45 protein-coding genes and 1 pseudogene are annotated in these 57,671 nt (G+C 74.6%); 21 read left to right on the top strand and 25 right to left on the bottom strand.

From position 1 onward, the window contains the following. Nucleotides 1-444: 444 nt before the first annotated feature. The 3 genes from ACZ60X_RS30390 to ACZ60X_RS30400 are packed head-to-tail and all read right to left on the bottom strand — an operon-like array spanning nt 445 to nt 2,563. Nucleotides 445-888, bottom strand: a complete 444-nt coding sequence (locus ACZ60X_RS30390) for a hypothetical protein (protein WP_469605155.1) — start codon at nt 886-888, stop codon at nt 445-447. A 41-nt stretch (nt 889-929) separates the two neighbouring features. Further along, complete coding sequence (locus ACZ60X_RS30395; RefSeq protein ID WP_469605157.1) at nt 930-1,640, bottom strand: ABC transporter permease; 711 nt, start codon at nt 1,638-1,640, stop codon at nt 930-932. Between the two features lie 2 nt (nt 1,641-1,642). Then, the gene (locus ACZ60X_RS30400; protein WP_469605160.1) at nt 1,643-2,563 is read right to left on the bottom strand and encodes an ABC transporter ATP-binding protein; all 921 of its coding nucleotides are present in this window, start codon (nt 2,561-2,563) and stop codon (nt 1,643-1,645) included. Nucleotides 2,564-2,676: 113 nt separating this feature from the next. Between ACZ60X_RS30400 and ACZ60X_RS30405 the strand changes: the two genes are divergently transcribed. The 3 genes from ACZ60X_RS30405 to ACZ60X_RS30415 all read left to right on the top strand — a co-directional run bounded on the left by ACZ60X_RS30405 (nt 2,677) and on the right by ACZ60X_RS30415 (nt 5,786). Further along, on the top strand, nt 2,677-3,831 hold the full coding sequence (locus tag ACZ60X_RS30405; protein WP_469605162.1) for a sensor histidine kinase: 1,155 nt from the start codon (nt 2,677-2,679) through the stop codon (nt 3,829-3,831). A 40-nt stretch (nt 3,832-3,871) separates the two neighbouring features. After that, entirely contained in the window at nt 3,872-4,528 is a 657-nt protein-coding gene (locus tag ACZ60X_RS30410) for a response regulator transcription factor (protein ID WP_469605164.1), read from the top strand. Nucleotides 4,529-4,628: 100 nt separating this feature from the next. Beyond that, nucleotides 4,629-5,786, top strand: coding sequence for an ROK family protein (locus ACZ60X_RS30415; protein ID WP_469605166.1), 1,158 nt, complete (start codon nt 4,629-4,631; stop codon nt 5,784-5,786). Between the two features lie 28 nt (nt 5,787-5,814). On the opposite strand, the gene ACZ60X_RS30420 is transcribed toward ACZ60X_RS30415, so the two are convergent. Next, the gene (locus tag ACZ60X_RS30420) at nt 5,815-6,576 is read right to left on the bottom strand and encodes a GntR family transcriptional regulator (protein ID WP_469605170.1); all 762 of its coding nucleotides are present in this window, start codon (nt 6,574-6,576) and stop codon (nt 5,815-5,817) included. Between the two features lie 246 nt (nt 6,577-6,822). Continuing rightward, entirely contained in the window at nt 6,823-7,707 is an 885-nt protein-coding gene (locus ACZ60X_RS30425; protein ID WP_469605172.1) for an RNA polymerase sigma-70 factor, read from the bottom strand. Nucleotides 7,708-7,860: 153 nt separating this feature from the next. Between ACZ60X_RS30425 and ACZ60X_RS30430 the strand changes: the two genes are divergently transcribed. From ACZ60X_RS30430 to ACZ60X_RS30445, 4 genes are all read left to right on the top strand, one after another. Next, nucleotides 7,861-8,514 carry an NADPH-dependent F420 reductase gene (locus ACZ60X_RS30430; RefSeq protein ID WP_469605174.1) on the top strand — a complete coding sequence of 218 codons (654 nt, stop codon included), beginning with the start codon at nt 7,861-7,863 and terminating at the stop codon, nt 8,512-8,514. A 135-nt stretch (nt 8,515-8,649) separates the two neighbouring features. Then, a complete protein-coding gene (locus tag ACZ60X_RS30435; RefSeq protein ID WP_469605177.1) occupies nt 8,650-9,480 on the top strand; it encodes an alpha/beta fold hydrolase in 831 nt (276 codons plus the stop codon). 132 nt (nt 9,481-9,612) lie between these two features. Beyond that, nucleotides 9,613-11,196 carry an alkaline phosphatase D family protein gene (locus ACZ60X_RS30440; RefSeq protein ID WP_469605179.1) on the top strand — a complete coding sequence of 528 codons (1,584 nt, stop codon included), beginning with the start codon at nt 9,613-9,615 and terminating at the stop codon, nt 11,194-11,196. A gap of 168 nt (nt 11,197-11,364) precedes the next feature. Next, entirely contained in the window at nt 11,365-12,819 is a 1,455-nt protein-coding gene (locus ACZ60X_RS30445; protein WP_469605181.1) for a GNAT family N-acetyltransferase, read from the top strand. A gap of 377 nt (nt 12,820-13,196) precedes the next feature. On the opposite strand, the gene ACZ60X_RS30450 is transcribed toward ACZ60X_RS30445, so the two are convergent. Then, complete coding sequence (locus tag ACZ60X_RS30450; RefSeq protein WP_469605184.1) at nt 13,197-14,462, bottom strand: trans-sulfuration enzyme family protein; 1,266 nt, start codon at nt 14,460-14,462, stop codon at nt 13,197-13,199. A 60-nt stretch (nt 14,463-14,522) separates the two neighbouring features. On the opposite strand from ACZ60X_RS30450, the gene ACZ60X_RS30455 reads away from it, so the two are divergent. The 6 genes from ACZ60X_RS30455 to ACZ60X_RS30480 all read left to right on the top strand — a co-directional run bounded on the left by ACZ60X_RS30455 (nt 14,523) and on the right by ACZ60X_RS30480 (nt 20,786). Next, nucleotides 14,523-15,008: an Lrp/AsnC family transcriptional regulator gene (locus ACZ60X_RS30455; RefSeq protein ID WP_469605187.1), complete on the top strand. Its 486-nt coding sequence runs from the start codon at nt 14,523-14,525 to the stop codon at nt 15,006-15,008. Between the two features lie 53 nt (nt 15,009-15,061). Further along, nucleotides 15,062-16,753, top strand: coding sequence for a DUF885 domain-containing protein (locus tag ACZ60X_RS30460; RefSeq protein WP_469605190.1), 1,692 nt, complete (start codon nt 15,062-15,064; stop codon nt 16,751-16,753). Between the two features lie 332 nt (nt 16,754-17,085). Further along, the gene (locus ACZ60X_RS30465) at nt 17,086-17,751 is read left to right on the top strand and encodes a hypothetical protein (protein WP_469605192.1); all 666 of its coding nucleotides are present in this window, start codon (nt 17,086-17,088) and stop codon (nt 17,749-17,751) included. Between the two features lie 130 nt (nt 17,752-17,881). Further along, nucleotides 17,882-18,130, top strand: a complete 249-nt coding sequence (locus tag ACZ60X_RS30470) for a ferredoxin (RefSeq protein ID WP_469605194.1) — start codon at nt 17,882-17,884, stop codon at nt 18,128-18,130. After that, nucleotides 18,120-19,511, top strand: a complete 1,392-nt coding sequence (locus ACZ60X_RS30475) for an NAD(P)/FAD-dependent oxidoreductase (protein WP_469605197.1) — start codon at nt 18,120-18,122, stop codon at nt 19,509-19,511. Before ACZ60X_RS30470 ends, ACZ60X_RS30475 begins: the two co-directional genes overlap by 11 nt. 36 nt (nt 19,512-19,547) lie before the next feature. Further along, entirely contained in the window at nt 19,548-20,786 is a 1,239-nt protein-coding gene (locus ACZ60X_RS30480) for a cytochrome P450 (RefSeq protein ID WP_469605200.1), read from the top strand. 569 nt (nt 20,787-21,355) lie between these two features. Here the strand turns inward: ACZ60X_RS30480 and ACZ60X_RS30485 are convergent. Both ACZ60X_RS30485 and ACZ60X_RS30490 read right to left on the bottom strand, forming a co-directional pair. Next, entirely contained in the window at nt 21,356-21,871 is a 516-nt protein-coding gene (locus ACZ60X_RS30485; RefSeq protein WP_469605203.1) for an immunity 21 family protein, read from the bottom strand. Nucleotides 21,872-21,897: 26 nt separating this feature from the next. Next, nucleotides 21,898-22,398, bottom strand: coding sequence for a rhodanese-like domain-containing protein (locus tag ACZ60X_RS30490; RefSeq protein WP_469605206.1), 501 nt, complete (start codon nt 22,396-22,398; stop codon nt 21,898-21,900). Nucleotides 22,399-22,492: 94 nt separating this feature from the next. Here ACZ60X_RS30490 and ACZ60X_RS30495 point away from each other — a divergent pair, with 94 nt between their 5' ends. Then, nucleotides 22,493-22,939, top strand: a complete 447-nt coding sequence (locus ACZ60X_RS30495) for an Lrp/AsnC family transcriptional regulator (RefSeq protein ID WP_469605208.1) — start codon at nt 22,493-22,495, stop codon at nt 22,937-22,939. Nucleotides 22,940-23,038: 99 nt separating this feature from the next. Here the strand turns inward: ACZ60X_RS30495 and ACZ60X_RS30500 are convergent, their stop codons facing one another. The 6 genes and pseudogenes from ACZ60X_RS30500 to ACZ60X_RS30525 form a co-directional block, all read right to left on the bottom strand. Further along, nucleotides 23,039-23,221 (bottom strand): hypothetical protein, encoded by a 183-nt coding sequence (locus ACZ60X_RS30500; protein ID WP_469605211.1) that lies wholly within the window; start codon nt 23,219-23,221, stop codon nt 23,039-23,041. Nucleotides 23,222-23,555: 334 nt separating this feature from the next. After that, nucleotides 23,556-26,552, bottom strand: a complete 2,997-nt coding sequence (locus ACZ60X_RS30505) for an AAA family ATPase (protein WP_469605213.1) — start codon at nt 26,550-26,552, stop codon at nt 23,556-23,558. After that, a complete protein-coding gene (locus ACZ60X_RS30510) occupies nt 26,549-27,712 on the bottom strand; it encodes an exonuclease SbcCD subunit D (RefSeq protein WP_469605215.1) in 1,164 nt (387 codons plus the stop codon). The genes ACZ60X_RS30505 and ACZ60X_RS30510 overlap by 4 nt, the downstream gene beginning before the upstream one ends. 121 nt (nt 27,713-27,833) lie before the next feature. After that, a complete protein-coding gene (locus ACZ60X_RS30515) occupies nt 27,834-28,463 on the bottom strand; it encodes a YigZ family protein (RefSeq protein WP_469605217.1) in 630 nt (209 codons plus the stop codon). Nucleotides 28,464-28,498: 35 nt separating this feature from the next. Continuing rightward, nucleotides 28,499-29,044 carry a SixA phosphatase family protein gene (locus ACZ60X_RS30520; RefSeq protein WP_469605219.1) on the bottom strand — a complete coding sequence of 182 codons (546 nt, stop codon included), beginning with the start codon at nt 29,042-29,044 and terminating at the stop codon, nt 28,499-28,501. Next, nucleotides 29,041-29,382: pseudogene (locus ACZ60X_RS30525) on the bottom strand (hypothetical protein); the annotation flags it as partial. The gene ACZ60X_RS30520 and the pseudogene ACZ60X_RS30525, both read right to left, overlap by 4 nt. Before the next feature lie 1,109 nt (nt 29,383-30,491). Here ACZ60X_RS30525 and ACZ60X_RS30530 point away from each other — a divergent pair. The 3 genes from ACZ60X_RS30530 (at nt 30,492) to ACZ60X_RS30540 (ending at nt 34,060) form a co-directional block, all read left to right on the top strand. Next, the gene (locus ACZ60X_RS30530) at nt 30,492-30,899 is read left to right on the top strand and encodes a CoA-binding protein (RefSeq protein ID WP_469605449.1); all 408 of its coding nucleotides are present in this window, start codon (nt 30,492-30,494) and stop codon (nt 30,897-30,899) included. 216 nt (nt 30,900-31,115) lie between these two features. Then, a complete protein-coding gene (locus tag ACZ60X_RS30535; RefSeq protein WP_469605222.1) occupies nt 31,116-32,753 on the top strand; it encodes an APC family permease in 1,638 nt (545 codons plus the stop codon). Nucleotides 32,754-32,824: 71 nt separating this feature from the next. Continuing rightward, the gene (locus ACZ60X_RS30540) at nt 32,825-34,060 is read left to right on the top strand and encodes a 4-hydroxybenzoate 3-monooxygenase (RefSeq protein ID WP_469605225.1); all 1,236 of its coding nucleotides are present in this window, start codon (nt 32,825-32,827) and stop codon (nt 34,058-34,060) included. On the opposite strand, the gene ACZ60X_RS30545 is transcribed toward ACZ60X_RS30540, so the two are convergent. Beyond that, the gene (locus ACZ60X_RS30545) at nt 34,054-34,407 is read right to left on the bottom strand and encodes an ArsR/SmtB family transcription factor (RefSeq protein ID WP_469605228.1); all 354 of its coding nucleotides are present in this window, start codon (nt 34,405-34,407) and stop codon (nt 34,054-34,056) included. The genes ACZ60X_RS30540 and ACZ60X_RS30545 overlap by 7 nt on opposite strands. A gap of 61 nt (nt 34,408-34,468) precedes the next feature. Here ACZ60X_RS30545 and ACZ60X_RS30550 point away from each other — a divergent pair, with 61 nt between their 5' ends. Then, nucleotides 34,469-35,587 carry a cation diffusion facilitator family transporter gene (locus ACZ60X_RS30550; protein WP_469605231.1) on the top strand — a complete coding sequence of 373 codons (1,119 nt, stop codon included), beginning with the start codon at nt 34,469-34,471 and terminating at the stop codon, nt 35,585-35,587. 53 nt (nt 35,588-35,640) lie between these two features. Here the strand turns inward: ACZ60X_RS30550 and ACZ60X_RS30555 are convergent, their stop codons facing one another. Both ACZ60X_RS30555 and ACZ60X_RS30560 read right to left on the bottom strand, forming a co-directional pair. Then, entirely contained in the window at nt 35,641-36,201 is a 561-nt protein-coding gene (locus tag ACZ60X_RS30555) for a YbaK/EbsC family protein (protein ID WP_469605234.1), read from the bottom strand. Between the two features lie 32 nt (nt 36,202-36,233). Beyond that, a complete protein-coding gene (locus ACZ60X_RS30560) occupies nt 36,234-36,806 on the bottom strand; it encodes an XRE family transcriptional regulator (protein ID WP_469605236.1) in 573 nt (190 codons plus the stop codon). Nucleotides 36,807-36,949: 143 nt separating this feature from the next. Between ACZ60X_RS30560 and ACZ60X_RS30565 the strand changes: the two genes are divergently transcribed. Further along, nucleotides 36,950-37,807, top strand: coding sequence for an EamA family transporter (locus tag ACZ60X_RS30565; protein WP_469605238.1), 858 nt, complete (start codon nt 36,950-36,952; stop codon nt 37,805-37,807). A 291-nt stretch (nt 37,808-38,098) separates the two neighbouring features. Here ACZ60X_RS30565 and ACZ60X_RS30570 read toward each other — a convergent pair whose 3' ends face one another. After that, nucleotides 38,099-38,863, bottom strand: coding sequence for an acyltransferase (locus ACZ60X_RS30570; RefSeq protein WP_469605240.1), 765 nt, complete (start codon nt 38,861-38,863; stop codon nt 38,099-38,101). 108 nt (nt 38,864-38,971) lie between these two features. Here ACZ60X_RS30570 and ACZ60X_RS30575 point away from each other — a divergent pair, with 108 nt between their 5' ends. Beyond that, a complete protein-coding gene (locus tag ACZ60X_RS30575; RefSeq protein ID WP_469605242.1) occupies nt 38,972-39,499 on the top strand; it encodes a gamma carbonic anhydrase family protein in 528 nt (175 codons plus the stop codon). Nucleotides 39,500-39,510: 11 nt separating this feature from the next. On the opposite strand, the gene ACZ60X_RS30580 is transcribed toward ACZ60X_RS30575, so the two are convergent. Then, nucleotides 39,511-40,158 carry a DedA family protein gene (locus ACZ60X_RS30580; protein WP_469605245.1) on the bottom strand — a complete coding sequence of 216 codons (648 nt, stop codon included), beginning with the start codon at nt 40,156-40,158 and terminating at the stop codon, nt 39,511-39,513. Between the two features lie 260 nt (nt 40,159-40,418). Between ACZ60X_RS30580 and ACZ60X_RS30585 the strand changes: the two genes are divergently transcribed. Beyond that, nucleotides 40,419-41,468, top strand: a complete 1,050-nt coding sequence (locus ACZ60X_RS30585; protein ID WP_469605248.1) for a lysylphosphatidylglycerol synthase transmembrane domain-containing protein — start codon at nt 40,419-40,421, stop codon at nt 41,466-41,468. A 30-nt stretch (nt 41,469-41,498) separates the two neighbouring features. Here ACZ60X_RS30585 and ACZ60X_RS30590 read toward each other — a convergent pair whose 3' ends face one another. From ACZ60X_RS30590 to ACZ60X_RS30615, 6 genes are read right to left on the bottom strand one after another with little or no spacing between them, the layout of a single operon-like run. Beyond that, entirely contained in the window at nt 41,499-42,602 is a 1,104-nt protein-coding gene (locus ACZ60X_RS30590; RefSeq protein ID WP_469605251.1) for a class I SAM-dependent methyltransferase, read from the bottom strand. Next, nucleotides 42,599-43,798: a glycosyltransferase gene (locus ACZ60X_RS30595; RefSeq protein ID WP_469605254.1), complete on the bottom strand. Its 1,200-nt coding sequence runs from the start codon at nt 43,796-43,798 to the stop codon at nt 42,599-42,601. Before ACZ60X_RS30595 ends, ACZ60X_RS30590 begins: the two co-directional genes overlap by 4 nt. Further along, the gene (locus ACZ60X_RS30600) at nt 43,795-44,601 is read right to left on the bottom strand and encodes an alpha/beta fold hydrolase (protein WP_469605452.1); all 807 of its coding nucleotides are present in this window, start codon (nt 44,599-44,601) and stop codon (nt 43,795-43,797) included. The genes ACZ60X_RS30595 and ACZ60X_RS30600 overlap by 4 nt, the downstream gene beginning before the upstream one ends. 9 nt (nt 44,602-44,610) lie before the next feature. Next, nucleotides 44,611-44,961, bottom strand: a complete 351-nt coding sequence (locus ACZ60X_RS30605) for an acyl carrier protein (protein ID WP_469605257.1) — start codon at nt 44,959-44,961, stop codon at nt 44,611-44,613. Beyond that, nucleotides 44,958-49,703: a beta-ketoacyl synthase N-terminal-like domain-containing protein gene (locus ACZ60X_RS30610; protein WP_469605259.1), complete on the bottom strand. Its 4,746-nt coding sequence runs from the start codon at nt 49,701-49,703 to the stop codon at nt 44,958-44,960. Before ACZ60X_RS30610 ends, ACZ60X_RS30605 begins: the two co-directional genes overlap by 4 nt. Nucleotide 49,704: 1 nt before the next feature. Next, nucleotides 49,705-57,207, bottom strand: coding sequence for an SDR family oxidoreductase (locus tag ACZ60X_RS30615; RefSeq protein ID WP_469605262.1), 7,503 nt, complete (start codon nt 57,205-57,207; stop codon nt 49,705-49,707). Between the last annotated feature and the right edge of the window lie 464 nt (nt 57,208-57,671).

A 57,671-nucleotide genomic window follows, 5' to 3' on the forward strand; every position in this document is an offset into this window, starting at 1 on the left:
CCACGACCAAGGCCCAGTAACGACGACCGGGCCAGCTCAACCGGCCACGCAGCACCGCGCAAGCCACCGGCCCCGCCCGGGAACCCCCATGACGACAACCGGGCCAGCCCCCGGCTAGGCGTCACCGCACAGACCGACTTCCCAGACCCACAAGCCCCACGACCAAGGCCCAGTAACGACGACCGGGCCAGCTCAACCGGCCACGCAGCACCGCGCAAGCCACCGGCCCCGCCCGGGAACCCCCATGACGACGACCGGGACAGCCCGCCCAGCTACGGAGCACCGCCCAGACCGACGGCACCGGCCGGGGGCCCGCATGACGGCAATCGGGCCAGCTCACCCTGCCACGGAGCACCACCCGGGCCGACGGCCCCGCCCGGTGGCCCGCATGACGACGGTCGGGGGAATGCCGGCACGGCTGCCCGGCGGTGGGCGGCCGCGTCGTCATGGCGGGGGTGTCTCCGTGACCGTGGCCAGCAGCCGTATCTCGTCCGTGCCGTCCCGGTCGGCGACGCCGACGGCGAGCCAGCGGCCGGTGCCCGCCGGCTCCCACACGTCCAGTTCGTCGGCGAGCAGGCAGAGGGTGGACCAGGGCTCCGGTATCACCTCGCCCCGGCTCAGGCGCAGCCGCACCGTCAGCTGACCCCACGGAGGCCGGCGCCCCCAGCGGTCGTGCAGCCGCTCCGCCAAGGCCTCCCGGCAGGCTTGGAAGTCGGCCACGGCCCGCTCCCGCTGCTCGGCGTCGCCCGTGACCGTCCCCTGGCTCGTCGCTAACTCCACGGTCCGGTGGCCCGGCGCCGGCGCACCCGCCTCCGGCCGGCCGTGCCGCCCGGGAATCTCCGCCGCGCACAGCGACTCGATGGCGGTCAGGCACTTCGCGATGTCCATGCGATCCAGTAAAGCCGGACCCTCTGACATTTGGCGGGCCGTCAGGCGTCCCTGCGGTGCAGGCGCCACGCGCCGGCGACCAGCGCGGCCGCCGCCCACAGCGCGGTCACCCCGAGCCCGGTCCACGGGCCGAGGGAGCCGTCCCAGGCGCTGTGCAGGGTGACTTGGCCGGCCCGGTCGGGCAGGAAGTCGGCGGCGCCGCCGGACAGGTCACCGACGACGAAGGACACGGTCAGCACGAAAGGGACCAGCACGGCGAGGGTGGCGACGCCACTGCGCAGCACGGCGGCGAGCCCGGCGGCGAACAGCGCCATCAGGGTCAGCTGGGCACAGCAGCCGGCCGCGCCGCGCAGCCCCTCGCTCCACGCAGGACCGGAGGCGCCGAGGACCGCCTTTCCGACGACCAGGGTGACCAGCCCGGTGAGGAGGCCGACGGCCAGTACCGGCAGGGCGATCGCCGTGGCCTTGGCCGCGAACCACCGCCGTCGGTCCGGCACCGCCGACAGCGTCAGCCGCAGCGCACCGCCCCGGAACTCCGCGGCGACGGCCGTCGTACCGAAGGCGATGGCGGCGATCTGGCCGAGGTTCACGCCGAAGAACACCGAGTACAGCGGGTCCGAACCGGTGTCACCGGCGGCGCCGACGGCCGAGAACACCGTGGTGACGAGGAGGATTCCGGCCAGCGCGCCGAGGAGCGAGGGCAGCGTGCGGATCTTGATCCACTCGGCGTGGAGCACGGATGCGAACGGCATGGTCAGGCCTCCTGGGGCAGCGCGCTGAACTCGGCCTCCGCCGCGGTCAGATCGAGGTAGGCCTCCTCCAAGGTGGCCTCACGGGCGGCGAGTTCCAGGACGGGTACGCCCGCCTCGGCCATGACCCGGCCGATGTCGTCCACGCGCGCGTGCCGGACGGTACGTGCTCCGTCCGCCTCCGGGGAGGCGTCGATGCCGTGGCGGGAGAGGACGTCGTCCAGTGCGGCGGGGTCGGTGCTGCGGATCCGGACGTGCGGCCGCACGCGCGCGTGGATGAACTCCTGGAGCGGGGTGTCGGCCAGCAGCCGGCCCCGGCCGAGGATCACGAGGTGGTCGGCGAAGGCGGCGGTCTCTCCCATGAGATGGCTGGAGACCAGGACCGTACGGCCCTGCGCGGCGAGGCGGCGCAGCAGCGTGCGGATCCAGACGATGCCCTCCGGGTCGAGGCCGTTGGCGGGTTCGTCGAGGAGGATCACCTCGGGGTCGCCGAGCAGGGCGGCGGCGATGCCGAGCCGCTGGCGCATGCCGAGGGAGTACGTCCGCACCCGGCGCCGCGCCACGGCGGCCAGTCCGGTCTCCGCCAGGACGGCGTCGACCCGGCGGTCCGGGATGCGGTGGGTCGCGGCGAGGGCGCGCAGGTGGTCGCGGGCGGTGCGGGAGCCGTGCGCGGCGCGGGCGTCGAGCAACGCGCCCACCGTGCGCAGCGGTTCCGGCAGTTCGGCGTAGTCGCGGCCGCCGATGGTGGCGGTGCCGGAGGCCGGCCGGTCGAGACCGAGGACGAGGCGCATGGTCGTGGACTTGCCAGCGCCGTTGGGGCCGAGGAAGCCGGTGACGCGGCCGGAGCGCACACTGAAGGTGAGGTGGTCCACGGCCCGCCGCCCGCCGTACTCCTTGGTGAGGTCGCGTACGTCGATGCTGGTCATGGCACCAGCGTCGCCGACCGGTGCGGCCGGGTCCTCCCCCGCCGGTGCGGGGCCACTCCCCCGTGCGGGGGAGGCCCGTTGTCAGTGCCGGCTGCGACCATGGCGTCGTGGTCATGACCCGCTTCCCGCGCCCGCTGCTGCGTGGGACGACGTACACGCGCCTGCTGCACCTGTGGGTGCCGATGCTGATCGTCAGTCTCTGGCTCTTCATCGACATGTCGACTCCCTGGGTGCCCGCGCTGGTCCTCGTCCCGGTCGGCCTGCTGCCCGCGGTCAGGCTGGGCGAGGGGGTGCAGGCGCGGTTGCTGCTCACGCCGGGCGAGGCGGAGCCCGGTATCGCGCAGGCGCCGTCGGCGACCTGGCGGGACCGGCTGCGTACGGTGCTGTGGCTGGAGCTGCGGATGCTGCTCGGCGCGCTGACCATGTTCGCCACGGTGTGGCTGCCCGTCATCGCCTTCGAACTGGCCCGCTGTGCCTGGGGACAGGCGCCGTCGGGGGTGCCGCTGCCGGACGGGCTGCCCCCGCACCGCGCCTGGGCGCTGCTCACGCCGCTGCCGCTGCTCGCCCTGTACGGCGCGGTCGTCGGGCTCGGCGAGCTGATCACGGCCTGCGCGCGCCGGCTGCTGGGACCGTCGGCGGCGGAGCGGCTGGCCGCGCTGGAGGAGCGCACCGAGCAGCTGCTGGAACGCACGCGCATCGCACGCGAGTTGCACGACTCGATCGGGCACGCCCTGACCGTGGCCGTGGTGCAGGCCGGTGCGGCGCGGGCCGCGGGCGATGCGGAGTTCACCGAGCGGGCGCTGGACGCCGTCGAGGAGACCGGCCGGGCCGCGCTGCAGGATCTGGAGCGTGTGCTGGGCGTGCTGCGGGAGGCCGGGCGGCCGGCGAGCGGGAGGCCGGCGCTCGCCGACGCGGACCGGCTGCTGGAGTCGGCGCGGGCCTCGGGGGCGAAGGTCGACGCCGAGGTGACCGGCCCGGTCGCCGCCCTGCCGGGGCCGGTCTCGCGGGAGGGCTACCGCATCCTCCAGGAGGCGCTCACCAACGTCCTGCGGCACGCGGGAGCGGTGCCGGTGCGCGTCCGGATCGCGGTCACCGACGGCCGGCTCGCCCTGGAGGTCCGCAACCCCCTGCCGGGTCCCGTGCCGGCCCCCGGCCGCGGCAGCGGCCTGCGCGGCATACGTGAGCGGGCCGCCCTACTCGGCGGCACCGCCCGCACCGGCCCGGACGGGGGCGACTGGCAGGTGCGGGCGGAACTGCCGACCGGCTGACCGGGCGGGCCGGCCCGCCCGCCTGCTCTAGGCTGGCCGGATGCCCGTCACCGTACTCCTCGTCGACGACGAACCCCTGGTCCGCGCGGGTCTGCGGGCCGTGCTGGAGGCGCAGGCCGACATCGAGGTGGTGGGCGAGGCGGCCGACGGGGCCGCGGTGATCCCGCTGGTGCGGCGACTGCGGCCGGACGTGGTCGCCATGGACGTCCGCATGCCCCTGCTGGACGGGATGGAGGCCACGCGCGCGGTGCTGCGCACGGTGGACCGGCCGCCGAAGATCCTGGTGGTGACCACCTTCGAGGACGACGAGTACGTGTACGAGGCGCTGCGCGCGGGCGCCGACGGGTTTCTGCTGAAGCGGGCCCGGCCGGCCGAGATCGTGCACGCGGTGCGGCTGGTCGCGGAGGGCGAGTCGCTGCTGTTCCCGGCCTCCGTGCGGCGCCTGGCCGCCCGGTACGGCGACGGCGGGCGTCCGGCGCGTGCCGTGCTGGAGCGGGCCGGGCTGACGGAGCGGGAGGCGCAGGTGCTGCGGCTGATGGCGCGCGGGCTGTCGAACGCGGAGATCGCCGCGCGGCTGGTCGTGGGCACGGAGACGGTGAAGTCGCATGTGAGCGGCGTACTGGCCAAACTCGGCGCGCGTGACCGCACCCAGGCGGTGATCGCGGCCTACGAGTCGGGTTTCGTGGAGCCGGGCTGAGCCGCGCCGGTGCTCCCGTGCGCGCGGCCCGGCACTCGCCGGGGTGCGCCCGGCCGAGTACGATCCGGCCAACACCCCCCGCGAGCTGGAAGGACGGACGGTGGCGCAGCTGACCGGCGGCGATCCCTCGCTGCTGCGAAGGATCAATTCCGCGGTGGTGCTGCACGCCCTGCGCGGCACGGACTGTGCGACGCTCACGGAGATCACCCGGGCCACCGGGCTGTCCCGGCCGACCGTCGAGGGCGTCGTCGAGGGGCTGATGGAGGGCGGGCTCGTCGTGGAGACCGTCGCCGAGGAGGTCGGTGCGCGCCGTCAGGGGCGGCCCGCGCGCCGGTTCCGGTTCCGGGCCGAGGCGGGGCATCTGCTGGGCCTGGAGATCGGCCCGCACCGGGTCGCCGCGCTGCTGTCCGACCTGGACGGCCGCGTGCTGGGCACGCAGGCCAAGGAGGTCGACGAGGCGGCTTCGGCGGACGAGCGCCTGGACCGGTTGCGCGGTGCGGTCGCCGAGCTGCTGCGCCGGGCCGGGGTCGCTCGCGGTTCGCTGCGGGCGGTCGGCGTGGGCACGCCGGGCATCGTGGCGGCCGACGGCACCGTACGCCTGAGCACGGCGCTGCCGCAGTGGACCGGCCTGAGGCTGGGTGAGCGGCTGAGCCGGTCCTTCAAGTGCCCGGTGCTGGTGGAGAACGACGCCAACGCGGCGGCGGTCGCCGAGCACTGGAAGGGCGTGGCGACCGGCTCCGAGGACGTGGTGTTCGTACTGGCGGGGCTGAGCCCCGGCGCGGGCTCGCTGATCGGCGGGCGGCTGCACCGGGGATACGGCGGTGCGGCCGGGGAGATCGGGGCGCTGCATCTGCTCGGCCGGGAGGCGACGCCGGAGACCCTGCTGTCCACGACCGACGAGCCGCTGCATCCGCTGGACGAGCAGGCGGTCGCCGGGGTGTTCGCGCTGGCACGCGGCGGCGACCGGCGGGCGCGAGCGGCCGTCGAGCGGTTCATCCAGCGGCTCGTGCACGATGTCGCCGCGCTGGTGCTCGCCCTGGATCCCGAACTGGTCGTCGTCGGTGGGTGGGCCGCCGGGCTGGACGGTGTCCTGGAGCCGTTGCGCCGTGAACTGGCCCGGTACTGCCTGCGGCCGCCTCAGGTCGCGTTGTCGCTGCTGGGTGAGGCGGCCGTGGCCACGGGGGCGCTGCGGTTGGCTCTGGACCACGTGGAGGAGCAGCTGTTCGCCGTCGACGGCACGGTGACGGCCCGTCGGTGAGCGGGGCGGCGGGGGCCGACGCGGACGCTCAGGAGGCCTGCCGCTCCGGGTCGTGGTGTATCTCCACCCCCGCCGCGTCCCCGAAGGTCAGCCGGCACGTGTCGGCCCGGTAGGTCGCCACGGACAGGGCGGTCGTGCGGCCGTCCGCCACGAAGCGGGTCGTGACGACCAGGACCGGGGAGCCGGGGAGGCGGTCGAGGTCCCTCGCGTCGTCCGCGCGGGCGGAGCCGAGTTCGACGGAGCGGTCCTGGCCGTCCAGGGCCAGGTGCTGCAGTTCGCGCAGCACCGCACGCGCGCGTGCGGGACCGGACGGGGCGTCTATCGCGGTGAGCCCGGGGACGGAGGACGACGGGATGTAGAGCAGTTCGGTGGCGACCCGCTGGCCGTGGGACGTCCGGGAGCGCCGCACGGTGTGGACGGGCTCGTCGGCGGCGGTCTCCAGGGCCGCGGCGACGGCGGCGGGCGGCACGGCCCGGTCGCAGTCGACGGGCTGCCAGGCGTCCCCGGCGGCGCCCGGCCAGGCGTGCCGCTCGGTGCCGACGGCCACGCCGACACGCGGCGGCGCCACGGTCGTACCGACCCCGCGGCGGCGCTGGAGCCGGCCCTCCAGCTCCAGCTGTTCGAGGGCCTGGCGGAGCGTGGCGCGGGCCACGCCGAACCGGGCGGCGAGGTCACGCTCGTTGGGCAGGATCTCGCCGACCGAGAACTCGGAGTCCAGTGCCTCGCTGAGCACGGTCTTGAGGTGCCAGTACTTCGGTTCCGGCACCGATTCCAGCTGCGTGGTCCCCACCCTGTCCTCCGCAAGAGCCGTGGTCCGGCGGCTTTTAGCGCCCTTGTTTATTAAAGGTTGTTGCACTTCTCTGTGACCATAGGGCGGCCGTCACCCTTGGTCAAGACCAATCGTCGTTCCCTCGGGGAACGCAGCGGGACGCTGCCGCGCAGCGTTCACGAGGCGTTCGCACGCGCGCGTGGCTGTGACATCACGGCAAAGCCCCCGTCGCGGGACGGGGGCGTGCGCGGCGGGCGCGGCGCCCGGTCAGCGGGTGGGGAGGTGCCGCAGCTTGTCCGGGTTGCGGACGATGTAGACCGTCGTGACCCGGCCGTCGCTGATCTCGAGCTGGAACAGGCTGTCGGGCTTGCCGCCGTCCAGGACCAGCACGGCGGGACCGCCGTTGGCCTCCAGGAAGCGGTACGCCAGGGGCGGCGCGGCCTGCGGTACGACGGCGGCCAGGAAGCGGCCGACCTTGTCGGCGCTGTGCACGATCCGCGCGGGTGCCTTGGCCTTGCCTCCGCTGTCGCCGACCAGGCGGACGTCGGGGGCGAGCAGGGCCATGAGCCCGTCGAGGTCGCCGTCCGACGCGGCGACGAGGAAGCGCTCGGTCAGCTCGCGGCGCCGGGCGGGGTCGACCTCGTAGCGCGGCCGCCGTTCGTCGACGTGCCGGCGGGCCCGCCCGGCGAGCTGCCGTACCGCCGCCTCGCCGCGGTCGAGCAGCTCGGCGATCTCGGCGTACGGATAGCCGAACGCCTCCCGGAGCACGAAGACGGCGCGTTCCAGCGGGGAGAGCGACTCCAGGACGACGAGGACGGCGAAGGAGACGCTGTCGGCGAGCACGGCGCGGTCCGCCGCGTCCGGCGCGGTGGCCCCCGACTCGGTGACGTACGGCTCCGGCAGCCACGGTCCGACGTACGCCTCGCCGCGCGCCCTCACCTGGCGCAGCCGGTCGATGGCGAGGCGGGTGGTGACGCGCACCAGGTAGGCGCCCGGTTCGCGGACCTCGGCGCGGTCGGCACCGGACCAGCGCAGCCAGGCGTCCTGGACGACGTCCTCGGCGTCGGCGACGCGGCCGAGCATGCGGTAGGCGACTCCCATGAGCAGGGGCCGGTGTTCTTCGAAGACGTCGGTCGCGGTGTCGGCGCTCACCGGTCCATCCCATCCGACCCGCGCCGGGCTTGTCCAGTTCCGGCCGCTCCCGCCCGCCGACACGCGCCGGACGGAATCGGCCGGTCCGGCGGAGATCCGGATCACAATGACCGCGGACCGCCGGGGGCCGGCGGCCGGTGACGGAGGTGGCCGATGCGGTACGGGGTACTGGGCACGGGCGAGGTGGGCCGCACACTGGCCGGCCGGCTGGTGGAGCTGGGGCACGAGGTGACGCTGGGGTCGCGCACCAAGGACAATCCGGTGGCGCTGGAGTGGGCCACGGCCGCGGGCGGCCGGGCCCGCGCGGGCGCGTTCGCGGAGGCGGCCGGCGCGGGGGAGGTGGTCGTCAACGCCGTGGCCGGTCCGGTGGCGCTCGACGCGCTGCGCGCGGCCGGCGCCGAGAACCTCGGCGGCAAGGTGCTGGTGGACGTCTGCAACCCGCTGTATTTCGAGGACGGCGAGCCGCGGCTGGACCCGGTGGAGTCCGACAGCGTGGCCGAGCGGATCCAGCGGGCCTTCCCGCACGCGCGCGTGGTGAAGACGCTCAACACCGTCAACTGCCAGGTGATGGTGGATCCCGGCCGGGTGCCGGGGGCGCACAACCTCTTCGTGAGCGGAGAGGACGCCAAGGCCAAGGCACGGGTGACGGAGATGCTCGGGGAGCTGGGCTGGCCGGCGGAGCGGGTGGTGGACCTGGGCGGGATCCGCACGGCGCGGGCGACGGAGATGTACCTGCTGCTGTGGCTCACCATGTTCCGCCTCTCCGGCAGCCCGGACTTCAACGTCGAGGTGCGCAGGGCGGGTTGACCGCCGGCCGCCGGGGAACGCCACCGGGGGCTACCGGGCGGTAGCAATTGCTGACAAGCTGTCTACGACGACTGCCGGCGCCCGACCGCCGTCAGCAGTCAGAGCGTCCGTCAGCAGCCAGACGAGGAGCACCCCATGTCCGCTACCGTCTCCTTCCCGGTCCCCGGCCCGCACGGCCCGCAGAACGTGACCGTGTCCTACGCGCGCGTGGGCCGCGGCGAGCCGCTGGTCCTGCTGCACGGCATCGGCCACCACCGGCAGGCCTGGGACCCGGTGGTGGACATCCTCGCCACCGAACGGGAGGTGATCGCCGTCGACCTGCCGGGCTTCGGCGCCTCACCGGGCCTGCCGGACGGCCTCGGCTACACCCTGCCCGCCACCAACGCCGTGCTCGGCGCCCTGTTCGAGGCCCTGGAGCTGGACCGGCCGCATGTGGCGGGCAACTCGCTGGGCGGACTGCTGGCCCTGGAACTGGGCCGGGAGAAGCTCGTCCGCTCCGTCACCGCCCTCTCCCCGGCCGGCTTCTGGTCAGAGGCCGAGCGCCGGTACGCCTTCACGGTGCTGTCCGCGATGCGGGTCGTCGCCCAGCGGCTCCCGCTGCCGCTGGTGGAGCGGCTGTCGCGGTCGGCGGCCGGGCGTACGGCGCTGACGAGCACGATCTACGCCCGCCCCGCGCGCCGCCCGCCCGAGGCCGTGGTGGCCGAGACGCTGGCACTCGTCGGGGCCGCCGGATTCGACGCGACGCTGCGGGCGGGCCAGACGGTCCGGTTCACCGACGAACTGGCGGGCCTGCCCGTGACGGTGGGCTGGGGCACCCGGGACCGGATCCTCGTGCGCCGCCAGGGCGTGCGCGCCAAGCAGCTGATCCCGCACGCCCGGCTGGTCCGCCTGCCCGGCTGCGGCCACTGCCCGATGAACGACGACCCGGCGCTCGTCGCGCGGGTCATCCTGGACGGCAGCCGCTGAGCGGGGCGGGGGAACCGGCGCGGACGAACCCGCGCTTCCGGCCGGGTTCACCTCGGGTTCGGCTGTGCGCCGCGCCGCCCCAGTAGGTGTGGCTGTGCACACTGGCCGGATCCCGCCCCTGGAGGCACAGCAATGTCCCACCGTCCGTTCCCCGGCCGCCGCAGTGTCCTGCGCGGCTCCCTCGCCGCGTCGGCGGCCCTGACCCTGCCCGTCGGCCTCGGCGCGGCCCCGGCGTTCGCCCGCTCCGGGCGCCCCCGGACGAGCTGGGGCGTGCAGGCGGGCGACGTGACCGCGAACTCCGGCCTGGTCTGGGTGCGTTCGGACCGGCCGGCCCGGATGGTCGTGGAGACCGCCGCCACCGAGTCGTTCCGCAACCCGCACAGATGGCACGGGCCGCTGCTGGGCTCCGGCACCGACTTCACCGGCACCACCCGGCTGCACGGCCTGCCCGCGGGCGAGCAGATCCACTACCGCGTCCTGCTCGCCGACCCCGACGACCCGCGCCGTACCGGCGAACCGGTGACCGGCACCTTCCGCACCGCGCCCGCCGAGCGGCGCCACGGCGTGAGGTTCGTCTGGTCGGGCGACCTCGCCGGACAGGGCTGGGGCATCAACGAGTCCATCGGCGGCTACCGGATCTTCGACGCCATGGCCAAGGTCGACCCGGACTTCTTCCTGTGCAGCGGCGACAACATCTACGCCGACGGCCCCATCGCGCCGAGCGCCGCCCTGCCCGACGGCGGCGTCTACCGCAGCATCACGACCGAGGAGAAGTCGCACGTCGCGACCACCCTGGCCGACTACCGGGGCAACTTCCGCTACAACCTGCTGGACGAGGCGCTGCGCCGGTTCAACGCCCAGGTGCCGAACATCATCCAGTGGGACGACCACGAGGTCCGCAACAACTGGTACCCGGGCGAGGTGATCGGCACCGGCACCCCCTACCCGGCCGGCACGAAGCTCGACGACCTGGCACTGCGCTCGCGGCGGGCCTTCTCCGAGTACTTCCCGATCTCCACGATCAGCGGCCGCCCCGACGGCCGGATCTACCGTGTCGTGAACCACGGCCCGCTGCTCGACGTGTTCGTGCTCGACATGCGCACCTACCGCGACGCCAACTCCCCGGACAGCCAGACCACCGACCCGGTCGGCATCCTCGGCCGCGAGCAGCTGGAATGGCTCAAGCGGGAGCTGGCGAAGTCCCGCGCGGTGTGGAAGGTGATCGCCAACGACATGCCGCTCGGACTGGTCGTGCCCGACCCGGTCGAGGGCAAGCCGAACTTCGAGGCGGTCGCGCAGGGCGACCCGGGCGCGCCGCTCGGCCGGGAGCTGCAGATCGCCGAGCTGCTGCGGTTCATCAAGCACCGGCGGATCACCGGCACGGTGTGGCTGACGGCCGATGTGCACCACACCTCCGCCCAGCACTACGACCCGTCGCGGGCGGCGTTCAAGGACTTCGAGCCGTTCTGGGAGTTCGTCTCCGGCCCGCTCAACGCGGGCGCGTTCCCGGCCAACGACCTCGACGGCACGTTCGGTCCGGACCGGGTGTTCGTGAAGGCGCCGAAGACGGCGAACGTGTCGCCGGCCGAGGGCTACCAGTTCTTCGGCGAGGTCGACATCGACGGCCACAGCGGTGAACTGACGGTCCGGCTGCGCGAGTACGACGGCACCGTGCTGTTCACGCAGACGCTCCAGCCCGGCCGCGTCGGCCAGTAGGCAGCGGCGGGTACGCTTCACTCACACCGTGCCGCGCACCGGCGTCATCCCCCGTTGCGCGGCAGGGTCCCGCATCATTGAAAGCGGGACAAAAGGGGCGGAGCATGCTTTACCCATCGGTCACAAAGCGTTCGTGATCACGCAACACCTCTGCTGCACAGTGGGTGCATGACTCCAGAGATGTCCGATGTGACCCGTGTGAAGCACGGACGACCCGTGCACCACTGGCGGCGCGACCTCGTCGAGCTGGCCGCCCTGTTCACCGCCGTCGCGGTCGCCGACGGGGTGGCGAACCTGATCGGGCACGGCCCCGACGGTCCCGCCCTGCTGGTGATCTCGGCGCTCGCGCTCGCCGCGACGGCGGGCTTCCACACCTGGTGGGCACGGCGCCACGGCCACGCACCGCCGGCCGACGATACCGGCCCCCGGCCTGCCGCCGAGACGCCGCAGGCCGGGCCCGCAGGGCAGTACGGCACGGCGGCCGACGGCGCGGCCGGGGCCACCGCGCTGTGGCGGATGCGTACGACCGTGAAGGACGAACCGGGTTCGCTGGCGGCGCTGTGCGCGGCGCTCGCCGGGCAGCGGGTCGACATCCTCAGCCTGCAGACGCATCCGCTGGCCGACGGCACCGTGGACGAGTTCCTGCTGCGGGCGCCGGGCGCGCTCCCGGCCGCCGCGATCACCCGGGCGGTCGCAGAGGCCGGCGGCGCGTCCACGTGGATCGAGCGGGCCGACGCCCATGACCTGGTCGACGCCCCCACCCGGGTGCTGGGCCTCGCCACCCGCACGGCGCTGGACGCGGCGGAACTGCCGTTGGCGCTGCGCCAGTTGCTCGGCCGCTGCACGATCCGCTCGCTGCCCGGTACGCCCGTCGGCGCACGGCCCGGGACCGGGCCGGTGCCGGTGCCGGTCGAGGGGGTGCTGGAGGACACCGTCATGCGGCTGCGGGCGCCCGGCGACGGGGTGCTCACCGTGGAGCGGCCGTATCTGCCGTTCACGCCGACCGAGTTCGCGCGGGCCCGGGCGCTGGTGGAGCTGGACAGCCGGCTCGGGCCGCGCATTCCGCACGGTGAGGACGTGCTGACCCTGCCCGAGGGCGGTGACATCACGGTCCGCCGGGCCGACACCGGTGACCTCGAGGCGGCGAAGGCGATGCACGAGCGGTGCTCGCCGCGCACCCTCGGCATGCGCTACCACGGTCCGGTCGGTGACGCGGACCGCTACCTCAACCACCTGCTCAGCCCGCGCTTCGGACGCACGCTTGCCGCGTCCACCGCCTCAGGCCGCATCGTCGGCCTCGGACACCTGCTGTGGGACGGCGACGAGACCGAGGTGGCGCTGCTGATCGAGGACGACTGGCAGCAGCGCGGCATCGGCGCCGAACTGCTCGGCCGGCTCGTGAGGATGGCCGAGGAGGCCGGCTGCGCGAGCGTGTACGCCGTGACGCAGGCGTCCAACACCGGCATGGTCGCCGCGATGCGCGGCCTCGGGCTGCCACTGGACTACCAGGTGGAAGAGGGCACCCTGGTCATCACGGCCCGCCTGGACCCGGCCCCGGCCGGCTCCGGGGCACCGTACGACGCCGGCCGCTGCCACCTCGGCGACCCGGCCCGGCACGACTGACGCCGGTCACGCGGCACAACGGCCCGGTGCGTCCGGCACCGGGCCGTCCGCACCTGGACCCAGCCGCAGCTCCGCCGCGCCGGCGGCCCATCGGACCCGGCACCCCCCGCCGGCACCGCCTCCGCCACAGCCCTCATCAGGCCACGCACCCGAGGCGACCATGACCGACCGCCCTCACCCTCACGGCACCCAGCCGGTGACAGCCAACCCAGGCGACCCATGGCCGGCGGCACCCCGCCCCGCGGCACCCAGCCGGTGACAGCCAGCTCAAGCGACCATGGCCGACCACGCCCAGCTCCCCGGTACCCGGACCGATCACACCCACCCGAGCCAGCGCCCAGCCCACGGCGCTCACCAGAGGCAGCAGCCTGCGGCGGTCAGGCCAAGCGAGTGCGGCCGGCGATGTCCAGCTCCGTGGCTCGCGGGCCGACAGCGCCCGACTTCGCGGCGCCCGGAACGGACGCGTCCATCGCTCGCTCCGGCAGGCCGCCCATCGCCTGGGCCAGGTCGGCCCACAGGTCGTCCACGTCTTCCAGTCCCACCGAGAGCCGCAGCAGCCGGTCGCTCACTCCCGCGCCGCGGCGGTCGTCGGCGTCGACGATGCGGTGGCTGATGGACGCGGGGTGCTGGATGAGCGTGTCGACGCTGCCCAGGCTCACCGCCGGGGTGACGAGGCGGACCCGGGAGATGACCTCGTGCGGGTCGCCGTGCACCTCGAAGGCGATCATCGCGCCGCCCAGCCGGGGGTAGTGGACGCGGGCCACGCGGGGGTCGGCGCTGAGCCGGCGGGCCAGTTCGGCGGCGTTCGCGGAGGCGGCCCGTACGCGCACCGGGAGCGTGGACAGTCCCCGGAGCAGGAGGTAGCCCGCGAGGGGGTGCAGGACGCCGCCGGTGGCGAACCGGATCCGGCGCAGCCGGCCCGCGAACTCCTCGTCGCAGGCGACCACCCCGGCCAGCACGTCGCCATGGCCGCCGAGGTACTTCGTGGCACTGTGCAGCACCAGCCGGGCGCCCTGCTCGGCGGGGCGCTGCAGCACCGGCGTGGCGAAGGTGTTGTCGACGAGCAGCGGCACCGAGCCGCAGGCGTGGGCGATGGCCCGCAGATCGAGTTCGGCCAGGGTCGGGTTGGCCGGGGACTCGACCAGTACCAGACCGGTGTCCGCGCGCAACGCGTCGGTGATCCCGGCCGGATCCGTCCACGTGACCTCGGTACCGAGGAGTCCGGCGGTGAGCAGATGGTCGCTGCACCCGTACAGCGGCCGTACGGCGACGACGTGCCGCAGGCCCATGGCGGACCGGGCGAGCAGCACGGCGCTGAGCGCTGCCATGCCGCTGGCGAAGGCGACCGCGGACTCGGTGCCCTCCAGGCGGGCCAGCGCGGTCTCGAAGCGGGCGACGGTCGGATTGCCGAGCCGGCCGTAGACGGGCGGCCCGACCGGGTCGGCGCCGTCGGCGGCGAAGGCGTCGATGCGGGCGGCCTCGGCCCTGCTGTCGTACGACGGGTAGGTGGTGGACAGGTCGATCGGCGGGGCGTGCAGGCCCTGGCGGGCGAGGTCGTCGCGGCCGGCGTGCACGGCCTCGGTGGCAAGGGCTCTCGTTGCGGTGCGTACGCCGTCGTAGGCACCGGTGCTCGCTGTGTCCATGGGCGGAAGGGTGAACATCGAACGGTTCTCGGGAGCCGGACACCGTGCTACGTTCGGCCAATGGCCGAATCTGTCGTACTGGATCCGGTGGACCTCCATCTGCTGCGGCTGCTGCAGAACGACGCCCGGACCACCTACCGCGACCTCGCCGAGCAGGTGGGCGTCGCGCCGTCGACGTGTCTGGACCGGGTGACCCGGCTGCGCCGCTCGGGCGTGATCCTCGGCCATCGGCTCCGGCTGGATCCGGCCAAGCTGGGGCGCGGGCTGCAGGCGCTGCTGTCGGTGCAGGTACGGCCGCACCGACGCGAACTGGTGGGCCCGTTCGTGGAGCGGATCCGGGCGCTGCCGGAGGCCCGGACGGTGTTCCATCTGACCGGACCCGACGACTATCTGGTCCATGTCGCCGTCGCGGACATGGCCGATCTCCAGCGGCTGGTGCTCGACGAGTTCACGGCGCGACGGGAAGTGGCGCGGGTGGAGACCCGGTTGATCTTCCAGCAGTGGGAGTGCGGTCCGCTGCTGCCGCCCGGCCACGCCCAGAGCTGAATCCCCCCGAACCCGGGTGACGCGGAGATCGTCGTCGTACGAGGATGGGCCGCATGTCTGAGACCAAGAGCCCGTTGCCCCGTCAGGTGGCCGACGCGTACGTGGACGACCTCATCGCCCTCGATCCGGTCACCGGTACCTATCTCGGTGTGAAGGAGAGTTCGAGCCGGCTGCCCGACTACTCACCGGCCGGTCAGGAGGCCCTCGCCCAGCTGGCCCGGGCGACCCTCGCCAAGCTCGACGAGGCGGAGCGGCAGCCCGGCGCGGACCGTGACGTGGAGCGCCGCTGCGGGCGGCTGCTGCGGGAGCGGCTGACGGCTGAACTCGCGATCCACGAGGCGGACGAGCACCTGCGCGCGGTGGGCAACATGCACACCCCCGGTCACTCGGTGCGCGACATCTTCACGGTGACCCCGCAGCAGACGGACGAGGACTGGGCGGCGATCGCGCAGCGGCTGCGCGCGGTGCCCGGCGCGCTCGCGGGCTACCGTGAGTCGATCCGACTCGGCCTGGAGCGCAAGCTGTTCGCGGCCCCGCGGCCGACGGCGACGTACATCGAGCAGCTGACGCAGTGGACGGACACCGACGGCTCGGGCCGCGGCTGGTTCGAGGACTTCGTGGCCGCCGGGCCGCAGGCCCTGCGCGCGGAGCTGGAGGAGGCGGCCCGCGCCGCGACCGGTGCCCTGGCGGAGCTGCGGGACTGGCTGCGGGACGTGTACGCCCCGGCGATCGAGGGCGCCCCGGAGACGGTGGGCCGGGAGCGGTACGCGCGCTGGTCGCGCTATTTCAACGGCACCGACCTGGACCTGGACGAGGCGTACGCCTACGGCTGGGCGGAGTTCCACAGGCTGCTAGCCGAGATGGAGCGGGAGGCGGAGAAGATCCTGCCCGGCGCGAAGACGCCCTGGGTGGCGCTCGCGCACCTCGACGAGCACGGCCGGCACATCGAGGGGGTGGAGGAGGTGCGGGAGTGGCTCCAGGGCCTGATGGACCAGGCCATCGCGGACCTGGACGGCACGCACTTCGAACTCGCCGAGCGGGTGCGGAGGGTGGAGTCGCGCATCGCGCCGCCCGGCGGTGCCGCCGCCCCGTACTACACGGGTCCCTCGGAGGACTTCTCCCGTCCCGGCCGCACCTGGCTGCCGACGATGGGCCAGACCCGCTTCCCGGTGTACGACCTCGTCTCGACCTGGTACCACGAGGGCGTGCCCGGCCATCACCTGCAGATCGCGCAGTGGGCGCACGTCGCGCAGGACCTCTCCCGCTACCAGGCCACGGTCGGCATCGTCAGCTCCAACGCCGAGGGCTGGGCGCTGTACGCGGAGCGGCTGATGGACGAGCTGGGCTATCTGAAGAGCCCCGAGGAGCGGCTCGGCTATCTGGACGCGCAGATGATGCGGGCGGTCCGGGTCATCGTGGACATCGGCATGCACCTGGGGCTGGAGATCCCGGCGGACTCGCCGTTCCACCCCGGTGAGCGCTGGACTCCGGAGCTGGCGCAGGAGTTCTTCCGCGCGCACAGCAGCCGGCCGGCGGACTTCGTGGAGAGCGAGGTGACCCGGTACCTGACGATTCCGGGCCAGGCCATCGGCTACAAGCTCGGTGAGCGGGCGTGGCTGCTGGGCCGGGAGAAGGCCCGCGAGCGGCACGGCGACGCCTTCGACCTCAAGTCCTGGCACATGGCGGCCCTCTCCCAGGGCTCCCTGGGTCTGGACGACCTGGTGGACGAGCTGTCCCGGCTCTGACCGTCACCCGGCTCGCCCCTCCTCGCTCCGCGTCTCCTCGCTCCGCGTCTCCTCGCTCCGACCGTCGAGACGTCGACTCGACGCGGCTCACGCGGCATCGATCGGCGGTGTTCTCAGCGATTCCCCGGCCGGCGAGCGAGCCGGCCGGGCACCGGGCGACCGGCATCTTCCCGGCGTACCACCGCCGAGGTCCCGCGGTCGTCCGGGTGGGCAGCCGTACGCGGCGCGGTGTCCGCCGTCTGGCTCTGTCCCGCTGGCGCGGCCGGGCGGGGGGCGGCTCGCTGGGGAGCGGGGGCTGATGTCGGCGGGGGGGGGTGAGGAGGTGGCTCCACGTGGCGAACGGGCAGGAGGCGCGGGCGGGGGTGGAGGCGCTGCGGGCGCCACGGGCCGCCGGGCTGGCCGGGGTCGTGTTCGCGCTGCTGCTGGCGGCGGCGATGGTGCTCATGCGGCTCGGCATCCCCGATGGGGCGAACGCCGTCACCGCCCAGGGGTTCACGGACACCGCGCGGCGTGACGCCGTGCGCGCGGCGCTCGCGCTCGTGCCGTTCTCCGGGATCTTCTTCCTGTGGTTCATCGGCGCCGTACGGGCGTACATCGGCGCGGCGGAGGACAAGTTCATCGCCACCGTCTTCTTCGGCAGCGGACTCGTCTTCACCGCCACCCTGTTCGGCGCCGCCGCGGCCGCCAGTTCCGTACTCTCCGTCGCGCACCCCGGTGGTACGGCACCGGCGCCGGTCTCCTGGGACTTCGGGCGGCACCTCGCGTACCTGCTGATGACGGATTACGCCATGCGGATGGCGGCCGTCTTCGTGTGCTCCCTGTCGTCGCTCGGCCGCCGCCTCGGCGTGCTGCCCCGCCCGCTCACGGCGCTGGGCCTGTGCACCGCGCTGGTGCTGGTCCTCGCCTCCTCGAACGTGCCCTGGGCGGAGCTGGTGTTCCCCGCGTGGTCACTCGTGCTCGCCGGATACATCCTGGTGTCGGGGGGACGCGCCCGTTGACCCGGATGGGGTCGCTGACGGGCGGGCCGCGTGCGGGGCTCCCATGCTGGCGAACGGGACATGTCCACCGTCCGGGCCGCCGCGCGCGTCGCTGCGGCCCGGATCCGGCCGCGCGAAGGGCGGAGCGTCGATGAGGCTCGTCGTCGATCTCAACAAATGTCAGGGGTACGCCCAGTGCGCGTTCCTCGCACCGGACGTCTTCGCGATGCACGGCGAGGAGTCGCTGGTCTACAACCCGCACGCCCCCGAGGAGCAACGGGAGCAGCTGGCCCGCGCGGTCAGCGCCTGCCCGGTGCAGGCCATCACGGCCGACGGGCTGGACGACCTCGTCGGTGAGCCGGCGGCGCGCTCCGCCCAGGAGGCCTCCGATGGCCGCTGACTACGTGGACTGGCTCAGGCGCGAGGGCCGGATCGTGATCGTGGGCGCGTCTCTGGCGGGGCTGCGGGCGGCGGAGACGCTGAGCGCCGAGGGCTTCGCCGGCGAGCTGACGCTGATCGGTGACGAGCCCCACGAACCGTACGACCGGCCACCGCTGTCGAAGTCCGTCCTGCTGGGCGTGGCGTCCCCGCTGCGCACCGAGCTGCCGCGCCGCCGGGAGATCGACGCCAAGTGGCGGCTCGGCGTCGCGGCGACCGGCCTGGATCTGTCGGCCAAGCGGGTGAGGCTGGCCGACGGCGACGAGGTGCCGTACGACCGGCTGCTGATCGCGACCGGGGTGCGCGCCCGGCCCTGGCCGAAGGAGGACGAGGCCCGGCTCGGCGGCGTCTGCGTGCTGCGCACGCGGGACGACGCGGCCGGTCTGTACCAGCGGCTGAAGGCGGGACCGCGCCGGGTGTTCGTCATCGGCGCCGGGTTCGCCGGTTCGGAGGTGGCCTCCGCCTGCCGGGAGATGGGCCTCCCGGTCACCGTCGGGGAGCGCGCGGGGGCGCCGCTGGTGGGCGCGCTCGGCGGGGTGGTCGGCGCGGTCGCCGCCGACCTCCAGCACGAGAACGGCGTGGACCTGCGGGCGCATGTCACGGTGACGTCGCTGGAGGGCGACTCGGTCGGCCGGGTGCGGGCCGTGCACCTGTCCGACGAGAGTGTCGTCGAGGCGGACGTGGTCGTGGTCTCGCTGGGCTCCCAGCGCAACACCGAGTGGCTGACCGGGTCGGGGCTGGCCGCGGGGCCCCGGGGCATCGCGTGCGACGCGGGCTGCCGGGCCTTCGACTTCCGGGGGATCGTCACCGACGACGTCTTCGTGGCGGGCGACGTGGCGCGCTCCCCGCACGCGCTGTTCGGCTACCAGTTCCTGTCGCTGGAGCACTGGGGCAACGCCGTCGCGCAGGCCGAGACCGCCGCGCACAACATGATCTGCCCCGGCGCGGACCGGCGCCCGCACCTGTGGATGCCCGCCTTCTGGTCGTCGATGTTCGGCGTGAACATCAAGTCGGTCGGCGTGCCGCCCATGGGTGACCAGCTCATGATCACGCAAGGGTCGCTGGCCGAGCGCCGGTTCGTCGGCGTCTACGGCTATCAGGGCCGCGTCATCGCCGCCGTGACCTTCGACAACGCCCGCTGGCTTGAGTTCTACGCGCGGCAGATCGAGCGGGGCGCGCCGTTCCCGGTGGAGTACCCGACGATGGACCGGCGGCCCGAGAACCGGCAGCCGGTACCGGCCGCGTTCCCCGACCCGTCCCTGCCGACGCACGGCCCCACCGTGACACTCAGCGGCTACTCCCCCGCCGACCAGCAGCTGGTCTTCCACCCCGCCCGCCACTGACCGCCGCCCGGTCCTACGCCCGACGAGGAACGAGCCATGACGCAAGCCCCGCTGTTCCGCCGGATCACCGACTTCGCCAACCGAGCGGACCCCTATCCGCTGTACGCGGAGCTGCGGAAGACCCCGGTGCTGCACGAGGAGGAGGGCGGACCGTACGTCATCAGCTCGTACTGGGACGTCGAGGCGCTGCTGCACGATCCACGGGTCAGCTCCGACGCCGCCAACCTCGCGTCCGCGGGGGACGACGTACTGGGCCAGGCGGACGAGACGGGCGGGCTGCCGCCGTCGTTCATCCGGCTCGACCCGCCGGAGCACGACCGGCTCCGGCGCATCGCCAACCAAGGCTTCGGACCGCCGCACCGGCCGCGCCGGGTCGAGAGCATGCGCGGTGAGCTGGAGGAGATCGTCGCCGGTCTGATCGGGGACTTCGAGGACGCCCGGCAGATCGACCTGGTGGACCGGTTCGCCTACCCCTTCCCGGTGACGGTGATCTGCCGGCTGCTCGGCGTGCCCCGCGAGGACGAGCCGAAGTTCCGCGCCTGGGTCGATCCGCTGGTCGCCGCCCTCGACCCCGAGACCCGTGAGCAGGCGGACGAGGCGTTCCTGAAGTCCGCGCAGGAGGCGCGGATGCAGCTGGGCATGTATCTGGCCGGGCTGGTCGAGCAGCGCACCAGGACACCCCAGGACGACCTGCTGTCCGACCTGGTCAACAGCCGTGGTCCGGACGGTTCCATGACGATGATGGAGGTGCTCGCCACCTCGGTGCTGCTGCTGATCGCCGGGCACGAGACGACGGTCAACCTCATCACCAACGGCATGCTCACGCTGCTGCGGCACCCGGACGTCCTGACGCGCCTGCGCGCGCGGCCCGAGCTGTCGGTGCGGATCGTGGAGGAACTGCTGCGCTACGAGCCGCCGGTGCAGATCGTGCCGCAGCGCACCTGTATCGCGGACATCGAGGTGCGCGGGGTGACCATCCCCAAGGGCTCGCGCATCTGGCTGATGCTGGCCGCGGGCAACCGCGACCCCGAGCGGTTCAAGGACCCCGACCGCTTCGATCCGGACCGCGAGGACATCCAGCACCTGGGCTTCGGCAGCGGCATCCACAGCTGCTTCGGCGCCCCGCTGGCCCGCCTGGAGACCCAGGTCGCCCTCTCCGCCCTGGCCCGCCGGCTGGACAACCCCCGCCTGGTGACGGATCCGCCGCCCTACCGCCAGAACGCGATCCTGCGAGGCCCCCGCCATCTGGAGATCGCCTTCGACGGCCTGCACTGACCACGGCGCCGCACCCGGCACGCGCCGGACACGGCCACGCCGACCGGGGGGCCGCGCCTGCCGGGCGGCCGGGGCGGGGCGGGGCGTATGCCGGGTGCAGCCGGGACGAGCGGGGCATGTCCGGCCGGGTCTGGGGACAGGCCGGACCAGGCGGCATGCCGGGAGCAGCCCAGCCAGGCGGGCACATGCCAGGCACGCCCGGGCCGAGCCCGCGCATGCCCGGCCGAGCCTGGCCCGGACCGACCGGGGCCGACCTGGCCACGCCGCGCACGGCCGGGGCCGCGCATGGCCGGGGCCGCGCATGGCCAGGGCCGCACATGGCCAGGGCCGCACATGATCAGAGGCCGAGGCGGATCAGGGGCCGCTGCCTCAGTCGCCGCGCTGTCTCAGGGGCCGAACGGCCAGGACCACGCACGGCCAGGGCCGCGCATGGTCAGAGGCCGAGGCGGATCAGGGGCCACGCTGCCTCAGCCACCACGCTGGCTCAGTCGCCACGCTGGCTCAGTCGCCGCGCTGGCTCAGGGGCCGAGGCGGGTCAGGGGCCGAGGCGGATCAGGGGCCGAGGCGGGTCAGGGGCCGAGGCGGCTGAGGGTGACCAGTCCGAGCCAGGTCTCCGGTCCCGGCTGGGCGTAGGCGGCGCGGACCGCGTACGTGCCCGCCTCCAGCGGCACTCGGAGGTGCTCGATGCGGTCGGCGGCGCGGCCTGGCCAGGCCGAGTCGAACAGCAGCACCGGGCCGGGCACCCGCCAGCGCACCTCGCTCTCCCACACGGCCGCGCCAAGGGCGGCCGGTACACCGGCGAGCAGTTCGTCCTCGGAGCGGGCGGCGGACCACCGTACGAACGCGCCGTGCTCCGGCAGGAAAGAGGTGGAGGCGGGTTCCTCGCCGAACACCAGGGCCGCGCTGTCGCCGACGGGCAGCAGGCCGACGTGCCCGTCGACCTCGCACGCCCGGTCGTAGTCCGTGGCGAGGTCCTCGCTGTCGGCGCCCGCCCAGAACGGCAGCACCGTCTCGGGCACGGCTATCAGGGGGCCGCCGGCCGACTCCACCCACTCCAGCACGCCTGGATCCGCGTATCGAGCCATGGGCCAAGAACCTACACGGGCCGCCGTCAGCAGCCGCACTCGCCTGCCACGGGCGCGGTCAGCGGGTCGGCCTCGCGGCGCGCCGGTCCCTGCCAGGTCTCGTAGACGAAGCCCTCGCGCGCCCAGTACTCGAAGCCGCCGAGCAACTCCTTGACCCGGTAGCCGAGTTCGGCGAGGGCGAGGGCGGCGCGGGTGGCGCCGTTGCAGCCGGGGCCCCAGCAGTACGTCACCACGGGCACGGAGCGGTCGAGGAGGTGCCCGGCCTGTTCGGGGATGCGGGCGGTGGGCAGGTGGAGCGCGCCGGGGATGTGGCCCTGGTCCCAGGACTCGGTCGAGCGGGAGTCCACGAGCGCGAAGCCGGGGTCGCCGCCGGCCGCGAGCGCTGCGGCCACGTCGGAGACATCGGCGTGGAAGGCGAGGCTCGCCCGGAAGTAGGCGGCGGCCTCGGCGGGCGCGGCGGGCGGCACGCGCAGGACGGGGTTCACGGTCCGGGCGGCCTCGGGGTGATGCGGCGTCGTGGTGATCATGGCTGAGAATCTACGGCCTTGCGTCCGGCCCCTGAAGGGGCGATCCCCGGACTCACCCTTGCCCCGCCGGGGATTTCCCTGTTATCCATCCGGGATGACCGCGTATTCCCCGGACGCCACCGACTGGCGCATCCTCGAGGCCCTCCAGCGCGAGGGCCGGGCCAGCTACACCGACCTCGCGCGCGCCGTCTCGATGTCGGCGAGCGCCGTCACAGAACGGGTACGGCGGCTGGAGGAGGCGGGTGTGATCCAGGGGTACGCGGCGGTCGTCGACCCCGAACGGCTCGGCCTGCCGATCCTCGCCTTCGTCCGGCTGCGCTATCCGAACGCCAACTACAAGCCGTTCCACGACCTGGTGGCCGCCACGCCCGAGATCCTGGAGGCGCACCACGTGACGGGCGACGACTGCTTCGTCATCAAGGTCGCAGCGCGGTCCATGGCCCATCTGGAACAGATCTCCGGCAAGATCGGCGCACTCGGCTCGGTGACCACCAGCGTCGTGTACTCCTCCCCCCTCCCCCGCCGCCCCCTGGGCCGCTGACACCGTCAGACGCCCCGCTGCCCTCCGCGCCTCCGGAGCCGGCGACGGCTGACGACGCCAGGCTCGGCTCCCGTACACAGACACGTCCCTGGCACGCTTTCAGACGCCCCCCTGCACCCCGTCCAGGAAGTCGTGAAGGCTTCCCCCGGTGCTGTGCCGCGCGGCAAGAACGAGTTCCGCCAAGGCGTGTCTCGTTTTACCCAGCCGCACCAGAACCGTCTCGTCATCCACGGCGGTACCGGGCGGCTCCGGCGCCTCCAGAAGTTGGGCGGAGCCGGTCAAGTACGTAACGGTCCTGTGCCGTGGAACGCCAGCGGCCCCTCGCCCGAGCATCCTGCCCCTCCAGGACCAGCTCACTCACGGCTTGGCAGATGGGCCTCGGCTGCGTACTCCGCCAGCGTCGGCTCGCCCCGCAGCCCGCCGTCGACGGTGATGTAGTCGATGGACTGCCCTGTTCGCTGTTTCGTCCTCCTGTGCGGGCCCTGACGCGGCGAACAGCACGCGTGGGTCGTCCGTGTTCGCGAAGAGGCCGACCGGAAGGACGATCCTGCAGTCGCGGCAAACGAGATCGGCGGACGACGCCATGTGCCTCTTCCTGTTCGGAATTGACGATCCGTCAGACGCCCCGCTGTCGCAGCACCGACCCCGATCTGCCCTTCACGACCTCCAGTTGGGCGTGGATCCGGCGCCGCAGGTCGGGGACGTGGCTGACGATGCCGACGCTGCGGTCGCGTTCGCGCAGGGAGTCGAGGACATCGAGGACCTCGTCGAGGGTCTGGTCGTCGAGGGTGCCGAAGCCCTCGTCGATGAAGAGGGTGTCGAGGCGGACGCCTCCCGCCTCGTCGGTGACGACGTCCGCGAGGCCCAGGGCTAGGGCGAGGGAGGCGAAGAAGGTCTCGCCGCCGGAGAGGGTGGCGGTGTCCCGCTCGCGTCCGGTCCAGGCGTCCACCACGTGCAGCCCGAGTCCGCTGCGGCCGCGGCCGGAGCGGTCGTCGGAGTGGACGAGGGTGTAGCGGCCGGACGACATGCGCTGCAGGCGCGCGGTCGCGGCGGCGGCGACCTGTTCCAGCCGGGCCGCCAGGACGTACGACTCCAGGCGCATCTTGCGTTCGTTGTCGGCGGAGGTGCCGGCGGTGAGGGCGGCGAGGCGGGCGACCCGGTCGTACTCCTCGCGCAAGGGGGCCAGCCGCCGTACGGCCTCGGCGGCGCGCGCGGAGAGGCGGTCCAGCTCGGCGCAGCCGTGGGCGGCCGCGTCGTGCACGGAGGCCGCCACGCGATGGCGCCGCTCGGCCTCGGCCGCTGTCTTCTCCGCCGCGGCGAGGTCGGCCGGCGGCTGCTGGGCCGCCGCGGTGGTGTCGGCCTCCGCCAGCACGGCGCGGACGGCCGCCTCCTCCGACTGCCGGGCGTCCAGGCGGTGTTGCAGCTCGCGGTGGGCGGCGGGGTCCAGCAGGGCGGCGGCAGCGGCCTGCGGGGTGTCGAAGCCGGCCCGGTAGGCGGCGTCGGCGAGGCGGGCGTCGGCGTCCTTCAGGCGCTGGGCGGTGTCCTCGGCGGTGCGTACGGCGTCGGCGGCCTCCGTGAGCAGCGCGACCTGCCGCTCCAGCTGCGCGGCGCGGGCGGCCACGCTGCCGGCGGTGCCGCGCGCCTGCGTCAACTCGGCTTCCAGCTCGGCCTGCTGTCTGTCCAGGGTGTCGCGCCGGGTGAGCCGGGAGGTGACCCGCAGGGCGGCCTGCTGGCGGTCGGCGAGGCGCTGCTCGCGCTCCTGCTCGGCCCGGCGCAGCTCTACGTGTGCGGCGTGCAGGGCGGAGGCATCGCGGCGGGCGCGGGCGTATTCCTGCTCCAACCGCCCTGCCTGCTCCTCCAGTTGCGGGGTCGGGGTGTCGCCCGCCTCGGCGGTGGCGGCGGCCAGGGCCTCGCGGACGACACCGAGCCGCCGTTCGTCCTCGGTGTGCTGCTCCTCCGCCTGCTGGTAGGCGGCGAGCGCCCGGTCCTCGGCCGCACGGTCGACGTGTCCGTCGATCCTGCGGGCGGGGGCGGGGTGCTCGGTGGCTCCGCAGACGGCGCAGGGCTCGCCGGCGGTGAGGCGGGCGGCCAGTTCGGCGGCGATGCCGGTCAGGCGCTGTTCCTTGGCGTCGAGCCAGTGGGCGCGGGCGTCGAGGGCCCGCTGCCCGGAGGCGCGCGCCCGATGCGTGGCGTCCTCCAGGTCGGCCGCCAGCGCGTCGCGGGTGCGGGCCGCGGCGAGCCGCTTGCTCATCGGTTCTCGCTGGACGGCGAGCTGTTCGGCGCGGGTGGCGGCCTCCTGGGCGGAGTCGACGCGGGCCTGGAGCGCGGTGCGGGCGGTGTCCCAGCCGTCGAGCCAGGCGTCGGCCTCGCGCAGCACCTCCTCGTCGGCGCGCTCCTGGCGGTCGAGTCCGGAGCGCTCCTCGGCGAGCTGGGCGAGCCGCCGCTCGGCGCGCCGGGCCGCGTCCAGGCCGCCCAGCTCCTCGGCGGCCCGGCGGGCGGCGGCGGCCAGACCGCTCGCGCCGGCGTCGGCGTAGGAGCCGGGCAGTTCCTCGCGCGCGCGTGCCTCGGCCGCCGCGGCCCCGTGGTGCTCCCGCTCGGCGGCTTCGCGCAGCTCCAGCGCGGGGGCGACCGCCTCCGCCTTGCGGGAGCGCTCCATGCGCTCCCGGGCCTCGCGGTGCGCGCCCGAGTGCTGCTGGAGCCGCTCGGCGCGCTGCCGTGCCTCGGCGAACCGGCCCTGGAGGCGGGCGAGTTCGCGTACGTCGTCCAGGGCGCGGCGGGCCGCGGTGTGCGCGGACTCGGCGGCGCCGAGGCCGAGGTGGGCGATGGTGAGCCGCTCGCGGGCGGTGACGCGGGCGACGGCGGCGGCGCCGAGGACGGCGTCGGCCAGGCCGGGGTCGCCGGGGGTCAGCGCGGGCAACTCCATGGCGTCGCCGGCCTCCTGCTGCATGCGGTGGGCGTCGGCGAGCAACGCGGCGTCGCCCTCGCGCACACGTGCCTCGGTGGCGCGGCGGCGGTCGGCGAGGCGTTTTTCGACGTCGGCGAAGCGCTGGGTGTCGAAGAGCCGGCCGAGCAGCCGGCCGCGGGCCTCGGCGTCGGCGCGCAGGAAGCGGGCGAAGTCACCCTGGGGCAGCAGTACGACCTGGCAGAACTGCTCGCGGCTCATGCCGAGCAGCTGGGTGATCTCCTCGCCGATCTCGTTGTGCGACCGGCTGAGGTCCTTCCACGCGCCGGCCGCGCTGTCGTACTCGCGCAGCCAGGTCTGGGCCTTGTCGACCGTGGTGCCCTTGCCGCGCAGCTTGGGGCGCTCCCAGGCCGGCTGCCGGGTGATCTCCAGCCGGCGCCCGGCGACGGTGAGGTCGAGGCGGACCTCGGCGCGGGTGCCGGGCTCGGCGTGGTCGCTGCGCAGGTTCATGCCCTGGCCGCTGCCGCTCTGCCGGGCGCCGGGAACGGAGCCGTACAGGGCGTAGCAGACAGCGTCGAGGACGGAGGTCTTGCCCGCGCCGGTGGGCCCGTGCAGCAGGAAGAGGCCGGCGGCGGACAGGGCGTCGAAGTCGACGCTCTGGGAGCCGCCGAAGGGTCCGAAGGCGGTGATGTCCAGCCGGTGCAGCCTCACCGGGCCACCTCCCGTACGGCGTCGTCGGCGCGCACGGCGTCGAACGCCTCGCGCAGGACGTCCAGTTCGCGCCTGTCCGGTGCGGCGCCGCGCACATGGGCGACGAAGTCCTGGGCGATTTGCTGGTCGCTGCGGCCGGCGAGGCGGCGGGCGTACGACGCCTCGGGGCCGTCGGGGGCACGCTCGGGGGCGAAGACGAGGCTGAGGGTGTGCGGGAACCGCTCGGTGAGCCGGGCCATGGGGTCGGCCGGGCGGACCGGGTCGGTGAGGGTGGCCTCGACCCAGGCGTCCTCGTGCCGGGCCAGCTCCGGGTCGGCGAGCAGGTCCTCCAGCGTGCCCTTGAGGCGGGCCAGCGGGCGCGGCACCGGGCAGTCCAGGCGCTCGGCGGCGAGGGAGCCGTCGGGGCCGAGGTCGATCAGCCACATGCTCTTGCGGTGGTCGGCCTCGGAGAAGGAGTAGGCGAGCGGGGAGCCGGAGTAGCGCACGCGCTCGGTGATGGTCTGGCAGCCGTGCAGATGCCCCAGGGCTACGTAGTCGACGCCGTCGAAGACGCCCGCCGGGACGGCGGCGACCCCGCCGACCGTGATGTCCCGCTCGCTGTCGCTCGTCCGGCCGCCGGTGACGAAGGCGTGGGCGAGGACGACGGAGCGGGTGCCCGACGCGCGGGCGGCGAGGTCGGCGCGGACGCGGTCCATGGCGGCGCCCAGCACGGCCTCGTGTCCGGCTCGGTCCACCGCGAACTCGTCTTTGACCAGGGCGGGTTCGAGATACGGCAGGCCGTAGAACGCGACGTCCCCGTGGGCGTCGGCGAGCACCACCGGGGTGCCGGCGGCGGCCGGGTCGGTTCGCAGGTGGATCCCCGCGCGGCCGATGAGTCCGGCGCCGACGCCGAGCCGGCGGGCCGAGTCGTGGTTGCCGGAGATCATCACGGTGGGCACGCCGAGGTCCGCGAGGCGGTGCAGCGCGTCGTCGAACAGCTCGACCGCGGCGAGCGGGGGCACCGCGCGGTCGTACACGTCACCGGAGACGACCACCGCGTCCACGGCGTGCTCGCGCACGGTGGTGACGAGGTGGCCGATGAACTCGGTCTGGGCCCCGAGCATGTTCACCCGGTGGAAGGCCCGGCCGAGATGCCAGTCGGACGTGTGCAGCAGTCTCATGATCCCTGAGACTAACGGCCGGGTCTGACATCACGGGCGGTTACTCCCGTAACGACCGGCACGACGAAGCAATTTGACACTCTATGCCCGATTAGTCTGGCGCATCCCGCGGTCAGGCGCCTCACGCGTCCCCGTAGGCCTCTCCCCCGGGCTCGAACGCCGCCGTGCCCGCCGTCGCGTCGGCGAGCCAGGCACGGAAGGCGTCCACGTCGGCGTCGGGGAGCCCGATCTCGATGGTGACGGCGGACGCGCCGTAGCGGACGTCCCGGACCTCGCGTCCGGTGGCGCGCAGGTCGTTCTGGACCTTGCCCGCGCGGTGGTGGTCCACGGTCACCGTGGCGAGCCGGAAACGCCGCCGGGTGAGCGTGCCGAGCGTGTCCAGCGCCTCGCCGACGGCACCGCCGTAGGCGCGGATCAGCCCCCCGGCGCCGAGCTTGACACCGCCGTAGTAGCGCGTGACGACCGCGACGACATAGCGCATCTCACGGCGCAGCAGCATCTGGAGCATGGGGACACCGGCGGTGCCGCCCGGTTCCCCGTCGTCGCTGGCCTTCTGCACGGAGGCGTCGGCGCCGATCACGTACGCCCAGCAGTTGTGGGTGGCGTCGGCGTGCTCCTTGCGGACGGAGGCGACGAAGTCCTGCGCCTCCTGCTCGGTGGCGGCCGGGGCGAGGGCGCACAGGAAGCGGGAGCGGTTGATCTCGATCTCGTGCACGCCCGCGCGGGCGACTGTGCGGTACTCGTCCTGCATCCCGCCAGCCTATGCGGTGCGCCGGCCGCTCCCCGCTACGCCTTCCGCCCGCGCGGCACCGCGAACCAGGTCAGCAGGGCCGCGCCGGGCGACAGGGCGGACCAGCCGGTGCCGTGCCAGTCGAGGACGGCGACCGCGGAGGTCGGGAACTTCGTCCGCACCCGCCGCAACGTGTCGTCGAGGCCGTCGCCGGCCAGCTCGAGGACCAGTTCCTCCAGCGCGGGGTTGTGCCCGACCAGCAGCAGGGTCTCCACCTCGGGCGGCACCTCGCGGACGACGGCCAGGAGATCCTCCGTGCCGGCCGCGTACAGCCGCCGGTCGTAGCGCACCGGCGGCGGCGTCCCCCACTCGGCGGAGGCCAGCTCCCAGGTGCGGCGGGCGCGTACGGCGGTGGAGCACAGGGCGAGGTCGGGCAGGCAGTCGGCCTCGGCGAGGGCGCGCCCGGCGGCCGGGGCGTCGCGCAGGCCACGCGGCGCGAGCGGCCTGCGGTGGTCCTCGACGCCCTCGGGCCGGGCGGACTTGGCATGCCGCAGCACGACCAGCCGGCGCAGCGGGCCCGACGTGCCCGCGCGCGCGTTCACGCGGGACTCCCGAGATCGCGGGCGAGGTCGAGGGCCAGCAGCCGGTCGGCGTGGACGAACGTCTCGAACCGGGCGCCGTCGGCCAGCTCCGGATCACGTGCCACGTCCGCCAGCACCGCCAGGACCCCGGGCAGGTCGAGATCGTCCTCCCACGCGGTGCGCAACCGCGCCCGCACCGCCTCGGGCACGGGTCTGGACGGCCGCCGGGCCCACCCGGCCACCGCCCGCCGCCACCGCCCCAGCCGCCCCGCCGCCTCGTCCAGCACGGCGGCGTCGAGCCGAAGTGGCTCGTTCCGCGGCACGGACAGCAGCGCGAGCCGAAGGGCCTCGGGGTCGGCGAGGAGGGACGCGAGCCCGGAGCGGCAGGAGGGCTCACCGGCAGTGCTGGAGGTGGGCTGGGTGGCCCGCTCGGCACCGGACCCGGTAGCACGCCCGGCGCGGGACTCGGTGGCACTCTCGGCGCGAGGCTCGGTGGCCCCCTCGGCACCGGACCCGGTAACACGCCCGGCGCGGGACTCGGTGGCACTCTCGGCGCGAGGCTCGGTGGCCCCCTCGGCACCGGACCCGGTAACACGCCCGGCACGGGACTCGGTGGCTCCCTCGACACCGGACCCGGTAGCACGCCCGGCACGGGACTCGGTGGCACGCTGGGCGCGAGGCTCGGTGGCACGCTCGGGCGCCGGGGAGTCGGTGCCGTCGCCCGGGGTGGTCCCGGGGGCGCGGCGGGCAGCCTGGTCGGCGCCATGGGTCGCGGCGGCCCCCGGCGCACCGTCGGCGCGGGAGCCGGCGCCCGGGGCATCCCCTGGAGGCGTGGCGCCCTCGGGGGCGGGGTCGGGCGCCGTGGGTGACCAGCGCACCGGGGCCACGCGCATCACCGGTCCGCCGCCGACGGCGCTCGCGGGTTCCGCCGTCACGTGGATCGCCTGGGCCTCGCCCAGGACGGAGGCGAGGTCGCGGTCGTCCTCGAAGGGGCGGATGGCCAGGGCGGTGGCGGCGGTGCGGAGTTCGGCGCGCCGGTGCGGGGCCGTGAGGATCGTCCAGACCGGGTTGCCGGTCAGTTCCAGCGCGCGGACCAGCACGTCCGCGGTGAGCAGCACCCGCAACGACGTCGGATCGAGGCCGGAGGCGTACGCCTCGATACGGGTCAGGCCGCGGCGGGCGGGCGCGGCGGGGACGGGCCTGCCGGTTCGGTCGTCGAGGATGCGCAGCACGGGGCGAGCGTAGGCGGGCGGAGCGCCGCACGCAGGTATCTTGCTCCGATTCCGGACATGGCGGCTTCGGACATGGCGGCGGTGGGGGCGGGTACCGGGCCGGGGAATCCGTACCCCGCGGGCGCCGTTGCCGAGGCGGACAGTTCCCACGACCCGAGGAGGCGGCCATGGCGGCCAGGTACAGCGACGACACGCGCGGGCGAGACACGAGCGGGGGAGACTTCCACGGCCACGGCATGTACGGCGACGACGCGACCGTCCGCCGGATCCTGACCGAGCTGGGAGACACCTGGGCCGTGGTCGGCCTGTCGAACAACCGGAGCCGGGCCGCGTACGGGGTGGCGCGGGTGCTCCAGCGGTTCGGCAAGCGCGTCGTGCCGGTGCACCCGAAGGCGGAGACGGTGCACGGCGAGCGGGGGTACGCCTCGCTCGCGGAGATCCCCTTCGACATCGACGTGGTCGATGTCTTCGTCAACAGCGATCTGGCCGGCGCGGTGGCCGACGAGGCCGTGGCGAAGGGCGCGAAGGGCGTGTGGTTCCAGCTCGGGGTCGTGGACGAGACCGCGTACGCACGCGCCCGGGCGGCTGGGCTTGAAATGTGCATGAACCGCTGCCCGGCCATCGAAATCCCGCGCCTCCGCTAGCGAATGTCTCCATCTACTAAGAATTGGGTCCTGAATATTGACATTCGCGGGAGGCATCTGACCAGTGACAAGACAGTGACCGAGCGTGCGCCCAAGACAGCTAAGATCCCAGGTCAAAACTTGGTTAACGGTCTTTTGACATCGCGGAACACACACCTAGCCTGTGGCCCCCTTGCTCGTTAATACTGCGTTTACGATCTGAGAGGCCACGTGAACATGGCGAAAGTCGACCAGGCTGCACCGGTAGCCACAAGCGACACCGGTGGTCTGCGGCGCGACGTCGGACTGATCGGTCTGATGTGGGCCTCGGTTGGTTCCATCATCGGGTCGGGCTGGCTCTTCGGCGCGGAGAAGGCGGTCGTGGCCGCCGGTCCCGCGGCGATCATCTCGTGGGTGATCGGCGCGGTGGCCATCGTGCTGCTGGCCCTCGTGCACGCCGAACTCGGCGGCATGTTCCCGGTGGCGGGCGGCACCGCGCGCTACCCGCACTACGCCTTCGGCGGCCTGGCCGGCATGTCCTTCGGCTGGTTCTCCTGGCTCCAGGCCGCGACGGTGGCCCCGATCGAGGTCGAGGCCATGATCGGCTACGCGGAGCACTGGAAGTGGGCCGACGGGCTCCAGCACGCCGACGGCACGCTCAGCGCCAGCGGCTTCGCCATCGCGGTCGTCCTCATGGCGGTCTTCGTCGGCGTCAACTTCTTCGGCGTCCGCGCGCTCGCGCACACCAACAGCGCCGCCACCTGGTGGAAGATCGCCGTCCCGCTCGGCGCGATCTTCATCATCGCCATCGGCAACTTCCACCCGGCCAACTTCACCTCCGAGGGCTTCGCCCCGTTCGGCGCCAAGGGCGTCCTCGGCGCGATCAGCTCCAGCGGCATCATCTTCGCGCTGCTCGGCTTCGAGCAGGCCATCCAGCTGGCCGGCGAGAGCCGCGACCCGAAGCGGGACCTGCCGCGCGCCACCCTCGGCTCGGTCGCGATCGGTGCCGTGATCTACCTGCTGCTCCAGGTCGTGTTCATCGCCGCCCTGCCGCACGCCTCCTTCGCGCACGGCTGGGCCCACCTGAACTTCACCGGGATCAGCGGCCCGTGGGCGGGTCTCGCCACGCTCGTGGGCCTCGGCTGGCTCGGCATCGTGCTCTACATCGACGCCGTCATCTCCCCCGCGGGCACCGGCCTGATCTACACCACCGCCACCTCCCGCGTCTCCTACGGCCTGGCGAAGAACGGCTACGCCCCGAAGCTGTTCGTCAAGACCGACAAGCGCGGTGTGCCGTGGTTCGGCCTGCTCATCTCCTTCATCACCGGTGTGATCTGCTTCCTGCCCTTCCCGAGCTGGCAGACGCTGGTCGGCTTCATCACCTCGGCGAGCGTGCTGATGTACGCGGGCGCCCCGCTGGCGTACGGCGTGTTCACGGACCGGCTGCCGCACCGGGAGCGCCCGTACCGGCTGCCGTACGGCAAGGTCATCTCGCCGCTGTCGTTCGTGGTCGCCAACCTGATCATCTACTGGGCGGGCTGGGACACCCTGTGGCGCCTGGGCTGCGCGATCCTGCTCGGCTACGTCCTGCTCGGCTCGTACGCCTGGTACGCCATCCGCAAGAACCTGCCGGACGCGCCCCGGCTGGACTTCAAGGCCGCGCAGTGGCTGCCGCCGTACCTGGTGGGCATCGGTGTGATCTCCTACCTCGGCACCTTCGGCGGCACGGGTGACCTCCCGCTGTGGTGGGACATGCTGGTCATCACGGTGTTCTCCCTCGGCATCTACTACTGGGCCAAGGCCACCGCCTCCCACCCGGAGGCGATCGAGCGCAGCATCGACGAGGTCGTGGTCACGGACGCGCCCGCGCACTGACCCGTCCCCCGGGTCCCCCAGGTGTCCCGTCGGCCGCGACCCGGCTGACGGGACACCGTCATAATGCGGGGATGATCTTCCCCTCCCACCCCGGCCCGGCGCCCGGGGACGAGCCTGACCACGAGAGCCGCACCGTCGTCGTCGTGGGCGCCGGACCCGCCGGGCTCGCCGTCGCCAACATCCTGCGGGCCGCCTCCGTCGACTGTGTCGTCCTGGAGACCGAGAGCAGGCAGTTCATCGAGACGCGGCCCCGCGCCGGGGTCATCGAGGAATGGGCGGTGCGCGAACTCGCCCGCCGCGGACTGGCGGACCGGCTGACGCGGCGGGGCGAGCTGCACAGCGCATGCGAGTTCCGCTTCGCCGGCGAGCGCTACCGCCTCGCCTACGCCGAGCTGACGGGCCGCCACCACCACATCTACCCGCAGCCGCTGCTGGTGACCGACCTGCTCCGGGAGTACGCCGACGTACGCGGCGGCGACATCCGCTTCGGGGTGCGCGAGGTCGCGCTGCACGACCTGGACACGGACCAGCCGGCGGTGTCGTACCGCTGCCCGGAGACGGGTGAACGGCGGCTGCTGCGCTGCGACTTCATCGCGGGCTGCGACGGGGCGCGCGGGGTGACCAGGGACGCGATACCCGAGGGGCGGCGGCGGATCGCCCGGCAGGACGACGGCATCGGCTGGCTGGCGCTGCTCGCCGAGACCCCGCCGTCCACGGACTGCGTGCTGTTCGGCGTCCATCCGCGCGGGTTCGCCGGGCAGATGCCCCGCAGCCCCGAGGTGACCCGGTTCTACCTCCAGTGCCCACCCGGCGACGACCCGGGCAACTGGCCGGACGGACGCGTCTGGAACGAGTTGCGCGAGCGGCTGGCCGCGGCCGGCGCGCCCCCGCTCACCGAGGGCCGGATCATCGAGAGGCGGGTGCTGGACATGCACCACTACGTCGTCGAACCCCTCGGCCACGGGCGGCTGTTCCTGGCCGGTGACGCCGGTCACCTGGTCGCGCCGATCGCCGCCAAGGGCATGAACCTCGCGCTGCACGACGCCTTCCTCCTCGGCGACGCGCTCGCCGCGTACGTCACGCGCGGCGACGGCGCGGAGCTGGACGGCTACTCGGCCGCGGCGCTGCGCCGGGTGTGGGACTACCAGGAGTTCTCGCAGTGGCTGTCGGACATCTACCACGGTGTCGCGTCGGGGGATCCGTTCCGTGCCGGCACCACGCTGGCCCGGCTGCGCCGGCTGTTCTCCTCGCCCGCCGCGGCTGCGGCCTTCGCCGAGCAGTACCTCGGTACGGCCGCCGCCTACTGACCCCGCTCGGCGAGGTGGTGGTCGGCGGTCTTCAGGGCCTCGTCCACCAGCCGCCGCACATGCCCGTGCACCAGCGAGTACACCACCCGGCGGCCCTCCTTGCGGGTCTTCACCAGACCGGCGAGCCGCAGCCTGGCCAGATGCTGGCTGACGGCGGGACGGGCCGCGCCGCACGCCTCGGTGAGCGTGCTGACGTCGGCCTCCCCCGCCGTCAGCGCGTGCAGCAGGGTGAGCCGGGTGCGGTCGCCGAGCAGGGACAGCAGCTCGGCGGCCAGCGCGAACTGCTCCTCGCCGGGGCTGCGCGGTTGCGTGGGGTGCGCAGGTGACAGGTGCATGCGTGCGCTCATACGCACATAATGGTCCCGTGGGCGCCGCGCGTCCACTCCCGCACACCGGAAGGGGACCCACGTGAACGACCGGCACCCGCATCGGCACGGGCCGCACGAGCACGGACACGACGGCGCGCAGGGGCACCATCACGGACACGGGCACGGCCACGGGCACGACCGGGGGCGTCCGCACGGGCCGGGCTCCCGCGGCTCGGAGCTGCGGCACCGCCTCGCGCACCTGCTCACCCCCCATTCCCACGAGAGCGCCGACAAGCTGGACTCCGCCCTGGAGGCCTCGGCGCGCGGGATGCGGGCGCTGTGGGTGTCGCTGGCCGCGCTCGGGGCGACGGCGCTGGCACAGGCGGCCGTGGTCGCCGTCTCCGGGTCGGTGGCGCTGCTCGGGGACACCGTGCACAACGCGGCCGACGCCCTGACCGCCGTACCGCTCGGCATCGCCTTCGTCCTGGGGCGGCGGGCGGCGACCCGCCGGTTCACCTACGGCTACGGCCGGGCCGAGGACCTGGCGGGGCTGGTGATCGTGCTGACGATCGCCGCCTCGGCGGCCTTCGCCGCGTGGGCGGCGGTGGGCCGGCTGCTCGATCCGCGCCCGGTCGCGCACGTGCCGGCGGTCGCGGCGGCCGCCCTCGCCGGCTTCGCCGGCAACGAGTGGGTGGCCCGGTACCGGATCCGGGTGGGCCGCGAGATCGGGTCGGCGGCGCTGGTCGCCGACGGTCTGCACGCGCGCACCGACGGTTTCGCCTCACTGGCCGTGCTGGTGGGCGCGGGCGGCTCCGCGCTCGGCTGGCAACCGGCCGACCCGGTCGTGGGGTTGGCGATCACGGCCGCGATCGTGCTGGTGCTGCGCGACGCCGCGCGGGAGGTGTTCCGGCGGGTGCTGGACGCCGTCGACCCGGCGCTGGTGGACCGCGCCGAGCGCGCGGTGCGGGCGGTGCCGGGCGTGCGCGGGGTGGGCGAGCTGCGGCTGCGCTGGATCGGACACCGGCTGCGGGCCGAACTCGCGGTGGTGGTGGACGGCGAGGCGACGGTACGGCAGGCGCACGCGATCGCCGTCGAGGCCGAACACGCGCTGCTGCACGCCGTACCGAGGCTGACGGCCGCCCTGGTGCACGCCGATCCGGCACCGGTGCCGGGCGAGACGGACCCGCATCTGGCGCTCGCCCACCATGTGACGGTGTGATCCCCGGCGCCGCCGCGCGCCCGGACCCCGCGCGGTACCTCGGCGGCCCGGCGTCAGACGCTCACACCCAGCCCCTCCAGCACCACCGCGCCGGGCAGTCCGGCGAGGGCCTTGCCGGGCACGAGCAGCTTGCCGCGTCGGCGCCCGCTGCCGACGAGGACGTACGGCAGGTCGGCGACGGCCGCGTCCACGAGCACCGGCCAGCCGGCGGGCAGGCCGACCGGGGTGATGCCGCCGTACTCCATGCCGGTCTCGCCGGTCGCCGTCTCCACGGAGGCGAAGGAGGCCTTGCGGGCGCCGAGTTGACGGCGCACGACACCGTTGACGTCGACCCGGGTGGTGGACAGCACCACGCACGCGGCGAGGGTGGTCTCGCCGCCGCGCTTGCCCGCCACCACCACGCAGTTCGCCGACCGCTCCAGCAGCTCGCGGCCGTAGTGCTCCACGAAGACGGCGGTGTCGGCCCAGCGCGGATCGGTGTCGACGTAGAGGATGTGGTCGGCGGGGACGGCGCCCTGCCAGGTGCGGACGGCGGCGGCGACGGGGGCGGTCAGGCCGTCCAGGCAGTCCGGGGCCGGCGTCGCGGTGTCGAAGTCTCCGAGGGGTGCGCGCATGGCCGCACGCTAACAGCCGTCCGCGGCCCGGTTCAGCGCACGGGCGGCACCGAGACAGCCATCACCATCTCCATCGGTACGTCGCCCTCGTTGCCGTAGGTGTGCTCGGTGCTCGCCTCGAACGTCGCGCTCGCGCCGGCCGGCACCAGGTGGGCCACGCCGTCGACGGTGAGGGTCAGTTCGCCGGCGGTGACGTGGACGAGTTCCACGGTGCCCGCGGGGTGCGGCTCGGAGGGGCTGGACTCGCCCGGCATCAGCCGCCAGTCCCACATCTCGACCGGGCCGGGGGCCTCGGTGCCGGCCAGCAGGCGGTTGTAGCTGCCGGCGTCGGTGTGCCACAGCCGGACGGCCTGGTCGGGACCGACGATACGGACCGTGGGGCCCTGTTCGTAGTCGAGCAGCGTGGTGATGCTGACGCCGAGTGCGTCACCGATCTTGACGACGGTGCCGATGCTGGGGTTCGTCCGGGCCTGTTCGATCTGGATGAGCATGCCGCGGCTGACTCCCGCGCGGGCGGCGAGCGCGTCCAGGGTGAAGCCGCGCTCGGTGCGCCAGCGCTTGACGTTGCGCGCCAGGGACTGGGTCAGCAGGTCGAGGTCCGACACATCACGTCCATCGAGGAGGGGTTCCTGCCGGGAACGCCGGAGCGCGCCCCGCTGGGTTCACTATGCGGGATGACAGAGTTCACTTCACTGAACTACGGTGCGGTGTACCCGATCGTTCACCGAACTGTACTGCGAGGCCGGCCGTGACCGCATTCTTCGCCCTCACCACCAGTCTGCTGTGGGGGCTGGCCGACTTCGGTGGCGGGCTGCTGACCCGGCGGAGCCCCGCGCTGACGGTCGTGGTCGTCTCGCAGGCCATCGCGGCGGTCGTGCTGGGCGCGATCGTCGTCGCGACCGGCGGCTGGAGCGAGGCCGGGCCGCGACTGTGGTTCGCGTGCGCCGCGGGGCTGGTCGGACCGGTCGCGCTCCTCTCCTTCTACAAGGCCCTGGCGCTCGGCCCCATGGGCGTCGTCTCGCCGCTCGCCACCCTCAGCGTGGCCGTCCCGGTCGGCGTGGGCCTGGCCCTCGGCGAGCGTCCGGGGCTGCTCCAGGTCACGGGCATCGCGGTCGCCGTGGCAGGTGTCGTCCTCGCGGGCGGGCCGCAGTTGCGCGGCGCGCCCGTCCAGCGGCGGACGATCCTGCTCACACTGGTCGCGGCGTTGGGCTTCGGCACGGTCTTCGCCCTCATCACCGAGGCCTCGACCACGGTGACCGGGCTGTTCCTCGCCCTGTTCGTGCAGCGGCTGACCAATGTCGCCGTCGGCGCGACCGCGCTCGCCGTCTCCGTCCGGCGCGGCGGGCGGGCCCTGCCGGAGGGCGGCTTCCCCTGGGCCGCGCTGCCCGCGCTGGCCTTCGTGGGGCTCGCCGACGTGGCGGCCAACGGCACCTACTCGGTCGCCGCCCAGCACGGCCCGGTCACCGTCGCGGCCGTGCTCGCCTCGCTGTACCCGGTGGTGACGGCGCTGGCCGCGCGCGGCTTCCTCAGCGAGAGGCTGCGCGCGATCCAGGCGGCGGGCGCGGGCCTCGCCCTGCTCGGCACGCTGCTCCTGGCGACCGGCTGAGGTCGGTCTCGGCTGCGCCATGGCGGGGTCACCGCGGCCCGCCCACGGGCGCGGTGCTGAAGGACCCGTTGCCACCGCGGTCCGGCACCGCACCCTGGCCCCCGAGGCGCCGCATCTGTGCCGCGGCGGCGACCGGTGTGGTACGCGCCGCACGCCGCACGGCCCCCTGAGGACCGGCCGGCTCTCGGCGGGGCCCGGCACCGGGCTCGGCGTCAGTCCTCCGCACCGAGTCCGCCCTCGGCTCGTGTCCAGCCCCCGTCCACCCCTCGATCTCTGCTCCGCCCCCCCGGCTCAGCCCTCGGTTTCGAGTTCGGCGAGTCGGGCCACCGCCTCCTCGTCCAGTTCCGCCAGGGCCCGCAATTGCTCGGGAGTCATCCCGTCCGGGATCGGGACGGGGGCGGGCGTCCGCAAGGGCGGCTGCCAGCCCTCGTCGGGCGTCCAGCGCCGCACCACCCGAGCCGGCGCCCCGGCCACCACGGCGTGGTCGGGTACCGAGCCGCGTACCACGGCACCGGCCGCGACGACCACGTTCCGGCCGATCCGCGCGCCCGGCAGGATCACCGCGCCGGTGCCGATCCAGCAGCCCGGGCCGATCTCCACGGGCTCCATGCGCGGCCACTGCCTGCCGATGGGCTCGTGCGGGTCGTCGTAGGAGTGGTTCGTGGAGGTGACGTAGACGTAGGGGCCGAAGTAGCAGTCGCGGCCGATGGTGACCGTCGTGTCCGCGATGACATGGCTGCCGCGGCCGAGGACCACCCCGTCACCGATGCGCAGGATCGGGTCGGGGCCGAGGTCCAGGTCGGGCATCAGACCGGCGGTCAGCGTGACCTGTTCGGCGATGATGCAGTGAGAGCCGAGGTGGATCCAGGGTTCGCCGAAGACGGTGCCGAGCGGGAAGGCGAGACGGGTGGCCTCGCCGATCGAGCCGAAGCGGAACCCCGCGGGATGCTCGGCCGTGACGGAGCCCGTGCGCTGGACCCACGCCCAGGCCTTGTGGACGACGCGTTGCGCTATGCGGCGTCGCCGGAATGAGAACGCGTTCTTCCGCTGGGGCACGGGGTCACGTTACTAAGCGGACGCTTTCGGCGAGAGGGCCGCCTGCTGTGATCTTGGCCCCAGCCGTGCCGTACGGTGCCGGTGGACGACGACACGAGGAGAACGGTGATGACACAGCAGGCGCTGATCGCGGGCATCGGCGGCAGGGAGCCCCAGGTCGATCCGGAGGCGTTCGTGGCGCCCACGGCGTCCGTGATCGGAGACGTCACGCTGCACGCCGGGGCCAGCGTCTGGTACGGGGCGGTCGTGCGCGGTGACGTCGAGAGGATCACCGTGGGGGCGGACGCGAACGTGCAGGACAACGCGACGCTCCACGCCGACCCCGGTTTTCCCCTCAGCGTGGGCGAACGGGTCTCCATCGGGCACAACGCGGTGGTGCACGGGGCGACCGTCGAGGACGACTGCCTGATCGGCATGGGGGCGACGGTACTCAACGGGGCCGTCGTCGGGGCCGGATCGCTGGTCGCCGCCCAGGCGCTGGTGCCGCAGGGGATGGTGGTGCCGCCGGGGTCGCTGGTGGCCGGGGTGCCGGCCAAGGTGAGGCGGCCCCTGTCCGAGGAGGAGCGTCAGGGCGTCACCCTCAACGGCACGATGTACGCGCAGCTGGCGAAGGCGCATCGCGCCGTGCACGAGTAGGCGGCGGGGCTTCACTCTCCGGCGCTGACCGGCGCCGCCTCCCGGGCGCTCTCCTGCTGTGCCTTCCTCGCCTTGCGCCTGACGATGAGCATGGAGGCCAGGCCGACCAGCACGGCTGCCGCGAGGCCCACGTAGGAGAACTTCTTCAGCCAGCCCTCGGCGACCATGCCCACGTAGTAGACGACGGCCGTCGTGCCGCCCGCCCAGCAGATGCCGCCGAGGACGTTGGCGATCAGGAACTTCCAGTACGGCATGTGCAGGACGCCCGCGAGTGGGCCGGCGAAGATGCGCAGGAGGGCGATGAAGCGGCCGACGAAGACGGCCCACATGCCCCACTTCTCGAAGGACCGCTCGGCGGTGGCGACATGGCCCTCGCTGAAGTGCTTCGGGAACTTCTGCCCCAGCCAGGCCAGCAGCGGACGGCCTCCCTTGCGGCCGATCGCGTAGCCGATGGAGTCGCCGATCACCGCGCCCGCGGTCGCGCACGCGCCGAGGACGAACGGGTTGATCCCGGAGTGCTGGGAGGACATCAGCGCCGCCGAGACCAGGACGATCTCGCCCGGCAGCGGGATGCCCAGGCTCTCCAGGCCGATCACGAGGGCCACCACGGCGTACACGGCGACCGCGGGCACCGAGTCGAGCCATTCCTGGACGTGCACCGCCGGTTCCTCCCGTTGTCGCTGGCCATGGCCGAGGGACGCCGCATGTAAAGGGCGTCCCAAGGGAAGGCTACCTGGTCGGCGGTGAACGTCGGCTAAGCGCACACCCCTCCGCGGCTCCCCGGCGGCACCGTTCCGCCCCCGGACCTTGGGTTCTCGGACACCCGCGGGTCACGCGGGCCGGGCAGGCTCCCCCGGTATCGCCCGAACCGCCTCCCCCAGGTCCCCGCGAGGGGCCCGCCGCGGAAGGACGACGTCCCATGCCCTCATCGTCCGCGTCCCCGCTCTCGCTCCCCCCGCCGCCCCCGCTCGCCGGACGCGCGGCTCCGGCCCCGTTCCCCGCGCGGGGAACGGCCGCGCGGCGGGCGTCGTCCCTCCCGGCGGGCCGGTCGCTGCGGCTCGCCCTGTGCCTCGCCCCGCTGCTGGTGGCCGGCGGCTGGGCGGTGGGCAACCGGCCCGTGGTGTACGAAGGGGTCCGGCGGCTCGTCGCGGCCGACCCGTGGTGGCTGCTGGCCGGGGGCGGCTTCACCTGCCTGAACTGGGTGGCCGCGTCCTGTGTCCGGCAGGGCGCCCTGCCGGACCGGCTCCCGGCGGGGCGGCTGCTGGCCTCGCAGTTCGCGGCCGGTGCGGCCAACCACGCGCTGCCCGGCGGCCTCGGCGCCCACGCCGTCACCGTGCGCTTCCTGCGGGCGCGCGGGGTGCCGCTGGACCGCGCGACCGCGTCGATCGGGCTGTACTCGCTGGCCAAGTCCTCGGCGAAGACGGTGGTCCTGGTCGTGTTCCTGGCCGCGTCACCGGCCTGGCGGCAGCTGGGCGACCTGGTCCCGGACGGCCGGCTGCTGGTGCCGCTCGCCGCCGTCGCGGGCGGTGTCCTCGCGGTCGCGGGGGTGCTGCTGAGGGTCGTCCGCCCGCTCAGGCGGCCGGTGACCGGGATGCTGCGCCGCGCCCTCGCCGACGCGCGCGAGGTGCACGCCCGGCCGTGCCGGGTGGCCGCGTTGTGGGGCGGGGCGGTGGCGATGCCGTTGGTGCAGGCGGCCGCCCTCGTCTGTGTCGGGGCCTCGCTCGGGCTGGAGCTGCCGTGGGAGCAGGTGGTGCTCGCCTATCTCGCGGCGGGCACGGCCGTCGGTGCGGTGCCGGCGCCGGGAGGGCTCGCGGTCGACGCGGCGCTCGGGTGGACGCTGATCGCCTTCGGCTCGGCCCCGGCCGTGGCCACCGCGACGGTCATCGGCTCTCGGGTGCTGACCGACTGGGTGCCGCTCGTACCGGGGGCGCTGGTCCTGTCGGCGCTGATCCGGGCCAGGGTCCTGTGAGCCGCGGCCGGGCGCGGCGGGCGGCCGGGGTCATTCCCGCCGCGCCACCAGCCGGTAGGCGTTGGACAGCCCCAGGCGGTGGGACAGGGGCCGTATCACGAAGCGGTCCAGGAGCGTCGCCGTGAGGAGTGCGGGCACGCCGGCCAGGAGGAACGCGGTACGCACGGCACGGCTCAGGGCGCCCGGCGCTTCGGGCAGCCAGGGCGCGTCCTCGCGTGGGGCGGCGTGGTCGAGGCGCAGCCAGACGGCGGCGAGCAGGTCGACCGGATCGTGCGGTTCGGCGTGCTGTTCCGCGACCACCGTGAAGCCCAGCTCGGTCAGGCGCCGACGGAGGTTGGCGACGGGCATGAAGTGCAGGTGCTGCGGCTGCAGCCAGGGCAGCCACCAGCGGCCGAGCAGCCGGGCGAAGCGGCTGTCGGGGTCCGGAACCTCGACGAGGAGATGACCGCCGGGGCGTACGGCCTCGTGGGCGGCGCGCAGTTCGCGGTCGGGATCGGTGCTGTGCTCCAGGTAGTGGAACATGCTCACCACGTCGTAACCGGCGGCCAGTTCGGGGGCGAGGGCGGGCAACGCGCCGCGGTAGGCGTGGTCCACGCGGCCCTCGCGGGCGGCGAGTTCCACGCCGTCGGTGAAGTCGAGCCCGTCGAAGCGGGTGCCGGGCAGCACGGTGCGGGCGGTGGCGCAGAAGTGGCCGTGGCCGGTGCCGACGTCCAGCCAGGTCTTGGGCGCGGGGTCGTACGGCAGCATCGCCTCGGCGCGGTCGCGGTACATGGCGGTGCGGCCGCCGAAGGTGCCGCTCATGCGCTGCTCGCCGAGGCCGTCGTAGAAGTCACGGTAGTAGAACTCCAGCCCCTCTTCCGTCAGTCGGGGGTTCTGGAAGGTGTGGCCGCACTCGGCGCAGCGGTCGAGGGTGAATCCACCGGGCTTGTGCTGGAGCAGGTCGGTGGTGCGCAGCCGGCGGGTGAGCCGGGCCGAGCCGCACCAGGGGCAGTCGGTGCGACGGGCGGCGAAGAAGCGGGCCGGACCCGCGGCCAGGTCCCGCTGGTAGGCGGGGCGCAGGGCGGCGATGCGCGCCTTCTTCTCGCTCTTGCCGGCGTCGCCGGTCCCGCCGCTCTTGTCGCCGTCGTCGGTCATCGGCCCTCCGCCGGGAAGTCGGTGCGGACTGCGAGGTGTTCGAGGTGGTACGCGGCGGATCGGGCGCCGCCCGCCGCGCGGAACGCGGTGCCGATCCGGCCGGCGGCCGTGCGCAGGGCGCGGTCGGTGAGCGCGGTGTCGAGGGCCGCGCCGAGCCGGTCCGCACGGACCCTGCCGAAGCGGACGCGGACGCCCGCCCCCGCGTCCACTATCTGCCCGGCCACCACGGGCTGGTCGTCGCGGATGGGTGCGACGACGAGCGGGACGCCGTGCCACAGGGCCTCGGACACGGTGTTGTGCCCCGCGTGGCAGACGACGGCGTCCATCCGTTCCAGCAACGCGAGTTGGGGCACGCGGGGCAGGGCCAGGACGTCCTTGTCGCCGGGCGGCACCGGCAGCACGCCGGCGGGGTCGGCGATCACCCCTTGGACGCGGTCGGCGCGCTCGCGCAGCGCGGTGAGGCACTCGCCGAGGAACCGGGCGCCCGCGTCGGCGTTCGCCGTACCGAGGGTGACCAGGACCTTGGCACGGGCCGGGTCGAGCCGCTCCCAGGGGAAGCCGGGCCCGGCCGGGCGTCCGCCGAGCGAGGGCCCGACGTAGTGGATGTGCGGCGCCAACGGCGCCTGTGGGCCGACGAGTTCGGGAGTGCTGAAGATCAGGAGCAGCTGCGGTGAGAAGCGCGGGTCGGCGCTGCCGGCCGGGGCGCCGGTCCGCGTCCGCAGCTCGGCCAGGCTCCGGCGCAGCCACTCGGCGACCTTCGGCAGGCCGTCGTACGCGCCGCTGAACTCGGCCGTGGTGGTGGCGGAGGTGGCCCACGGCAGTCCGAGCCGTGCGGCGACCAGGGCGCCCGCGAAGGCCTGTTGGTCGGCCACGACGGCATCGGGGCGGAACGCCTCGGCCGCCGCCCGCACCCCGGGTGCCATCGCCTCGGCCAGCGGGAGCAGGTACCGCTCCCACAGGAACTTCAGCGCCTCCGCGCCCCGCAGCTCCGGCGGTCGTACGGCGCCGCCGGCGCCCGGCACCGGGCCCGCGCACCCGAACACCTCGGCGTCCGCGCCCGCGAGCCGCCGGACCAGCGCCGGGTCGGCGCACACCCAGGCCACCCGGTGTCCGCGCCCGGCCAGGTGGGCGGCGACGCCGACGGCCGGGTTGATGTGCCCGGTCAGGGGCGGCACGACGAACAGGAACGCGCTCACCCGACACCCGCCCCCGCGTGCCGTGGGCCGAGGATCAGGTCCAGGATGTGCCCGCCGACGACGGCCGGCGCCTCGACCAGCACCGAGTGCTCGTGTCCGGGCAGCACGACCGCGCGGAAGTCGCTCAGCAGCGCCCGCTTCAGCGGCACCAGGTCGGCGAGGTCCGACTCACCGCCGTACACCCCGAGGACCGGGCAGCGTACGGCCCCGATCCCGGCCTCGGTGAGCACGCGGCTGGCCGGGATGTCCCGGCCGAGGGTGGTCTCACGGGCCAGCCGGGCCGCGCCCTTGGCCAGGCGGGCGGTGTTGGGGCCCCGGTTCGCGGTGAGCCAGGCGAGGGCGTCGGGCTCGCTGTGGGCGAGTTCGGTGACGACCCGGTCGAGGATGCGGCCGAGTTTCCGCGCCCAGGCGGGCGTCGCCGGCTCGGACTCGATGAGCGTCAGGCTGGCCGCGCGCCGCGGGTGCCGGGCGGCGTAGCCGAAGGCGATGGTGCCGCCGTAGGAGTTGCCGACGAGGTGGACGGGCCCCGTGACGGCCAGCCGGTCGAGGAGGGCCGCCAGGTCGTCGATGTTGTGGTCGAGGGTGTAGCCCTGCCGCGGCCGCTCGCTGCGGCCGTGTCCGCGCAGGTCGTACATGACCACGTCGAGTCCGGCCGCCGCGAAGGCCGGGGCGACGGTGAAGTAGTAGCTGGCCAGGCTGTCGGTGAGCAGCCCGTGCACCAGGACGACCGTGGCGTGCGGGGGCCGGTCGTCGGCCGGCCGCATGCGCTGGACGTGCAGCCGGATCCCGCCGGCGTCGACCATCGCCACGGCTCAGCCCGCCTGCGTGGTCTTCAGGCTCCACACCACGTGCTCCACCAGCCGGCCCACGGTCAGCTCGATGATCTCGTCGAACTCCATGCCGGCCAGGAACTCGGCGAGATTGACCCGCCGCCCGTACCGCTCCTCCAGCAGTCCGGCGAGGGTGACGAGGTCGATGCTCTCCAGTTCCAGGTCGCGGTTGAAGGCGGTCGACATGCCGATCACGACGTCGTCGTCGCCGTATTCCGCGAGCACCGTGCGGAGCATGCCGGTGATGTCGGCGAGCACGGTGTCCGCGGTGGCGTCAGCGGTGGGCGAGGGGTCGGGGGCGGAGTGGGCCGGGGCCGGGTGGGTCGGGTTCATCGGGGGGACTCCTCGGCTGCTTCGTCGGGGTGTGCGTCGTCGTCGGCTCCTGGGCCGGTCGTCCAGGCCACCACGTAGGCGCGCTCGGGCAGGGCGGGTGGATTGCTCACCGGCGCGCAGTGGACGGTGTAGGCGCGCTCCAGGCGGCCGGAGACGACCAGCCGGCCGCCGTCCGGGGTGGTCTCCAGCACCGCGAAGTCCCGTGGCCGGCCGCCGAATCCGACGCCCTCGGCCTTGGCGACCGCCTCCTTGGCGGCCCAGAACCGGGTGAACCACAGCTCCGGTGGATCGGCGCCGTCCGCCGACAGGCCGTCCATGAGCCGGAGTTCGGCCGGACCGAGCGCGGTGGCGAAGGTCGTCCGGTCGCGTGCGGTGACCTCTTCGATATCGATGCCGGGGCCGGGTCGGGGGGTGTGCGGTCGTACGATCGCCACGGCCGCCTCGGCGCGGTGGGCGAGCGAGACGTCCAGCGGGGGCAGGGCGCGGCCGTGCACACCGGCGACCCAGGGCCGCCCCAACTCGTCGTTGTGCACGCACAGTTCGGCCGGGAAGACCGGCCCCTCCCCCTGCCGCCAGAGCCACTGCCGTACGGCGTCCTTGGCCGCGATCCGGCCGAGCAGCCACTGGCGGCGGCCGCGCGGCGGGCGTTCGGCGTACGCGGTGCGCTCCGCGCCGCCCAGCGAGTTGCGCATGATCAGCTCGCGGGAGGCGAGGTCCGGCCAGCGCTCGTGCACCAGCACCCAGCCGCCGGGCCGGGCCGTGGCCAGGGTGTGGCGTTCCGGGAAGCGTTCGACGGGCCGGGTCGTGGGGTCGTTGTCGAAACGGCGGTCCTGCCAGCCGGTGATCCGGGCCCACACCCGGCCGCCGGCCGTCAGCTCCGCGTCCGCCTCCAGGGTCGCGTCCGTGAGCGTGGTGATCCGTACGAGACAGCCGACCTCGGTGCCGGCCGGCGGGTGCGGGCCGTGAAACCTCAACTCGTTTATCTGCACGGGGAAGACGACGGTCCGCTCGGTGCGGGTCGCCATGATCCAGTAGCCGAGGAGCTGGCCCACGTTGTCCAGCAGGGCGCCGGGTGCGGCGGGCGTGGTGATCACACCGCGGACGTGTCGCTCGCCGATCGCGGTGAGGTCGCTGAGGCCCTGGAAGCCGGGGCCGTGGAACATCCAGCGGTCCCGGTAGAGCTGGGCCGCGGTGTGCTCGGGGCGGTGCTCCGGGCCAGGCGGGAGCGGGCCGGGCGGGGGTGGGGCGGGGTGCCGCGCGGCGAGTTCGACGACGGCGCGGGCCGTGGGCCCGAAGGAGACGGTGACGCGGTCGGGGTGGTCGGCGGACGGGGTGACGGTGACCTGGACGTCGACCGGGGGCGTCGCGGTGAGCCAGCGGTCGAAACGGGCCCCGTGGACGGCGACCGCCCGCAGACCGGGCGCGGCAGCCTCGGCCGCGTCCATCATGTGCCGCACGATCGTGGTGGCGGGCACCACCGGCCAACGGTCCGCCACATCGGGCCAGTCGGGGCGCTGCGGGAAGAAGCAGTGGTCCAGGAGGTGCGGCATGGTGCGGGGAGAGACGTGGACGGTCGTGGTGGCCGCACCGGGGCCGGGGAGGGCGGGCGCGGATGCGGGTACGGGTACGGAAGCGGCCGGGACCGCCGGGGTCGTCCGGGCTGCCGGGACGGCCCGGGTACGGCGGCGGCTCGCGCCGATCAGTTCCGCGGCCGTGTCCGCCGTGTCCCGTAGCAGCGCGGTCAGCTCGGCGGCGGCCGGGACGTGCGGGGCGAGGGCTTCCAGACCGCCGGAGAGAGCGTGACCGGCGGGCGCGGCCGGGCGCAGCCGCGCGCGGAGCGCGTGCAGTTCGGGCCCGGCCAGCGAGACGAGGGCGCCGGAGAGGTCGAGGGGGACGGGCGGTCGTTGCGGAGTCGCCGGGTGGTGAGGGGTTGGCGGGGGCTGGGGAACCGGTGAGTGCCGGAGAGCGGCCGGGGTGGCGTGGTACGTGAGGGCCGGGGCCACGGAGGCGCCGGCCGCCCACAACGCCGTCGCGGCGCGGCGGAGTTGGGCGATGCCGCTGTGCTGGGCCGCGTTGGCGGCGACCGCCAGGTGGTCGCGGTCCCCGAGGGTGTCGTCGATCAGGGAGGTGAGCCGGCCGGGGCCGGGCTGGACGAAGACGCGGTGCCCGGCGGCGTACAGGGCCTCGGTCAGTTCGCGGAAGCGGACGGGTTCCAGCAGATGCCGTACGAACAGCTCGCGCACCTCCGCCTCGGCCTGCGGGAACGGTGCCGCGGTCGTCCCGGACCACACCGGCACGGTCGGCGGATGGAGCCGGAAGCGGTCGGCGGCCTCCTTGATCGGGGCGAGGTACGGCTCCAGCATCGGGGTGTGGAAGCCGGAGCGGAACGGCAGCACCTGGCAGATCACACCCTGGGCGCGCAGGGACCGGACGAACGCCTCGACCTCCCCGCCGGGCCCGCAGACCATGGACTGGCGGGGCGCGTTGTCGTGGGAGAGCACGATCCCGGAGTCCGGCCAGTGCGTGCCGAGGACGCTGCGGACGTGGTCGGCGGAGGTGCCGAGGGCGGCGAAGACGAGGCCGGGGACGGTGACCGCGTCGGGGTCGAAGTCCGCCATGAAGGCGTCGACCTGGGCGGCCGAGTAGAGCCCGGCCGCCGCCATGGCCGTCCATTCGCCGACGCTGTGCCCGGCGACGGCGTCCGGTACGACGCCCATCCGGCGCAGGGCCTGGTCCAGCAGACGGCCGACGCCGACGACGCCGAAGCCGTGCCGTGCCACGTCGCCGACCGCGATGTCCGTGCCGGGCAGGGGCGGCAGTCCGAAGTGGGCGGCGATGCCGTCGGTGCGGGGCGTGAAGTCGCCCTCCAGGCCCGGGAAGACGAAGGCCAGCCTGCCACCGGCACGGCCGAGCAGCGGGCCCGGCCGGAACCACACGTCCCCGCGCCCCTGCCACGCACGCCCCTTGGCGACCACGCGGCGGGCCAGGGCCAGTCGCTTGGCGTTCGGACCGACGATCCCGAGCCGCACCGGCCCCGCCCCGTCCTGCGCCCGCCCCGGGTCGAGCCCGGCGGCGACCACGTCGGCGTCATCCGCGTCCAGGAGCCCGGCGAGGGCCGCCGGACTGTCGGCGGCGAGCAGCAGAACCGGCTCGGTCTCGGCCACGTGAGCGCCGACAGGGCTCGGGGCAGCGCCTTCGCCGGGCCCGACGGGGGCAGCGGCGTGGGCGGAGCCCGTGTCGTCCTCGGCGCGATCAGGAGTGGCCCCCGTGGCATCGACGGCGTCTGCGGGAGCGGGGCCGGTGGTGGGGCCGGCGGGGCGGTGGGTGGGGGCTTCCTCCAGGACCAGGTGTGCGTTGATCCCGCCGAAGCCGAAGGCGTTCACGGCGGCGCGGCGGACCGGTTGCCGGGCGTCCGTCTCCCAGGGCCGCGACCGCGGCAGGGTGCGGAAGCGTGTGGCCGCGAGTGCGGGGTGGGGATCCTCGCAGTGGAGGGTGGGCAGCAGGGTGCGGTGGTGCAGCGCGAGTGCGGCCTTGACCAGGCCCGCGACCCCCGCGGCGGGCATGGCGTGGCCGATCATCGACTTCACCGAGCCGACGACGGGCCGCGGGCCGTCGCCCGTCGCCGGCCCGAACACCTCCGCGAGCGTGGCCAGTTCGGCCGTGTCACCGGCCGGGGTCGCGGTCCCGTGCGCCTCCAGCAGGCCGAGGGAGTCCGGCGCGGCGGGGTCGAGTCCGGCGGCCCGCCAGGCCTGCCGCACGGCACGGGCCTGCCCGCCCGGGTCGGGGCTGACGAGTCCCCCGGTACGGCCGTCGCCGGCCACGCCCGTGCCCCGGATCACCGCGTACACGCGGTCGCCGTCACGCTCGGCGTCCGCGAGCCGCTTCAGTACGACGACACCGGTGCCCTCGCCGATGAGGATGCCGTCCGCGGCGCGGTGGAAGGGGCGGATGCACTCGGTCGGGGACAGGGCCCGCAGCTGGGAGAAGACGCTCCAGAGGGTGATGTCGTGGCAGTGGTGCACTCCCCCGGCCAGCATCAGGTCGCAGCGGCCGGTGCGGAGTTCGGTGACCGCCTGGTCGACGGCGACCAGGGAGGAGGCGCAGGCCGCGTCCACGGTGTAGGCGGGGCCGCGCAGGTCGAGCCGGTTGGCGATGCGGGAGGCGGCGAGATTGGGCACGAGGCCGATGGCGGACTCCGGGCTGTCGGGCCCGAGCCGTTCGGTGAACGCGGTTCGGATCCGGTCGAGTTGGCCGGGATCGAGGTCGGGCAGTAACTCCCCGAGGGTGCGCACGAGTTGCCCGGCCGTCCGGACCCGCTGGTCGAGCCGGACGAGGCCCGGTGTGAGGTAGCCGCCACGGCCCAGCGCCACCCCGATCCGGTCCCGGTCGGGGAGCCGGTCCATGCCGCCCGCGTCGGCGAGCGCGGCGGCAGCCACGTCGAGGGCGATCAGCTGGTCGGGCTCGGTACCGGACACCGAGGCGGGCATGATGCCGTAGCGCGTGACCTCGACCTCGGCCAGGCCGTCGACGAATCCACCGCGCCGGCAGTACACCTGGTCGGCGACGGCCGGACCGGCGGCCGTACCGGGCCGGTAGTAGTGGGCGTCCCAGCGGCCGGCGGGGACCTCGCTGATCGCGTCGACGCCGTCGCGCAGATTGCGCCAGTAGGCGTCCAGGCCGGGGGCCGCGGGCAGCAGCACCGCCATCCCGACGATGGCGACCGGAACATGACGGGGTGTCATGTCACCAGCCCGACGCGGTGTGGACGACGGCACGGAGCGCCGGGTCGCCCCAGGCGAGTTCCCGGAGCAGGGCCGCGGTGCCCTCCTCGGGGTCGATCAGCTCCACTCCGCGCCGGGCGTAGGCGCGGCCGAGTTCCGCCCCGACCATGCCGGTGTGCGCGCCGGAGGGCGCCCACGGTCCCCAGTGGACGGTCAGCGCGCGGTTGCCGGTGCGGGCGGCCCAGTCCGCGCCGAGTGCTTCCAGGGCGTCGTTGGCTGCGGCGTAGTCGGCCTGGCCGCGGTTGCCCAGGACGGCGGCGATGCTGCCGAACAGCACGGTGAAGGCGGGGGCGGCGGGCAAGTCGTCCAGGGCGGCGAACAGCGCGGCGGCCCCGGCCGTCTTGGTGCCGTACACCCGCTGGAAGGATTCGGGCGTCTTGTCGGCGATGAGCCGGTCCTCGATCACTCCGGCGGCGAAGACGACTCCGTCGAGCCTGCCGTGTTCGGCGTGGATCTCCTTGACGGCCTGCAGGACGGCGTCCCGCTCCCGGAAGTCGACCGCGCGGTAGCGTGCCTCGCTGCCGAGCGCGCCGAGTTCGGCGAGCGTGGCGGTGATCTCCCGCTGGGCGAGGATCCGTTCGGCGGCCCTGTTGATCTCGGCGGGCCCCGGCGCTCCGGGTCCGGCCGCGAGCGCCGCCCGCAGCGCGACGGTGGTGCGGGCCGCGGCGACGCGCGGGTCCTCGGGAGCGGCGGGCGCGGGGGTGCGGCCCAGTAGCTCGACGCGGCACCGGCAGGCGCGTGCCAGCGCGGTGGCGAACTGCGCGGTGATGCCCCGGGCTCCGCCGGCGAGCAGGACGACGCAGTCCCGGTCGAGCCCGAGCGCGGCGGCCTCGGCGGCACCGTCGGCGGCGGGTCCGGCGCCGGTGGCGCCGAGTGGCCCGAGGGGCGCGGGCACCAGGTGGAGGCCGTGGCGGGCGCCGGCCGCCGTACGCAGGACGACGGGGGCCGCAGGGGCCGGGGCGCGCAGCTCGGCGAGCACGGCGTCGGCCACGGCCGCCGGGGTGGCGTCCGGTACGGCGACGATCCGGGCGAGGAGGCCGGGGTACTCGCGGCCGACCGTGCGGAACAGTCCGTCCAGACCGGCCGCCCGCAGCGCCGCCGTCCGCTCGGCGGACCGCACGGCGAGCAGCGTGCGCGGGCCGCGGGCCAGCGCCGCGCGGAACACGGGGAAGGCGTCCGGGAGCACCGGCAGTTCGGGGCCGGGCAGCGCGCCCAGGTAGACGACGCCGTCGACGGGGCCGTCGGACTCGCCGAGGAGGTGCCCGGCGCCCCGGCACACCGCTTCGGCACCGTGGCCGGCGAGCCGTCCGGCCACCTCGGCCGGCACGCCCTCGCCGCCCCCGAGCAGGACGAACCGCCGGCCGGACAGGCCGGGGCCGGCCCGCTCGGGCTCCGGCAGGGCCACGGGCCGCAGCACCCGACGCCGGGGCGGCACACCGGGGACGGGCGCAGGCTCCGGTACCTCCGCACGGCCGCGCGGCACCTCGGCCGGCTCACCCGCCCCCTCGCCGGTGCACGGCAACCCGGCCGACTCGTCTACGCGCCTGTCGGGGTACGACACCTCGCCCGACTCACCCACGCCCCTGTCGGCGTACGACACCTCGGTCGGCTCACCCGCACCTTCGCCGGCGTGCGGCACCCCGCCCGACTCGCCCGCGCCCTCGGCGCTCGTCCCGGCCCGTGCCGTCAGCCAGGCCGTCACCGCGGCCGCCGTACGCGCGGTGGCCAGTTCCTCCAGCTCGGCGTCGTCCAGGACGGCGGCGCCGCCCGCGATACCGAGGCGCTTGGCGAGTTCGCCCGCTATCTCGGCCCGTTTGATGGAGTCGATGCTCAGGTCCGCCTCCAGATCGAGGTCGGGCTCGATCATGTCGACGGGGTAGCCGGTGCGTTCGCTGATGATCTCCAGGACGACCCGCCCCACGTCGTTCGACGGCTCTTCAACGGCGTACTCGGGCGTCGTCGACTCGGAGCCGGGCGCGGTGGGTTCACGCACCGCCTGCCCAGCCGGTCCCGGCACCGGCACCGGCGTGACGGCCACGGGCGGTGTGGCGCCCGGCGTGGCGCCGAAGTAGGTGAGCAGCACATCGCGCTGGGCGGCGATCATCTCCCGGCTGGTGCGCAGGAACTCGGAGATCAGGGCGTCCCGGTCGGCCGGGGCGCCGTACGGCTGGTGGGTGGTCACGGTCGCCTCCACGACGCGTCGGGCCGGTGCGAGGGCACCGGGCAGGAGTGCTCCGTCGGCGGTGCGGACGAGATGTCCGTCGACCGTCCAGCCGGGCCGCTTCGGCGCCGGGGTGCGCAGTGCGTCGACGGCGTCGCGGCCCCGCAGCAGCCAGGCCGTGCGCACCGGCTGCCCGGCGACGGCGAGCCGGGCGAGCGCGTCGAGCCAGCCGTGCAGACCGCTGTCGGCCGTCGGTTCGCAGGCGACCGTGCGGTGCGGGCGCTCGCCGAGGATCCGGCCCACCAGCCCGGTGAGCACGGTGCCGGGCCCCGCCTCGACGAAGAGCCGCGCGCCCGCCTCGTACATGGCCTCGATCTGGGCGGCGAAGGCGACCGGGGCGCCGATCTGGGCGGCGAGTTCGGCGCGCACCGCGTCGGGGTCCGCGGGGTAGGGCGCGGCGGTGCGGTTGGCCCAGACGGGGAACTCGGGCGCCCGTACGGTCGTCTCCGCGAGGATCCGGGCGAAGCGCTCCCCCGCCGGGGCCACGACCGGGCTGTGGAAGGCGCAGGCCACGGGGATGCGCTTCGCCGCGAGTCCGGCCGCGCGCAGCAGCCGTACGGCCGTGTCGACGTCCGCCGTAGGTCCCGAGATCACCGTCTGCTCGGGCGAGTTGAGGTTGGCGAGGACCACCGACGCCGGGGCCCCGGCGGTGCGCAGGGCGTCGGTGACGGCCTGCGCGGGGGCACCGACCGCGGCCATGGTGCCGGGGTCCTCGCCCGCCGCCGCCAGGATCGCGCCGGCGCGTTCCACGCTCAGCTCCAGCAGGGTCTCGGGGTCGAGGGCGCCGGCCGCGGCGAGGGCGGCCAGTTCGCCGTAGCTGTGGCCCGCGGCCTGGTCGGGCCGGACGTGGGCGGCGGTGAGGAACGCGTGGGCGGCGAGGCCCGCGATGCCGAGGGCGGGCTGCGCGGCCCGGGTGTCGGTGAGGGCGGCGCGCCGGCGGGCGCGGGCGGTGTCGTCGAAGGCGGCCGGCGGGTGGAGGGCGTCGGCGTGGGCGCGGCCGAGGTGCAGGACGTGGCGCAGGCCGGGGAGGGTGACCAGGAGGTCGGCGAGCATGCCGGTGCGCTGGCTGCCCTGGCCCGGGAAGAGGAAGGCGACCTGGCCCGGCACCGGATCGCCCGCGTGGATCCCGGCGGCCGGATCGTGTTCCCCGGCGAGGACCCGGCGCAGCAGGCCGATCAGGTGCTCGATGTCGCGGGCCACGACCGCGGCCCGTACCGGTTCGTGGGTGGTGTCGGCGCGGCGCGCGGCGGCGAGGGCGAGGTCCCGCAGCCGCCAGGGCCGCCCGTCGGCCTCGGCGGCCCGGAGGATCTCCGTCACCGTCCGGTGGGCCGCGGCCGTGTCCCGGCCCCGGAACAGGAACAGCTCGCACGGCCACGCGTCGAGGGTCTGGGGCGGGGGTGCGGCACCGGGGTGCGCGGCCAGCACGGCGTGGAAGTTGGTGCCGCCGAAGCCGAAGGCGCTCACTCCGGCGAGGCGTTCGGCGGCCGGTGCGGGCCAGGGCCGGGCGCGGGTGTGGAAGGCGAAGGGGCTGTCCTGCGCGGACCAGGCCGGGTTGGGCTGTTCCAGGTGCAGGGTGGGCGGGGTGACGGCGGTGTAGAGGGCGAGGGTGGCCTTGATCAGGCCGGCGAGGCCGGCGGCACACTTGGTGTGTCCGATCTGCGACTTGACCGAGCCGAGCGCACAACTCCCGGGGTCGGCACCCGCTTCGGTGAACACGGTGTCGAGCACGGTGAGTTCGGTGCGGTCGCCCACGACGGTGCCGGTCCCGTGGGCCTCGACGAGGCCGACGTCCGCCGGTGAGACACCGGCGTTGCGGTACGCCCGCTCCAGTGCCGCCCGCTGGCCCTCGGGGCGGGGTGCGGTCAGGCCGAGTGAGCGGCCGTCGCTGGCGGAGCCGATGCCCTTGACCACGCCGTAGATCCGGTCGCCGTCGCGTTCGGCGTCCGCGAGGCGTTTGAGGACCACACAGGCCACGCCCTCGCCGAGCGCGATGCCGTCGGCGGAGGCGTCGAAGGCGCGGGAGCGTCCGGTCGGCGAGAGCGCGTGGACGGAGGAGAACAGGACGTAGTCGTTGATGCCGTTGTGCAGGTCGGCACCGCCGCACAGCGCCAGGTCGCTGGTGCCGGAGACGAGTTCCTTGCAGGCCACGTCGAGGGCGGCGAGGGAGGAGGCGCAGGCGGCGTCGACGGTGAAGTTGGCGCCGCCGAGGTCGAGGCGGTTCGCGATCCGGCCGGAGATGACGTTGGCCAGCATGCCGGGGAAGGAGTCCTCGGTCAGCCGGGGCAGCTGCTCCTCGATCCCGGCCGGGACGTCGCCGTGGTAGGAGGGCAGGACGGCGCGCAGGGTGACGGCGTTGGACAGGTCGCTGCCCGCTTCGGCACCGAAGACGACGCAGGTCCGCGCCCGGTCGAACGCGCGCCCCCGCTCCCCGTACCCGGCGTCCTCCAGCGCCCGGCGGGCCGCCTCCAGGGACAGCAGCTGGACGGGTTCGATGCTGCCTAGGGAGGCGGGCGGGATGCCGTAGCGCAGCGGGTCGAAGGGGATGCGGGGCAGGAAGCCGCCCCACTTCGAGGCCGTTCGGCCGGACGCGTGGTGCACGTCGGGGTCCCAGCGCTCGGGCGGGACCTCGGTGACGGCGTCGTGTCCGGCGACGACGCCGGCCCAGAAGGCGGCGAGGTCGGGGGCCTGCGGGAACATGCACGACATGCCGACGATCGCGATGTCGAGCGGTGCGGGAGCGGGTGGCTCGGCGGGGGCGGACGGCAGTGCGCGCGCGGTGCGGCGGGCCAGGAAGTCGGCGGCGCCGTCGGTCACCGACCGGTGCAGCTCCGCCACGGTGGTGGTCGCCGAGCGCAGGACAGCCACCTCGCCCGCCATGAACATCCCGTCGGCCAGCTGCCGTCGCTCGTCCACCGCGGCCAACTCGCCGTCGGCGCCGCGCTCCACGCCCTTGCTGGCGATGCGCAGCCGCCCGACGTTGAGTCGTTCCAATCCTTCCCAGACCTCGCGGTCGGTGAGCCCCCGCGCCCGCAGGGCGGCCTCGCGGTCACGGTAGCCGCCGGTGAAGGGGCTCGGCACACAGCGGGTCGCGTGGCCGGGCGCGGTCCGCAGCAGGGCGGTCGTGGTGGCGGCGAGCACCTGCCGCTGGAAGAGGGGCCGGATCGCACCGTGGGCGACGGCCTCCTCGGTGAACAGATAGGCGGTGCCCATGAGTACGCCGACGGCGGCGCCCCGTGCGGTGAGCGGCGCGGCCAGTGCGGCCACCATCGCGGCCGACCGCTCGTCGTGGATCCCGCCCGCGAAGAGGATCTCCAGCTCCAGCCGCCGGGCCGGCCCGCCGTGGGCGTGGGCACCGATCCCGGCCGAGGAGTCGACTGACGTCTGGGCTGGGGTCTGGGCTGGGGTCTGGGCTGGGGTCTGGGCTGGGGTCTGGGCTGGGGTCCCGGCTGAGATCTCGGGCCCAGCCGAGGCGTTGTGGTCGACCAAGTAGTCGCACAGTACGGCGAGTTGGGCTTCCCACAGCGGGAAGGACGCCCGTGGCCCGACGTGTCCGCCGCATTCGGACCCCTCGAAGACGAACCTGCGCGCCCCCGCCTCCAGGAACTGCCGCAGCAGCCCCGGCGAGGGCACATGCAGGAAGGTACGGATCCCGGCCCGCTCCAGCGCCTCGGCCTGGGCGGGCCGGCCGCCCGCGATGACCGCGTGCGTGGGCCGCAACTCCCGTACGGCGTCCAGCTGGGCGTTCCTGATCTCCTCCGGCGCGAAGCCGAGCACGCCGACACCCCAGGGCCGCCCGTCCAGCACGGCCCGCGCCTCGGTGAGCATCTCCCGGGTCCGCGCGCCGTCGGCCAGGGCGAGCGCCAGGAACGGCAGCGCGCCGCCCTCGGCGACGGCGGCGGCGAAACCGGCCTGGTCACTGACCCGGGTCATGGGCCCCTGGGCGATCGGCAGCCGGGTCCCGAGCGCCCGGCTCATGGCCGAGCCGGGCCGCAGTGCGTCCGCCGGTCCCGGACCGGTCAGGGCGCGGCCCCCCGCCGGACCGGCGTCACCGTCCGCCACCGAGCCCGGCTGTGTCACCCCGCGAACGACCGCCGACCCCGGCCCCGCCACCCCGCCAACCGCCACCGCTCCCGGATCCCGCACCTCAGGGCCAACCGCCCCTCCCGGAACCACGTCCCCACCCTTCGCCACCGACGCCGGCCCCGCCACCGCGCGAGCGACCGCCGGACCCCCCGCCCCACGGCCGACCACCGCTCCCCGAGCCACACCGGCACCGTCTGCCACCGACGCCGGCCCCGCCACCGCGCGAGCGACCACCGGACCCCCCGCCCCACGGCCTACCACCGCTCCCGGAACCACGTCCCCACCGTCCGCCACCAGCCGCGGGCGTACCACCTCGCAGGTGGCCGCCGACATCTCGCGCACCACATGGCGTACGTTGCCCCAGCGGTCGGCGAACCGGGCGGCGAGGAAGCCGTCCTGGCCCACCGGGAGCAGTCGGCCAGGGGAACCGTCCGCTCCGAGGAGGGCCGCGACCGCTTCCGGATCCTCGTCGGCGGACACCTGGGGGGCGCCGGGTCCACGACGTGCGAGCACCCGGTGGCCACCCAGCACGACCGTCTCCGAACCGTCCAGGTTGCGCAGCGCGGCGCGAACCGTCTCGGGCAGCGCCGACTCGGCCAGCAGGGCCAGTTGGCTGTCGAGGACGACACCGGCCGCCCCACCCGCCACGGCGGCCGCCGCCGTACGCGGGCCGATGCCGCCGCAGGCCCAGACCGGGACCTCAGCCAACTCCCCGTCGCCGAGTAGCAGTTGAAGCAGGACGTAGGTGCTCAGCTCGCCCACCCGGCCGCCGCTCTCGCCCCCCCTCGCGATCAGCCCGCGGGCACCGGCACGGACGGCCGCCCGCGCCTGTTCCAGATCGGTGACCTCTGCCAACACCCGGAAGGACGAGGTGAGTTCGCTGGGCTTCCAGGGCGCGTCGGGAGTGAGGACCACGAGGTCCGGGGCGTCTGCGACCTCGGCCGGTGTCAGGGTGCAGCGCCCGGTCACCCGCACGCCGAAGGGCCCTGGCGCCGTTCGTTCCAGCCGGGACAGCTCCTCGCGGGATCTTCGGTCCCCGCTGCCGAGGTCGAGAACGCCGAGCCCGCCGGCGGCACTGGCGGCGGCCGCGAGCCCGGCATCGGGTTCGCCGAAAGGGGTGACGCAGAGGATCAGGTCACGGGCGTGCGCAGGGGAAGTCATGATGCTCCGACACGATCGGCGAGACAGCATGGTGGGGGTGTGCGCAGCGGAACTCTCTGGTGCGAGGGCACCGGAACCTAGCGAGGTGTTACTCACGGGTCAATGACGTCACGCCCATTTCCCCGCCGGTGGCCCCGATCCGGCCAGGTGATCGAATTCCCCAGTAAGCGCCGGAAACGCGGTGAATCCCGTCACGGGCACCGGCCGCGCAGTGGCCCCGGCCCCCACACCACACCACCTCAAGCCCGGCAAAGCGCGCGCCGTTCCACCGCACGTCCCTGTGCGCGCAGCACCCCGGAGTCAGTCACGGGACGTCTGTAAATTCCGGGTGACGTCCGCCGGTGGCTCGATCCCGCTTCGGCGGCCGAGCAGCGCACCCACGGCCGTAGGGGTCCGCGTCCGGGCCGCCGACCTGTCCAGGGACAGCGTCCACGGCGTGTGGCGCACCGCAGGCGGAAGCCGAG

It is taken from the genome of Streptomyces sp. NPDC104106 (assembly GCF_055584345.1).

Coding starts and splice junctions, on each gene's coding strand:
- ACZ60X_RS30390 (WP_469605155.1), bottom strand. CDS start 888: ATGGACATCGCGAAGTGCCTGACCGCCATCGAGTCGCTGTGCGCGGCG.
- ACZ60X_RS30395 (WP_469605157.1), bottom strand. CDS start 1,640: ATGCCGTTCGCATCCGTGCTCCACGCCGAGTGGATCAAGATCCGCACG.
- ACZ60X_RS30400 (WP_469605160.1), bottom strand. CDS start 2,563: ATGACCAGCATCGACGTACGCGACCTCACCAAGGAGTACGGCGGGCGG.
- ACZ60X_RS30405 (WP_469605162.1), top strand. CDS start 2,677: ATGACCCGCTTCCCGCGCCCGCTGCTGCGTGGGACGACGTACACGCGC.
- ACZ60X_RS30410 (WP_469605164.1), top strand. CDS start 3,872: ATGCCCGTCACCGTACTCCTCGTCGACGACGAACCCCTGGTCCGCGCG.
- ACZ60X_RS30430 (WP_469605174.1), top strand. CDS start 7,861: ATGCGGTACGGGGTACTGGGCACGGGCGAGGTGGGCCGCACACTGGCC.
- ACZ60X_RS30435 (WP_469605177.1), top strand. CDS start 8,650: ATGTCCGCTACCGTCTCCTTCCCGGTCCCCGGCCCGCACGGCCCGCAG.
- ACZ60X_RS30440 (WP_469605179.1), top strand. CDS start 9,613: ATGTCCCACCGTCCGTTCCCCGGCCGCCGCAGTGTCCTGCGCGGCTCC.
- ACZ60X_RS30445 (WP_469605181.1), top strand. CDS start 11,365: ATGACTCCAGAGATGTCCGATGTGACCCGTGTGAAGCACGGACGACCC.
- ACZ60X_RS30450 (WP_469605184.1), bottom strand. CDS start 14,462: ATGGACACAGCGAGCACCGGTGCCTACGACGGCGTACGCACCGCAACG.
- ACZ60X_RS30455 (WP_469605187.1), top strand. CDS start 14,523: ATGGCCGAATCTGTCGTACTGGATCCGGTGGACCTCCATCTGCTGCGG.
- ACZ60X_RS30460 (WP_469605190.1), top strand. CDS start 15,062: ATGTCTGAGACCAAGAGCCCGTTGCCCCGTCAGGTGGCCGACGCGTAC.
- ACZ60X_RS30470 (WP_469605194.1), top strand. CDS start 17,882: ATGAGGCTCGTCGTCGATCTCAACAAATGTCAGGGGTACGCCCAGTGC.
- ACZ60X_RS30475 (WP_469605197.1), top strand. CDS start 18,120: ATGGCCGCTGACTACGTGGACTGGCTCAGGCGCGAGGGCCGGATCGTG.
- ACZ60X_RS30480 (WP_469605200.1), top strand. CDS start 19,548: ATGACGCAAGCCCCGCTGTTCCGCCGGATCACCGACTTCGCCAACCGA.
- ACZ60X_RS30485 (WP_469605203.1), bottom strand. CDS start 21,871: ATGGCTCGATACGCGGATCCAGGCGTGCTGGAGTGGGTGGAGTCGGCC.
- ACZ60X_RS30490 (WP_469605206.1), bottom strand. CDS start 22,398: ATGATCACCACGACGCCGCATCACCCCGAGGCCGCCCGGACCGTGAAC.
- ACZ60X_RS30495 (WP_469605208.1), top strand. CDS start 22,493: ATGACCGCGTATTCCCCGGACGCCACCGACTGGCGCATCCTCGAGGCC.
- ACZ60X_RS30510 (WP_469605215.1), bottom strand. CDS start 27,712: ATGAGACTGCTGCACACGTCCGACTGGCATCTCGGCCGGGCCTTCCAC.
- ACZ60X_RS30515 (WP_469605217.1), bottom strand. CDS start 28,463: ATGCAGGACGAGTACCGCACAGTCGCCCGCGCGGGCGTGCACGAGATC.
- ACZ60X_RS30530 (WP_469605449.1), top strand. CDS start 30,492: ATGTACGGCGACGACGCGACCGTCCGCCGGATCCTGACCGAGCTGGGA.
- ACZ60X_RS30535 (WP_469605222.1), top strand. CDS start 31,116: ATGGCGAAAGTCGACCAGGCTGCACCGGTAGCCACAAGCGACACCGGT.
- ACZ60X_RS30540 (WP_469605225.1), top strand. CDS start 32,825: ATGATCTTCCCCTCCCACCCCGGCCCGGCGCCCGGGGACGAGCCTGAC.
- ACZ60X_RS30545 (WP_469605228.1), bottom strand. CDS start 34,407: ATGAGCGCACGCATGCACCTGTCACCTGCGCACCCCACGCAACCGCGC.
- ACZ60X_RS30555 (WP_469605234.1), bottom strand. CDS start 36,201: ATGCGCGCACCCCTCGGAGACTTCGACACCGCGACGCCGGCCCCGGAC.
- ACZ60X_RS30575 (WP_469605242.1), top strand. CDS start 38,972: ATGACACAGCAGGCGCTGATCGCGGGCATCGGCGGCAGGGAGCCCCAG.
- ACZ60X_RS30585 (WP_469605248.1), top strand. CDS start 40,419: ATGCCCTCATCGTCCGCGTCCCCGCTCTCGCTCCCCCCGCCGCCCCCG.
- ACZ60X_RS30590 (WP_469605251.1), bottom strand. CDS start 42,602: ATGACCGACGACGGCGACAAGAGCGGCGGGACCGGCGACGCCGGCAAG.
- ACZ60X_RS30600 (WP_469605452.1), bottom strand. CDS start 44,601: ATGGTCGACGCCGGCGGGATCCGGCTGCACGTCCAGCGCATGCGGCCG.
- ACZ60X_RS30605 (WP_469605257.1), bottom strand. CDS start 44,961: ATGAACCCGACCCACCCGGCCCCGGCCCACTCCGCCCCCGACCCCTCG.
- ACZ60X_RS30610 (WP_469605259.1), bottom strand. CDS start 49,703: ATGACACCCCGTCATGTTCCGGTCGCCATCGTCGGGATGGCGGTGCTG.
- ACZ60X_RS30615 (WP_469605262.1), bottom strand. CDS start 57,207: ATGACTTCCCCTGCGCACGCCCGTGACCTGATCCTCTGCGTCACCCCT.